The sequence below is a fragment of the Pyrodictium occultum genome, from assembly GCF_001462395.1.
Classification (GTDB): Archaea; Thermoproteota; Thermoprotei_A; order Sulfolobales; family Pyrodictiaceae; genus Pyrodictium; species Pyrodictium occultum.
The window spans coordinates 55,195-112,865 of the sequence record NZ_LNTB01000002.1; the positions used below are offsets into that span (position 1 = coordinate 55,195).

A 57,671-nucleotide genomic window follows, 5' to 3' on the forward strand; every position below is an offset into this window, starting at 1 on the left:
CCCGGCGCCTCATGACGCGGCGGAGCACCTCGGGTATCTCGAGCACCGGGCTCAGCTCGGCCCGCACCCTGCGGAGCTGGCCCCTCTCCTCCAGCAGGGCGAGCAGCTCCCGGAGGTCCCTCGCGGCCGGCACCCCTGCGTGCACCCCCCGGGGGGCTCCCCTCCCTGGAGGCTGTTCTAGCTGCCCCCGGCCCCGCCTGCCCCGCCGCCCCCGCTGGGCGCCGCCTCCCCCTGGGGGGCGGCCTCCCCGGCGGCCGGGGTAGGGACCACTACTACGAGGACGTCGTCGCTCTCCAGCAGGGTGTCGTCGGCCGGGTTGGTTATGAGGCGGCCGCGGCGGCGGATCGCCACTGGGGTCATGCCGTGGCGGCGCAGCTCGAGCAGCACGTCGATGTAGCGCTTGCCCGCGTAGGGCGCAGCGGGGATCTCGTGGATCTCTATGAGGCCCTCCTCTATCCTGGATATGTTCTCCACGAACATGGCCGCGCCGGGCTCGAGGAGGCTCGCCGCCAGCATCCTGCCGCCGAGGTCGCGGGTCGGCACCACTATGTCGGCCCCGGCCTTGTGGAGTAGCTCCACGTTCTCGGGGTGGAGGGCCTCCGCCACTATCCTCGCGGAGTGGTTGAGGCCGCGTACCGCCAGCACCACCAGCACCGTCTTGGCGTCGTCGTTGGTGCTGACCACCACCATGCCTGCCCGGTGGACGCTGGCCCGCAGCAGGGTTTCGCGGCGGGTGGGGTCGCCGCGGACCAGGGTGAGGCCCTCTATGTCTATCTCCTTCGCCACCGCGGCGGGCTTCTCGGTGACGAGCACTATGTCGCCGCTGTAGCCGCGGCTGCGCAGCTCCCTCACCGCTGCCTCGCTGGCCGGGGTCCAGCCTATGACTACCACGTGCCGGGCGCCCCTGTACCTTATGTAGCCCTGCCTCCTCCTCTCGGCAGCCTCCACTATGTTGCCGGCGGCTATCGATACCAGGGCGGTGTAGACCGCTATCCCCGCCACTATGGTGAGCATTGCTATGAGCCTGCCGGCGGGGGTGCGGGGGACTATGTCGCCGTAGCCCACCGTGGTCATGGTCTCGAGGGCCCAGTAGAGGCCCTCCTGGAGCCCCAGGCCCTCCACCAGGGAGAAGGAGATGCCGGAGGCGAGCCAGACCAGCATCGCTATGAGCGCCACGTCGAATATTATGTTGCTGCGCAGCCTCCTGGCGAGCCTCGCCAGGAGCCGCCGGAGAGCCTCGACGGCCGCCGCCAGCACCACCTCTCCGGCACCCTTCCCCCGGGGCCCAGGCCCCCCGGGGCCCCCTCATAGCCGCTGCGGGGCTAGAGGCCCCCGGTCTTCTCGAGCCAGCGGGCGTAGAGGCGGAGGCCCCAGAGCGCCCTGGCGGCCCGCGCCTCGCCGGGGTAGACGGGGACCCCGGCCAGCTCCTCCAGCCTCCTCGCCAGCCCCCAGGCCCTGGCGCCGCCGGTCACCGAGGCCACCACGGGGACCCCCTCCTCCCGGGCCCTCCTGAGGACGGGGGCCAGCTTCTCGGGCAGCTCCCCGGTTATCCCGGGGACGTTGAAGTAGGGTATGAGGAGGATCCCGTCCGCCTCCCCGCTCTCCAGGACCACGTGGAGCGCCTCCGCCAGGTGCTCGTCGGTGGCGGAGCCCGTGACGTCCACCGGGTTCCTGGTGCTCGCGAGGGGGAGGAGGACGCGGCGGAGCCTGGCCTGGGTCTCCGGGCTGAGCTCGGGTACCTCGAGGCCCAGGCTGCTCAGCCAGTCGCTTGCCACCACCCCGCTGCCCCCGCCCACGGTGACCACCGCCACCCGGTCGCCCCTCATGGGGGGCTGGAGGGCCAGGGCCACCGCGAGGTCGAAGAGCTCCTCGGTGCTGGAGGCCGGGACCACCCCGGTCTGCTTGAAGAGGGCGGCGTAGAGCTCGTAGCTCTGGGCCAGGCTACCCGTGTGGCTCGCCGCCGCCCGGGCGCCGGCGCCGCTCCTCCCCGCCTTCAGCACCACCACCGGCTTAACCGGGGTGGTCTCCTCCAGCGCCCCGCGGAACCGGGGCCCGTCGTCAACCCCCTCCACGTAGAGGGCGATGCTCCTCGTCTCCGGGTCCCCGCGGAGGTAGGAGAGGAGATCCGCCTCGTCCACGTCGGCCTTGTTCCCGAGGCTCGCGAACCTGCTGATCCCCACCCCCCGGGCCTCGGCCCAGTCCAGCACCGCCGCGCCCAGCGCCCCGCTCTGGCTCACGAAGGCTACCGGCCCCGGGCCCGGCAGCCCCTGCCTCCCCGGCACGAAGAACGTCGCGTTCACCCCGGTGGAGGGCGAGTAGACCCCGATGCAGTTCGGCCCCAGCACCCGGAGCCCGTGGCGCCGCGCGGCCTCCACAAGCCTCTCCTCCAGCGCCGCCCCCCGGGGCCCCACCTCCCGGAACCCGGCGCTCAGCACTATGACCCCCCGCAGCCCCCGGCGGCCCGCCTCGTCCACAACCCTCGGCACCAGGGGCGCGGGGACCGCCACCACAGCCAGGTCCACGGGGTCCGGGACCTCGAGCAGGCTAGGGTAGGCGGGGAGCCCGAGGATCTCGCGGGCGTGAGGGTTCACCGGGTACACCGGGCCCCGGAACCACCTCTTCAGGTTGAGGAGCACCGTGTGCCCGACCTTCCCCGGGTGCCTGGAGGCGCCCACCACCGCGACCCCGCGGGGATGGAAGAAGACGTCCACGCCGCTGCCGGCCGGCGGCCTAGGCCTCAAGATGCGGCCACGCCCCCGCCCAGAGCCGCGCCCCGGGGGGCTGAAAACGGCGCGCCGGGGAGAGAGGGGTGTAGGAGGCGCGTAGAGCGGTGGGGGAAAAACTCGTGGGCCCTTAGGGCTCCCCGGGGGCCCCGGGGGGCTTCAGCCGGCTATCTTCCTGTAAACCAGCACCACCGCCACGATCGCTATTATGAGGCCTATCAGGCCAGCCGCGACGCCGACCAGGGCGAGCCTGGAGGCGCTGCTGGCCTTGCTGCTGGCGCTGCTCACCTGGCTCTGCAGGCTAGCCGCGGTGGCGCGGAAGCTGTCGATGCTGCTCTTCAGCTGGCCTATGGCGCTCTGCAGCTGCCCGATGCTCTGGGTGGCGGCCTCCAGGGTGTCCACCCTCTTCTCCAGCGTGGCGACGCGGCTGCTCAGGTTGTCCAGCTTGTCGCTCAGGTCGCCGAGCTTCGCGGCCAGCTGGTTCACCGCGGCCTGGTCGGCCTTGCCGGCGACCTGGCCCTGGAGGGAGCTCAGCTGGTCGGCGAGGCTGCCAAGCTTGTCGTTTAGGTCGCTCAGCTCCGCGGCCAGCTTCTCGAGGTCAGCCTTGCCGGCCTTGGTGTCCAGCTGGCTCTGCAGGGTCTTAACCTGCTCGGCGAGGCTCTGCAGCAGCTGGCTCAGCTGCTGTAGCTGCTGGTCCACATACTCCTTGGTGGCCGCCGCCGCCACGCTGGCGTTGAGCTGCTCCAGTGTAGCCATCAGCTTGTTGAGGCTGGCGTTTACCTGTGCCTCCAGGCCCCGCACCAGGCTCTCCAGGCTCCGTATCTGCAGCGTGCCGAGGCTCACGCGCTCGCCGCGCCCAACGCTGACATTGGTGACAGTGGCGGTGGTGTAGCCGCTCTTCTCAACCTTCACGCAGTAGGTGCCAGGGTTCACGAACACCGTGAAGCTGCCGTCGCCGCCCGTGGCGGCCTCGGCGACGGTCTGGTTGCCGCTGCAGACGTACACCTCCGCGCCCGCCACCGGGCTGCCGTTCTCGTCCACCACCCTGCCGGCTATCTCGCCCCCGCTCTGCAGGGTGAAGGTCAGCGTCTGCTGCTCCCCGGTGTCAGCGTTCCTGACCACCACCTGGTAGGTGCCGGTCGGCCAGTCGCCGGGCAGCCTGATGCTCCAGGTGAAGCTGCCGTCGCCGCCAGCGCTTACCTGGTCCGCCACCTTGACCGCGCCGTTCGGGTCCACAATCTTTATTGTTATGACCGCGTTTGGGTCGGCTGTGCCGCTGACCACGAGCGTGTCGCCGGGGATGAAGCTGGCCTTGTTGAGCGAGACGCTTAGCGCCGCCAGCGCCACTATCGACTGGGACACCGCTAGGAGGACAAGCGCTACAGCGGCTAGCCCCGCGAGCCTCTTAGCAGCCCTACTCCTCATCCTGGTTCACCCGCTCGCCTTCCCCTTCACACCCTACATGCACACAGAGAGCCCAAATATATAGGGGTTTACCCCCGTCGCGCAAGAGCATTCATCTAGAGCCCCGTTGGGGCCGGTAGACGCTCCGGGGCTAAAAACAGGGAGAACCCCAGAGTGGGTAGAGGCCATGTGAAAAAGCGCTCGGGGCAAGACTCTCCGAGCCCCCATGCCCTTCTTCTGCAGCCAGCGCTACCGGCCAACCGTTATAGTCAGCTCTACAGCGCTCTTGCTGAGCGGCTGCATGCTCACCAGGTCCTTCCAGAACAGTATCTTCACCGTGTAGGTGCCGGGCTCCGTCAGCACCGGCAGCGTCGCAGGCACATCGACCACGCTCTTGGCCGGCACCTTGTTGATCGCGTAGTTGTAGGCCACCGGCGCACCGTCCTTGTACACCACCGCTATCACGTAGGTCGTCACGTCGTAGTCGGCGATGTTCTCCACAGGTATCACTATCACCGCCTGCTTGCCAGGCTTCACCACGCTTATGTTCTCCAGCGTGGCGGCGTCCTTCAGCACAGCCTTCTCCGGGTAGGGTATCAGCGGGTATCTCACCTTCGGCGTGGGCGCGGCAACCTTGGTGCTGTTGACTATGTCCACCGGCTTGCCGTTGGAGCCGTACTCGTCATGGTACACCACGTACACAGTGCTGCCGGCGGGCGCGTAGATGGTGTTCGGGGCACCTATCTCGGCAGGGCTGCTGCTCAGCCTCACCGTGTACGTGAACACGCCGGTGTTGGGCCCAGTCTCGATCAGGGTTATGGTCTTCCTCACGTTGATGGCGCTGCTGTACACGGTCACGTTAACCGTGTCGATAGCGTTCGGGTCCTTGTTGGCGTCGAAGTCCTTCACTACTATAGTTAGCATGCTGTCGGGAGCCGGCTGCTCCGGCGTGAACTCTATAGTACCGTTCTCGGAGACCACGCTGGCAGTCTTGGTTATCACCTTCTGCTGGCCGTCAGCATCGACTAGGTCGGTGTAGGACACTATCACCGTGTCTACAGGGTTGACCAGGCTGTCGTTGAGGCTCAGCGTGAACACGAAGGTGCCGTTCTCGCTGCCACCGGTCTCTGGGTACACGGTGCTCAGGTAGGGCTTTAGATCGCTGGTCTTACCGCTGGATACCGCCAGGTAGCCCCGTACGTAGCTCGCATTCATGCCTATGAGGTCTGGGTCGTAGATCACTATCTTCACCGTGCCGAACGGGCTGACCTTCTCCGGCGTCACCGTCAGCTCCGCGGTGTGGCTGCGCACCATGAAGCTGCCGCTAGTGGTCGCGGTGTACACCTTGCCGGATATGCTGCCAGCGCTGACCGGGTCGGTGTAGCTCAGGGTTATTGCCTTGCCTATGAGGCTGCTGCACTCCACGTTCAGCTTGCTTGCTATCAGCCTTAGCAGCTCCTGGGCGGGCATGGTTAGCTGGAACTTGCCCTCAGCCACCTCATTGAAGCTGGCCCCGGCGGCGCTCTCCAGGTCGGCCACAGTTATGCTGGCGGTTGCCACGGTGCAGCCCTGGAAGCTCACGCCGAAGGTTAGATCGCTCGGCAGCTTGTCGTTGCCGGCGCCGGGTATAGTGTCTAGGTCGGGCTCGTAGAGCGTTATCGTCACGCTGTCGCTCAGCTTATCAGCCACCGTGGGCTGGAGCGTCAGCTCGGCGGTGCTCGGGTTCTTCACCGGCAGCTCTACGGTCACGTTCTTGTCCACGCTTGTATCGTTGTACATTATCACTAGCTTGCCGTAGGGCAGGTCGCTCAGCTGCAGCGTTATGCTCTTACCGCCGAGGGTTATCTCAACGCTGCCATTGCTGTAGAAGGTTATGCTTAGCGTGCCCTTGAAGTCACCGGTGTCTATGTCGGTCTCCGGCAGCTTTACCTCCTGTATGCTCGCCGGGCTCGTCTGCCCGTACTTCAGGAAGTAGAAGTAGAGTGTAGCGTTCTCAACCTTTGCTGGGTCGGTGTTAGCGTCGCTGTCCTTAACCTCTACTGTGTAAGTTATGCTCACGTTTGCGCCTTTGGCGGCCGCTATCGGTATCTTGCTTATGGCTATCTCCTGGCCGTTAGCCACCGCGTAGACCTTGACCTTGCCCTCTATAGCTTGTATGGCTATGGTGCTGTTGTACCACCTGCTGTTTAGCGTGTCCTTGAAGTCCACCTCTATCTTGTCGTTGTTCTTTAGGTCTAGGTTGCGCAGGTAGAGCGGTATCTTGTAGGTGCCGGTGTCGGCGCCGGTCTCGTAGAACGTCTTGATCACGAACACCCTGTTCAGCTCAGTGCTGTTTAGCGTGTTGCCATTCTTCTTCACGTATATCTCTGCTACCGTTATGCCGTTGGGGCTGCCGTAGTGCAGCACCGCGTGGTCGCCAGCTATCTTCATGTAGAGGGTCTCGTTAGCGCTGGGGTTGAGGTTGAGGTTGCCGCTGATCACCTTCATTGTTACTGCCTGGAGCGGGCCAGCGGTGCTGGGCAGGCTCACAGTGGTCGGGTAGAACTCCAGCGCAGCCGTCTTACTCCTGTCTACGGGGGTGCCCTGCACCGAGTACTTGTCGTGGTAGGTCACCACTATCTTCGCCACACTGCTGTTCACGTAGATCACGCCGTTAGAGGTATCTATGCCGGCGTTCCCACTGCTGCTGGGCAGCATCACCTTGAGGGATGCCGTGAACTCGCCGGCGGTGCCCGTGGGCTCAAGCTGCACAGTCGCGGTAGCGATATTGTTGCCGCTGCTGTCCACCAGTGCCACGTCAACGCTCGGGCTGTAGGCGTCGATGTCGGTGAGGGTTATCGTGAAGGCCTCACCGGGCTTCACGCTGCTGGGTATGCTGAGCGCGCCGGTCTGCAGCTTTATGAACGCGTCCACCTCAAAGCTGCCGCTGCCGGCCCCGCTGCCCTCGGTGAAGCTTATCGATACCGGGGCGTCGTTCACAGCGTAGGTGCCGGCTATGAACTCGTAGCTGGGCACATCGTCCCTGCCGGGCATGTAGAGCTTGAACGTCAGCGCGCTACCCTCCTGGTAGACCTCTCGTATGAACGTGTACTGCTCCGGCGTGTAGGTCACGTTGATTTCCTTGTAGTTAGGATCGCTTTCATACCTGGTATGGCCCTCGAAGCTGTTTATGTTGGTCGACACGTTTGCGGGCACTATGGTTACGCGTACACATTTTATGATAACGTTGGTGTTGCCGGGGTCTACCTTGGTCCAGTTGAATATCTGGAAGCTGGACCTATCGCTAGTGAGTACCGCGAATACCGAGCGGTTGTACCAGCTAGTACCATTGTAGGCGGCTATGCCTAGCTCCACGAATATGGTAGCGTCCTGCGGCACTTCGTTGGCCGTTAGGCTCAGAGTTGCCCAGTTATTGGTTGTGTTTATATAGAGCTGGGCGATTATGTTCACGCTGCTTATGTTGGTGGCGCCGGCCTCGAGGGCGGCTGCCTTCATAGCAGGGGTGCCGTCGCTGGCTAGGTTGAATACCTGGACACTGGTATTGCTGGTGAGAACCTTGTTAGCGTTGGAATTCACGTAGGTTAGCGTGTTGGCGGCTGTGGGGTTGGCCAGCAGTGTTGGGTCGTCTACACTGAACTCTACTACCTTCTCGGGGGCCGTGTATAGGTACCCCTGGGTTAGCAGCCTGGCCTTGCTAGGCCCTATGTTTATCCTCACTGTCTGGCTGCCCAGGTCGCCGGCCTCTATCTTGACCTCTATGTAGGCAGTGTTAGCGCTTGGGCTGAGGGCGTTGACTATCGGCCAGGCGCTAGCTATGTTGGCCGATGTGAAGTTGTATTTGTTGCCGTTGGTATCCTGCATGTTTGTTATGTTCTGTACGGCCTTACCCTCTAGAGCTATCACGGGGCTGACCCTGGAGAGGGCGTCTGCCAGGCTGCCAGCGGTGTAGATGTTTATGCCCAGCTCGCTCATATTGTATATCTTCGAGGCCGTGCCTATGGTGGTGCTGCTAGTGTTGGTGTAGTTCCAGGGGAAGACCCTTTTCTCGAAGGTCTTGTTGAGGGCTATGAATACGTGCCACTCGTTGCCGCCGGCGTAGCCTGCTAGGAGGAGGTAGGGCTCCCTTGCGAGCGCGTTGCCGTTAGCGTCGTAGGGTGTGACCGATACTGCTAGCGGGTGGTCGCTGGGGACGCCCTCCACCTTGATTAACAATATGTTGTAGTTGAGGTATGGCGCTGGCACGACCTCGACTGTGAAGCTCTGGGCTGCCGCCTTGGTCGCTGCTAGCGGGGACAGTATGGGGGCTAGTATCAGGGCCATGGCTATGAGGGAGGCTATGCGCGTGTTCATGGTCTTGCCCCTCTATGGGCGCACCTCTTCCTAGCGCCGTCGCGTCTGGTAGGGGGTGCGGGTTTTTGGGGTGTATGGCTGCAGGTGTATACACTGGTATACACCTGTGTGCTACGGGGCCCCAGGGTTTAAGGAGGGGCCCAGCGGGCCCCGCGGGTGCGTGCACCTGGGCCGACGGAGCCCCGGAAGCGCTATCGAGGGGAGGATTCAAGGGGAAGGATCGGGGCGCGTGCCCCAGAGGCCGGGGAGGGGGCTAGCCTGCCGCGTGGCCGCCGCGGAGGAGGCGGCGGTAGAGGCGGAGGTGGCGGCGGGCCACCCGCCTCCACTCGGTGCGGGCCGCGTAGCTGTAGAGGAAGCTCATGTAGGTGACTACGGTCTCGTAGTGCCTCAGCGCCCAGCGGAGGAGCCGGGCGAGCGCCCCGGGGCTGCCGGGGGGCGTGGTGAGCCGGGGGGCGTACTGGTAGAGCTCCGCGAGCTTCGGCACCCGGGTGCCTATCACCGGCCTCATGCCCCCCAGGGCTAGGTGGAGCATGCCGCTCACGCTGTAGAACCGGGTGTGCCGGTAGGGGAGGAGCACCAGGTCCGCGGCCGCCAGCAGCATGAGGAGCTCCCGGTGCTCCAGGTACCTCTCAAGGAGGACGAGGTTGACAAGCCTCCCTATCTCCTCCAGCGTCCCGAGCAGCCCCCGGTCCCAGACCTCCCCCGCCACCACGAGGGTGGGGGCGGGGCCGCCCCCGCCGCCGAGGAGCCGGAGGGCCTCGAGGAGCGTGTCCAGCCCCTTGTCCCGCTTGAGGAACCCCGGCACCACCACGAGGGCGCCCCGGAGGCTCCCGAGCCCCAGGCGCTGGAGGAGCTGGTGCCGCGGGAGCCCAAGGTAGGGGTTGAACCGTGTGCCGTGGGGGATCCTGGCCAGCCTGGAGCCGGGCACCCCCTGGCTCCTCAGCTCGAACTCCTGGAGGGGGCTGTGGACCACCACAGCGTCCACGGGGCCCAGGCGGGACTGGAGCCCCAGAGCCTCCCTCTCCGGCGTGTAGGGGTGGTGGACCGTGTGCATGGTGAACACCACCCGGGCCGCCAGCCCCTCCTCCCGCGCCCGGAGCGCCGCCCGGAGGACGGCGTCGCTGTAGCCGTAGAGGCTGTAGTCGTGCTGCACGTGGAGCACGTCGACACCACCGGCCTCGGCCAGGGCGTCGGGGAGATCCTCGACACCCGCGCCGCTGCCCCGCTCGAAGAGGGGGACCACACGGGCCCCCGCGTAGTCGTTGACCCACGGCTCCCGGAGAGACCGGTCGGAGAACACGAGGACCTCGACGCCAGGGTCGACGGAGCGCAGAGCGGCGGCGAGCATCCTGGTGTACTCTCCTATCCCGCAGTGGGTCGGCGGGTAGCTGGAGACAATGCCGACCCTCACAGCCGGCACCAGGGATTACCTACGCCCGCCGGAGGCAATCAGAGTTGCTCTCAGAGTTGCTCTAGAAGGGGCCCAAGCCCCCGGAGGGGCTACGCCCCCAGCTCCTCCATGAGGCTCCTGGCAGCGAGCCTCACCGCCTCCCCGCTGGTGTAGCGGGCTGCCAGCCCGTGTCCCCGGCCATCCTCGTTATGTCTAGGAGCATGGGCTCCACGTCCCCCGGGGCCAGCCCCGGCCGCCGGGGGTCGCCGGCCTGTACACGTGCTCCACGCCGGCCAGCCCCATCTCCTCCTCAACTATCCTGGCTATCTCCTCCACCGTTATCCAGCCCCTGTTCCCCACGTTGTAGACCCGGAGCGCGTCCCCGCCGCGTAGCAGCCCGTCGAGCGCCGCCATGGTGGCCTCCACCGCGTCGGCCACGTGGAGGTAGCTCTTCCTCTGGCTCCCGTCGCCCAGTATCTCGAGCCTCTGGGGGCTCTCCCTGAGCTTCACTATGAAGTCGTGGATGACGCCGTGCCTGAGCCGGGGGCCGACTATGTTGGCGTACCGCAGCACCAGGCCCTGGAGCCCGTAGAGCCCGGCGTAGACGCCCACCATGGTCTCCGCCGCGGCCTTGGTCGCGCCGTCTGTGCCTAACCTCGGGGTTGGCAGCGTAGTGGAGCACCACGTCAACGCCCCTAAACCCGTCCAGCCAGCCTCCCGGCTCCAGCAGGTCGGCCCTCACCAGCCTGAAGCCCCTCTCCCCGAGGAGCCCCCGGATGTTCTCCACGCGGCCCGTGGAGAAGTTGTCTATGCCGACCACGCTGCAGCCCTCCCCGAGGAGCCTCTCGGCCAGATGGCTCCCCGGGAACCCTGCCACACCGGTACCAGGGCCCTCAAGACCCCGGGTCACCCTGCAGGGATGCCACGCCAAACCCGGGGGCCCGAGGGCCTTGCAGCTATACCTTGCAGCTATATATCCCGGGGGGCCGGGGGCTGCAGGAGGAGGCCGGCCCCTCATGGAGGCTGTAGCGGCTATCCTGGCTGGCGGGGAGGGCAGGAGGCTGAGACCCTACACCGACCTGATCCCCAAGCCCATGATACCGGTCGGCCCGGAGGAGAAGCCGGTCCTCGAGCACATAGTGGAGTGGATAGCCCGCCACGGGGTAAGAGACATAGTGCTCCTCGTAGGCTACAAGTGGCGCTACATCCGCAACTACTTCCGCGACGGGGCGGGCCTGGGGGCCAGGATACGCTACTCTGTCGACACCCCGGAGTACCGGGGCACGGGGGGCGCGCTCCTCCAGGCCTACCGCAGAGGCCTACTGAGAAACCCCACCCTCGTCTGGTACGGCGACATACTCGCAGCCCTAAACCCCCTAGACCTCCTAAAAACACACGAGGAGAAGAGGAGCCACGCAACCCTGGCAATCGCCACCCGCTACCAGGTGCCAGTCGGGGTAGCAGAGATGGGGGAGGACGGCAGGATAACAGGGCTGCGCGAGAAGCCAGAGCTAAGCATAAACGCCACCATAGGAATCCTGGCGGTAGACCCCAGCGTCCTAGACGAGGCCGAGCAGAAGCTGGGCAGAAACTTCGACATCATGGCGGGCCTGATCCCCTACATGATAGAGAGGGGCTACAGGGTCTACGCATACATCTACAACGGGCCGTGGATAGACGTGGGGAGCATGGAGAGGTACGCAAAGCTGGACCCGGACAGGCTAGCCGAGATACTAAACCCGGAGAACACCTAGCCGTGGAGCCCCGGCAGCCCCCGGGGAGCGGCTCTCGGAGGGATGACGGCTGTAGATGGGAGCGGCTCTATGCCTGTTCGGCGCTGACGGCTCCGGGAAGACGAGCATCGCTAGGCGTGTTGCAGCATATCTGCGCGGCCGCGGGCTGCGGGTCAGCGTCGCCTGGGTTCGCGGCTCCCATACCCTCGCCTCCCTACTCGCTAGGATGCTCTCAAGGGCCTCTGCCTTCCGGGGTGCGTGTAACCCCTACTACCGGATCTGCATCCCCCCGGCTATGAGGAGGCTATGGGTCTTCATAGAGTTTGCCTCCGTGCTTCCCGTCGTCTTGGCCAGGTTTGCCGCCCCCCGCCTCCTCGGGCGTGTGGTTGTTGCCGAGCGCTGCCCCCTAGACTTCCTGGTCTGGCTTGTGGTCACTCTGAGGGATACCAGTGTCGTGGGCAGCTTCTATGGGAGGTCCACTATATCCCTCTCGAGGCTCCTCTGTAGCCGCATCCTCTATGTACGTGCCGGCGTGGAGGCACTGCTCTCCAGGAGGAGGGGCTCCGGAGAGGAGCAGCTTATCCCTCTAGAGCTGCGGGTCTATGACCGCCTGGCCGAGGCGCTGGGCGCCCCCCGCATAGACACCACTGGTAGGAGTGTAGACGAGTCATTCTCTGAAGCGCTGGAGGTGCTCGGCCTTAGCGGTGAACAGTGAAGCCTTTAGACTCGTCTACGAGGCCGTCGTCCACGGCAGGGCTGTAGAGCCTGGGGAGCTTCTAGAAGAGTGCATCGAGGCCGCCTCGAAGAACAAAGTGCTGCTAGAGTTTCTGAGGGCTGCAGGCGTGCAGGGGAGGCTGCGGGCCCTGGAGGAGGCGAGGTACAGGCTCTTCCTTGAGGCGCTGCACCTGGTCTCCAGGGCTCTTAGGGGCCTCAACTACGTGTTCTTCAAGCTGCGCAAGCCTGCGAGGTACGTGCCCTCGGATATAGACGTGCTCGTAGACCCCGGTGACGCCGCTAGAGCCCGGCGCCGCCTAGAGAGGGTAGGGTTCCGTGTCGAGGTGCTAGAGCCCTACACTATCACCATGAGGAGGGGGCGGGTGATAGTAGACCTCTACACCTACCCAACAGTGGGCGGTGTGGTCTACCTTGACGGCCCCCGCCTGCTAGAGTATAGGGAGCTGGGGGTTTTCGAGGGCCTCGAGATACCCCTACTGGAGAGGCCTCTAGAGGCCCTAGTCGCTGCAGCCCACGCGGTGTATAAGGAGAGGCTCTACACGTTAAACGACTACGTCACCCTAGCCCGCTGGGGCTCGAGGACCATGCTCCGGCTAGCCGAGGAGCTTGGATGCAGCGACGCTGTACGGGAGGCGCTCCGCATCCACAGCATGGTGTACATGGGGGGTGTTCTCCCCTACAGGATACCGCTAGCCCGCTGGCTCCTCCTGCTCCTGCGTAAAGCCTCCAGGGACGCTGCGACGCGGGCCACCCTCCCGAACATCGCCAGGGCTTTCGAGGACCCCCGGTTCGGGGAGCTGGTGAGGTCTAAGCTGCTCCGGGAGACCTACTAGCATCGCATCCTAGGCTATCCTCCTCAGCCTCCCCTCGGAGAGCATGTACTCCCTGTCACCGCCGTAGAGCACGCCTAGCTCCGTGGTCGTTATCAGCGCGGCTGCCCCCCTCTCCCTCACATAGTCTCTCAGTAGGCTTAGCACCGTCTCCCTGGCCTCGTCGTCTAGGCTGGAGAGGGGCTCGTCTGCGACAACCAGGCGCGGCTTCTTCACGAGCGCGCGGGCTATTGCCGCCCTCTGCCTCTGGCCCCCGCTCACCTCCCCCGGATACCTCTCCTCGAGGCCTTTGAGGCCAAGCCTCTCCAGGAGCATGCTGGCCTCCCTTCTAGCCTCCTCCCTGCCCACACCCATGAGGCGGAGTGGCAGCGCCACGTTGTCGACCAGGGTTAGGCTTGGCAGGAGCCTACTATACTGGTCTACATAGCCTATATGCTTCAGCCTCAGCTTTGACCTCTCCTGGTCCCCTGCGCCCGTGACGTCACTCCCCATGAAGACTGTCCTCCCTCTAGTGGGCGCCAGGAGGAGAGCCGCTATCATTGCGAGCGTTGTCTTCCCCACACCGCTCCTCCCATGCACTACTAGGATCTCGCCCCTCTCCAGGGAGAGGTCGACCTCCCGGAGTATCGTGTCTGCTCCTCTCTCGAACCAGACACCCCTAAGCTCTAGGATCAACGCCCCCACCATAGAGGTAGGCTTGGACCCAGAAGTTATCGTATACCCTGCTGTACCCCTCCCGGCTGAAGAGGCCCCCTAACCGGTATATGCTGTGGAAGAACTTGTAGCCAATGCGGTAGTTCTCGTAGTACACTATGTAGAGCTTGCCGGGCCTGGGCGCCCCGCCTTGGAGCAGCATGGCGGGCACGTCTCTGGAGTCTACGTTCCTCTCCATCAAACCGTAGTAGTAGACCTTCGTGTCCCCCACTAGCGTTAGGTTTCTCGAGGCATAGGCGAACACAGTGTCGAAGCCCCTGGTCTCACAGAGGGGGTAGTACCAGGTATACGATACCTTATCCCTATAGCTGACTATGTTCACGGATACCAGCAGCCCGGAGGCGAGCGAGGCGGCGGCGACAGCTGCCGCGAGAAGCCTCACCCCTCCACCTCCCCTGCCCCACAGGTAGCCCACGAGCAGGGCGAGCATGGGCACGAGGTAGTCCAGGAACCTGTGGATTATACTGGAGACCCCCGGGGAGCCGAACAGGGCGAATGCCGTGTTGAGCGCTATGAAGAGGCCCAGGGCCGCCTCCAGGGCGCCTAGCAGCCGGTCGCGGATAAACGCCACCAGGGTGAGCGCAGCCGCTATGGGCGCAGCGTAGGGGAGTATGTGGCTGCTACTCATCCTAACCCCTATCATGGCTGCAACCGAGCCCCGGAAGGCGAGTATATAGGCCATAACCGGGATGACCGGTAGCACGGCTGCCGCAGGGCTCACCCGCCCGGCGAATACCAGGAAGCCGCCATAGATCACAGCAGCGTAGACGAGGTACAGGGCGGCATCGCGTAGACCCAGGGGGAGCTGGAGGCCGTAGCGGCCGTAGAGGGTGTAGTAGGCGGCGAAGACCAGGGCTTCAAGCGCGGCCAGGAGGAGTAGGCGGGCCCCAGCCCCGGGAGCCGCTAGCCGCAGGCCCTTCAGGCTGCAGGCGAGCAAGGCGTAGGCAAGCCCAGCGGTAAACCCGGCGGCCATGAAGCTGGCTAGGTGATGCGATACAGCCATCCCGAGGGAGAGCACCGCTGCCAGGGCGAGGCCCCTGGCCGCCAGGGGCTCCTCCAGGGCGCGGAGGGCTAGGGCTAGGAGGGCGAAAAGCATGGGGTATGCGTAGACCTCCTTGAGGGGGCTCGAGGTGAACACGAGCAGTGAGGGCGTGAAGCCGAGGACTAGCAGGGATAGAGTAGACGAGCTCCGGTCCAGGATCCTCCGGGCAAACGCGTAGAACGCCACCATCATGCCGGCGGCGAGGGCCGCGGTGTAGAGGTACATGTACACCCCTCTAGCTGATAGCCCGAGCACGGCTGCAGAGACGGCGGCCGACAGGATGACCCCGGGCCAGTGGTTGTTATAGCCGTCGAACAGCTTGTCTTCCCAGATACGGGCCTGAGGGTTCTCTAGGAGCACCCGGGTGTCGCGGTAGAGGGGCCAGACGTCGGTGGAGAAGAGGCTGCCCGACATGTAGGCTGGGAGGAGGCGGGCAAGCACAGCGAGCACCAGTATGGCTGACAGCGCTAGAGCAGCTCTACGCCCGGCCATCTGGCTTCACCATCCACACGCCTGCAGCAAGCATAGCCGCGCCCAGGGCTAGCGAGGCGGCGAGGATAGAGGCGTCGGGCACCAGGCCAACCCTGTAGTGCAGTATGCCGAGCCTTACGCCGGGGAGGATCCTCCATGCAGCCGCCGCGGCCGCCAGCCCCGCGGCCGCGTAGTGCGCTAGCGCCAGCGCTGTGATACAGGCCCTGGCGCTGCGCAGCGGCAGGCCCAGCTCGTGGAGCAGCTCTAGCTCCTCGGAGCTGCCGAGTACAAGCGACTGGCCCAGCGTGTAGAAGCCTAGGCCTAGGAGGAGGGTGACCGCCGCCTGGAGTGCCAGCAGCAGGCTCCTGCTCAGCCCCACCCTCGAGAGGAGCATGCTGGTGTACGACTCGTAGGCGCTCGCCGACACCCCTCCACCGTGGGATCTCAGGGCGAGCAGCGCCCTCCCCACCATGCTCTTCTCGGCGGCCGGGAGGCCGAGGAGCCTCACAGCCCTCTCAAACCCCTCCAGGCTATCGAGGAAGACTATGGCTATAGAGGTGCTGCCCGGGCCCAGCCCCCTTATAGCCATGGCTGTAGCGGGGTTCGTCACCAGCTCATAGCTCAGCGGGCCGCTAGCGTGGAGCACGCCCTCGACGCGCAGCGCGTAGTCCGAGCGGGTGAAGGGGGAGTAGACGACTATGACGTCCCCCCTATGGAGCCCTAGCTCTCTGGCGAGCGCGGAGCCCGGCCACACGCAGCCGATGCAGTGGTCGTCGAAGGGCCTCCCCAGCACCTTGTAGCTGCCGGCCACTATGACGAGGTCCTCCCCTCTAACCCCCCGGACAACTATATCCGTGCCATGGTATTCCACGAGCGCCAGTACCTCGTAGACCACCTTCTCTACCCCGGTGAGCCTGCGGAGGGTCTCCTCGAGCGCGTGCCCGTCAATCCTCGAGGTGAAGGGTGCAAGCGAGTAGGAGGAGAGGACCAGGTAGTAGGGTGTAGGGGCCCGCCTCGGCTCGGTAATGTAGTCCGGCAGGGTGTAGAGCACGTCGATAATACCCGCGTTAACCAGCACTGCCAGGATGTAGAGCGCTGTAGCCGCCGCTAAGAGCGCGTAACGCCTAGACTCTAGAACGCCCAAGACGGCCCGCGGGCACGCCATCCCGCGTCACCCGCCGCGCTGGACGGCCGCTACAGCCGCGGCCACGGCCTCTGCGGTGAAGACGCCGGCCAGGGACACGAGGCCCCCGGGGCTGGGGACCGGCTGGAGGGGGGCGGGGGCGCCGAAGAGCCTTAGAGTGTAGAGCGCCGCATGCATGGCGAAGACTCCGAGGAGCACACCGTAGGCCGACATGAGCAGCCCTAGGAGGCTGAGCGCGAGGGCGAGGGCCAGCCGGGCCTCCTGGAGGGGGACCCCCATGCTGTAGAGCGTCTCTATATCCCCCTCCAGGGACTGGACGGCCCTCCTGCACGCCATGTAGGCTATAGGCAGGTATACCGCCGCCACAAGGTAGGCTAGGATCCTGGCATACTCCGAGAGGGCCGCCTCCAGCCCCTCAAGCACCGGCTGCTGGCCGGGGACGCTGCACAGCCTATACTCCTCCCCGGCCAGGCTACTCCACGCCCCCGCCGCCAGGACTATGGACGCCGCGTAGAGGCCCCCGCCCCCGTGGATGCATGAGACCAGGTAGCTGCGGCAGCCCCCGCCCATGCACAGCGTGAGCCTGGAGCCAGGCCTGGCCCCGAGCATGCCCGCCAGGAGGCTTCCGAGGGAGAGCGGGGCCTCCCCGGCCGCCCGGCAGCCGGTAATCCCCTGGAAGCCCCCGGCATCGACTAGGAGCACGGGGGCCTCCAGCGCCCTGCCCCCAGCCTCTACCCTCGCGAAGGCAAGGTGCACGGTGGTGCAGCCCTGCGCCCCGGCGCCCGGGGGCAGCAGTAGGAGCGAAGAGCCCTCCCACCGCGCCAGGAGGGGCTTGGCCTCCTCCAGCGCCCTGGGCACGAGGCTGTAGGCCGACGCCAGCGCCGCCGGCGTAGAGACAGCCACCAGTAGTAGGAGGAGCACATCCCTGTGCATGGCCGCGGAGAGCAGCACCCTCAGCAGCGCTGGGAGAGAGGCAGCCCTCCCCACGGCAGCCACCACGCTGGCCCATCGGGGTTCAGCGGCTCCTCCCCCGGGCCTCGGCCTCGAGCCTCACAAGCCTATACTTCCTATAGGCTGCCGCGGCCAGCATGGCGGCCACGTAGACGGTTGTAGCCGCCATTATCGGCTTCAGCCTTATACCCCAGGGGGTGTAGTTGAGCACCAGCCCTATCAGCGGGATTACGGCCAGCGAGAGGCCTATGGATAGGGCGAGCCTCTCAAGGGGTGTAAGGCTCCCCTCCTCCGGGTAGAGGGCCTCCACGAGGACGTAGCCCGGTATGAAGAGCACGTAGATGCTCCCAGCCACGTAGCGTAGAGGCTTGGCTGGCGGCGCCGCCCCCGAGAGGGCCACCGAGGCATGGGTCAGCGCCACTAGGGCGACCACGGCCCAGAGCCATAGGCTGTAGTCGAGCCTCAGAAGGTACTCCCGGAGGCTCCTGGGCGGGGAGGGGTCTATGAGCCTCATCCTCCCGCCGGCTATGTCCTGGTATAGGCTCTTCAGCACGCTGTACAGCTTCTCCCCCCTCTCCAGGCGCTCCCTCACGAGCTGCTCGAGGGTCTTCCCCTCCAAGGCCCCTCTCTCACCCTGGGCTGACCAGCTTGAGGTATAGGTGGTTCCACCTGCCCGTGTAGACCCAGCCACCCTTCCCCGGGTCGTAGACCCATAGCTCGAATATCAGTGCTGCTCGCTGGCCCATGAGCCCCCGGGGAGGCTCCACCGGCACCACTACCCTGAATGTCGTGTTGCCGCCGTCTCCCAGGACCCCCCTCCACTCCATTAGCGGGGGCTCCGGGGAGGGCGTGGTGTTGCTTGGGAGCGTGGAGCCGTTGCCAACCTTGTAGACCACCTTGTAGTATATCGGCTCCCCCATGTGGTTGTCGACGAATATGCATAGGGTCAGGTTCTCCCCGGGGTAGGCCTCCGCCGGGTAGTAGCCTATCTTGCACTCCTCGTTGAGCAGGCCTAGCGCTGTGAACGGCTCTATGCTCCTCGGCCTCAGTATCATAGCCGCCGTGAAGACTGATGCAACCACTATGACCGCCATTATTACGGCGAAAACCTCCTCGTCCATTATGAGGCTGCTCCGGCTCCTCCCAGCCGGCCTCGTGGAGACGATCCAGCCCCTCCTAGCCCGGAACCATAGGTAGAGGTAGACGCGGGGTATCAGTATGTAGGCGGCGGGGGCCAGCGCGAGCGCGGCTGCGGCAAGACCGTAGCGGCGGACCACCATGCGGAGGTGGATGCCGCGGACTCCGGCCTTCAGGGCCTCCACAGTGCTGGCGGCGCTTGCCACCGCCGCCTCCGCGCCACTGTAGTCGCCTCGGTTGATCCTCTTCGCGGCCTCGTCGAGCAGCTGGACTATACTGGTTACGTTCGCCCCACGGCTGTAGAGGAGTGACGCATCATGCACCAGCGCCCCTATCTTCTGGTCGAGCGCAGCCACCGCGCCACGGCTCCCGGCCGCCGGCTGGAGCAGCACAGCCGCCAGGAGGGCTATAGCCGCTGGGACCAGGGCTAGGCGCACCAGCTACACCCCGTGCCCCCGGCTGCGCCAGGGCAGGAGCTCCACACCCATGCGGCGGAGCTTCCTCGCCACCAGCTCGGCGCTCCTATACACCCTGTACGCCTCCTCGAGGCTCTCAGCGTCAAGCCAGGGCTTCGCAGGCATAGCCACTACTACCTCTACGCCCCTCCGCCTAAGCGCGTCCACCAGGTCTAGGGTATCGCGGACCATGTGGAGAACCATGGAGGCTATAAAGGTTCTTCCAGGCCTAGCCAGGGCATCCACAGCCTCCAGGGGCCCCGCCGGGACCACCCCCGCCCTCCCCGCCAGCCCCCTCAACGCCTGGAGAACCTCCCTGCTGGTCAGGGGCTCGGCGTACTCGTAGAGCTCCAGCCTCTCAGCGGCCTCGCTCTCCAGTATACGGTCCAGCAGGTAGGCTAGCAGGACCCTTGGGCTAGAGTGGGCTATTATCCTGCCCCGCGAGAAGTCGTAGGCTAGTAGGGGCTGCTCCCCCTGCCTCACCGCCGCCACAGCGGCCGAGAGCGCTGCCGAGGCCACAGCGTCGCATGTGGCGGGCCCCCTGCACCTGGTGTCGAACACCAGCGCCAGGCCGCCTGCCGGGGCCTCCCTGTAGTCCCTCACCATGAGCCTCTGCGTCCTAGCGGTGGCTTTCCAGTCGATCCTCCTGGGCAGGTCCCCGGGCACGTACTCCCTGGTCTCGTAGTACTCGCCCCCCATGCTCCTCAGGGCCCAGGGGGCTGGGAGGCCCTCGCCGGGCCAGGCGCCTAGCCCCCCTAGGCCCAGGAGGCCCAGCGCCTCGAGGACCCGGTAGAGGGTCTCGGGTAGAACCCTCAGCTCAACCCGGGCCTCCACCCCCCTCCTCAGCCTCAGGAGGCCTAGGGGAGCCTCGAACACCACCACCAGCCGCTGGAGCCTGTAGACCCCGTAGTGGGCTGGGGCGAGCCTAGCCCTCACCCTCACCCCGGCCCCGTCCACGGGCACAGTTTCCAGGACATGGAGCCAGGCTGGCAGCGACCCCTCGTCGAGGCGGGCGCGGCCCCTGCTGCAGGCGACTGCTAGCTCCACCACCGGCCTCTCCCACGGCCACAGCCTCCTCTCCACCCGGGGCCCGGCGCTGCAGGACGCCCTCCCCGGGCCCAGGGCCAGGTAGGCGAGGTCCAGGACCAGGGGGAGAGCCGCCAGCGCCAGGGCTAGGGCTAGCAGAGGGTCCCCCGTAGCCGCGTACAGCGCGGCCAGGGCGGCGGCTACCGCTGCCAGCCCCGCCCCCCGCTCGGTGAGCTCCACGCTCAAATCTTCGGTACCTCTACCTCCTCGAGCACCCTAGACACTATGGCTGAGGCATCCGCCCCCTCGGCCTCCCGCTCAGGCCTAAGGACTATCCTGTGGCGCAGCGTGTAGGGTGCCAGCTGCTTCACGTGGTCGGGGATCACGTAGTCCATGCCCTCTAGGAGGGCCAGCGCCCTGCTACCCTTGTAGAGCCATATCGACGCCCTCGGGGAGGGCCCTAGGAGCACCTCCTCCCTCCTCCTCACAGCGTTTACTACATCGACTATGTACTTCCTCACCGAGGGGGCTACGTGCACGCCGCGGGCGGCCCTCCTCAGCTCGGCCACGTCCCGGGGCTCCAGGACCTTCCCCACTCTAGCCTCGTCTATCTCGTCTATCCTCGACAGCAGCTCCACCTCCATCTTTGGGTCGGGGTAGCTCGAGGCGTAGGAGTAGGCGAAGCGGTCCCTCAGCACGGGGGTTAAGGGGTAGGTCCCCTCAGAGCCGACGGGCATCTGGGAGGCCACGACCATGAAGGGCTCCGGCAGCCTGAGCGTCTCGCCCTCGATCGTCACCTGCCCCTCCTGCATCGCCTCCAGCAGCGCGCTCTGCGTCCTTGGGGGTGCCCGGCTGAGCTCGTCGATGAACAGGACGTTTGCGAAGATGGGGCCCTTCCGGAGCACCCACTCTCCTCTCCGGAGGTCGTAGAAGTAGGTGCCAAGTATGTCCGATGGCAGGAGGTCGGGCGTCATCTGGACTCTTCTAAACACGCCCCCTATCACCTGGGCGAAGAGCTTTGCCGTCGTCGTCTTCCCGACCCCTGGAGGCCCCTCTATCAGCACGTGGCCCCCGCTGACCAGGGCGACCGCCAGGAGCCTAAGGAGGTCCTCGTAGCCCAGTATGTACCTCCTAAGCTCCTCGATGGCCTCGGCCAGCTTCGCGGCCGCGCTGGGCTGCATGACGCATCTCCTCTGCAAGCCTCTTCAGCGTATCCGGGTCCCAGCCGGGGTGGAGCGCCAGGAGTCTTTCAACCTCGCTCTCGGGGCCGGCGCTCCTCCCCCTCCGGCGGGCCGCCCTGCAGAGCCTCCTGCCCGCCTGGTAGGCTGCCAGGCCCAGAGCCGCCGCCAGGGGGTAGCGGAGCGAGGTCTGGAGGGCCGCTGCCGCAGCGCCTGCCAGCAGCCTCCTCGCGGCCGTGTAGAGGCCTGGGCTCCACTTGTCCGCGACTATATAGGCCCTCCTCCCCCCGGCCAGGAGCCTCGCGAGCTCCAGGTTGTCCCCCAGCCCCAGCATGGAGTTTATGAAGACGCTTGAGTCCGCTACCAGGTAGAGCCTCCCCCGCCCCAGCCGCGCCTCGAGGACCGTGCAGAAGGGGCCGTGGGGCTCCCCGGGGTCGTGGCGGCCGTTCATGTTGGCGTCTATGTAGCTGAATGGCGTGGAGTAGCCTATACACCTCCCCTCCGCGGCCTCGATGAACGTGCCGTAGTTTAGGTAGACTCTCAGCTCTCTGCCCCCCACCGCGACCCTGGCGAGCGGCAGGTACTGGGAGCGGTGCATGAAGAGGGGGTCTGCCAGCAGCGAGCCGTTAAGCCTCACCCTCAGCCCCATGAGGGCCAGCAGCGTGTTCGCCGTGCCGAAGTCGTCGGCTACGACCAGCACCCCGCCCCTCTCCACGAAGGCTTTGAGTGCTCTAGCCTCCTGGGCTGTGAAGGGCCGGCTGGGGCCTATGACGAGGACCAGGCTGTTCCCGGGGAGGCTCCCCGCGTCCATGGCGGCGACGGGCCTGGCCCCCAGCAGGGCCGCCAGCCTGCTCATGCCGTTCCAGAAGGGGTTGTCTAGGGCGAAGTCGTCGGTCGAGGGCACCAGGGCTATGATCAGCAGTAGCAGCGCCAGCGAGAGGGCCAGCCCCGCCGCGGCAGCCCTCCTCACGGCTCTCCTCCCCCGGCTGTGAGGCTGTGGAGCGCTGCTAGGAGCCTCTCCATGCGCCTGCGCAGCTGCTCGAGCAGCCCCCTGGGGCCGCCGGGGCCGTAGGCTATCCTCTCCAGCCCGAGGAAGACCTCCTCCACAGCCCTGTAGATGCTCTGGGGGAGCCTCCCCCGGATCCTCGCCAGGTACTCCCTGAGCGTGTAGCTGGGCCTAGGCTCCACCCCGGTGGCCTTCCTCAGGGCCTCCAGGAGCCGGTGGTAGAGGCCCCGTATCCCCCCGCCGCTCCCGGGGGGCTGCTGCGGCGCCGGCTCAGCCGCTCCAGCGGCCCCGCCCCTCCCCGCCCCTCTCCCGCGTCCACGCCTCAGCAGGAGGCCCGCCGCGGCAGCCAGCGGTGAAGAGGCTGCTACGAGCGCGGGCGTGTTGTACACCCTGACCCTGATCTCCTCGTCCACGCTCCTGTAGCTGGGGCTGAGCGGCTCAACGCGGACGTGGATGCTGGCCACCGTGCCTAGGTAGCTGTGGGGCACTCTCAGCTCCAGATCCGCTCTCCTCCCCTGGAGGGCCAGGCTGAGCCCGGCCTCGGGGCTCGAGACGACTATCCTCGAAACGGTGTCTGTGAGCACCTCCAGCCTGCCGGGCAGCCCGGTGAGGAGCAGGCTTGGAGCCCTCACCTCTACGTGCGGGGTGAGCCTCCGGACCCGGAGGGCTAGCTGGACAGACGCCGGGCCTATGGCGCCCTGGGGGAGCGTCCTTACAGTCACCGTGTAGGCTCCCTCGGCCGCGTCCGGGGGGACCCTCACCTGGATCCTGGCCGGGCCCTCGACTGGGCCTAGCAGCTGCCTGCCGGTGAACGGCGTCTCGACCACCACTCTAAGCCCCCTCATGGTCTCTATCTCTAGCGTGGTGCTCTCCCCGGGGGCCAGGGTGTCCCTGGCAAGCCTCGCCTCGAGGGGAGGCTCCACGTAGTCCACGTGGACTGTTATGGTCGCCGACCTCGAGTACCTGTAGAGCCCCCTGTCGGGGCCCTGGGGCGTGTACTCGGCGTACACCGGCACGCTGTGCATGTAGATGTCCAGCCTCGTCTCCAGCGCGTAGCAGCCCCCGGGGCCCGTGACGGCCTCCAGGGTCTCAGGGCCTAGGTGGACTAGCACCCTCCTACCCGGCAGGGGCTCCCCTGCAGCCGTCTCGAGGCAGCCCGCCAGGTGGAGGATGCCGCCGGGGGCCAGGCTCGCCGGCTCGGCCGTCACGTTTACACGGGTGGGTGTCAGCTCCACCAGCCCCTGGGCCTCCCTCTCGAGGCTCCTAAGCTCCGCCTCCAGCCTCTCCAGGGCACCGCCTATACGCGCCAGGATCTCCTCCAACCCCCTGCCGGGTATGCCGTGCCTCTCCAGCTCCCTGGCCGCGTCCCTTAGCTCGTCGTAGGTCACCCTGGCCCCCGTGAGGCTCGTCCTCGCCTTGTCGAGCAGCTTGGCGGCCGTACCGGGGTCCGACACTGCTATGCTCCTCCTGGCCTCCGCCAGTAGGCTCCTCGTCTCGTTGACCTGAGCGGCGAGCCTGTCTAGCAGGCTGTTAAGCCTCTCAAGGGTGTAGCGGAGGCCCGCCGGGGCGTAGACCTGCTCCGCGAGGGACAGCCCCGCCCTGGCGGCCGAGAGGTTCATTGACCCGATTGCCTCCGCGACCCTGGCGTAGAGGGCCAGGAGGGCTAGGGGGCTGGGCCCCTCCCCCCTCGCGGTGGAGGGGTCCACGTGCCTAGGGGGCCTGGCGGCCCAGGCTGCCGCCAGGGCGAGCAGGGCCAGGAGGGCTAGGGCTGGGAGTACGCGCCTCCTCACCGCCCGAGCACCTCGGCCACCCTGAACCCCACGGCTATGGTGAAGGCTGCGAGGAGCGCGGCGTGGAGCCAGTCCCTACCCCTCCTCGCAGGCCTGAGCACAGCCTTGACCACGGTGTACTCCAGCGTGTACATCGCTATGTATGCGTCCAGCCTCTCCTCCCCCAGGGCCCAGAGCGTGGACACGGTTAGGGCCACCATGATGGCGAGCAGTGTGTTGGCTAGGCGGCTCCTATCCACCATGAGGCTCTACCCCTCGGGCCTCCCGACGACTATCCTCCTGGCCCGGGGCCCGGCCCTCCGGTCGGCCTCCAGCAGGGCGCTCCCCCATAGCAGGGCTGCGGCGGAGGCGGCCACCACCCCGTATATGCTCCCCACGGTGTCCTCGAGGCTCGCCGGAGCCGCCACGCGCTCCCCGTGGACCTCGACCACCAGCCTGTCCCCCTGGTCGACGCAGTCCAGCCAGTCGGCTAGGCCTAGGAGGTCTGTGAGCAGGTACCCCACCGCCGCGCACGGCTCCGTGAAGCCCTCCACCATGCTCCCCGAGACGGGCGAGCGGAGGACCAGGACCGGCCTCCCCCCGCAAACCGTTATCGGCGTGGCCGGGGGCCCGCCGGGGCCGGGGCAGCCGGCCGCCCCGACGTAGATGTAGACCGTGCCGCCGCTGCTCCGGTACAGGCTCGGCCCCCGGGCCCCGAGGGCCTCCAGGAGCCCGGCTATGTTCGAGAACGCGTTCTCGAGGAGCAGGAGGGCCTCCCTCACCCCGGTGCAGGCCTCGGGGGTGAGGTACATGGATGCGCCCACCACCGCCAGGCCCAGCCAGAGGGCCGTGAGGGGCCCGGGGCCTATGAGCAGGTAGGTGGCCGCCGCGAGCACCGCCGCCGAGACTGCTACGGCTAGCCCAGCTGCCTGGTAGGCGGCCATCGCCGGGCCTCCCTGCCCCACCGGGGCCCGCGGCACCTAGCATCTTAAACCCTCGCATACCGTAGGTGCTAGCCGCGCGGCCTGGAGGCTCCAGGCTCCCTCTCCCGGGGCCGCGGGGGCTTGCAGGGGTCTTGAGGGCCGGCATGAGGGGCCTGACGGTACTGATACCCGTCCTCGACGAGGCCGAGGCTATAGGCAGGGTTATAGACGAGGTCGTCTCGGCGGGCGTCCCCAGGGAGAACATCCTGGTCGTGGACGGGGGCAGCAGGGACGGGACGGTCGAGATAGCCAGGGCCCGCGGGGTGAGGGTGGTGAGGCAGGAGGGCCGCGGGAAGGCTATGGCTGTCAAGACGGGGCTGCGCCACGTCTCAACCCCCTACGTCCTCGTCATGGACGGGGACTACACGTACCCCGCGGAGTATATACCCGTCCTCTACCGGGTCCTGGTCGAGGGCGGCTACGACCTAGTGATAGGCGCCCGCGTGCCCGAGCGGGGCGCGCAGAGCCTCGTCTACCGGGTGGGGAACGCGCTGCTCACAAGGCTCTTCAACCTCCTCTTCGGCACCAGGCTTAGCGACGTGCTGAGCGGCATGTACGCGGCCCGGACCAGGAGGCTCCGGGAGCTGGGCTTCGAGATGCAGGGGTTCAGCATAGAGTCCGAGATAGCCGCCCACGTGGCCTCCACCACGGGGAGGATAGCGGAGGTCCCCATCAGGTACAGGAGGAGGCTTGGGAGGAAGAAGCTCCGGGTCCTCCACGGCCTGTCCATAGCCAGGGACATGGTCCGGCTCGCGTGGAGGTACAACCCCGCCTTCCTCATATTCCTGCTAGGCGGCCTCCTCCTCGCCCCGGGGCTCGGGCTGGGGGGCTGGGTCGCCTACATGTACCTGGCCCACGGGGTCAAGCACTACGTGAAGGGGCTGGCAGCGGTGGTGCTCTCCTCCACGGGCCTCGCCAGCCTCCTCCTCGCAGTGATGGCCCTCTACCTTAAGAGGGCCGAGATGAGGCTCCAGAGGAGGCTGGAGGAGCTCGCCGAGAGGCTCAACCGCCTACTGGAAGAGCGCGTCGATGAGGGGGGAGAGGGGCCTGGCGAGCCTCCCAGCCCTCTCCCCGAGCAGCCCCCGGGCCAGGTCGCGGAGGTCGCGGCGCTCCAGGACCCCCAGCCGGCCGTAGGCGGGGTAGCTGAGCGCGAGGAGGGCGGCGCCCGCGAGCCAGTGGAGCCCCAGGATCCTGGCCAGGGCAGCCAGCGCCGCGGGCACGGCGGCAGCCCCGCCTAGCAGCCTCCAGTCGAGCCGCAGGCCCAGGCCCCCGGCCACGGCCGCGCTGTAGGCCAGCCCGGCGTAGGAGCCCAGGGCGTACGCCACGGCCGCCCCGAGGCCGTGGAGCCTGGGGACGAGGACGAGGTAGAGGAGCAGCCTGGGCAGGCTGGCGGCGAGGCCCTGGGCGAGCACCAGGCGGTACCTCCCATGGGCGTAGGCCAGGCTCGACACGGTCGCGTTGACCGCGTCCGGCAGGAAGCCCGTGAGGAGGACGGCCAGCTCAGCCGAGGCGGAGGCGTAGCCCCTGCCCAGGAGGCCCAGGACCAGCCCGGGGTAGGCGGCGGCGTAGAACGCCACGGGGGCGGTGACGGCCAGGCTCACCCTCAGGGCCCTCCAGGCGGCCCCACCCCTCCCCCCGGCCATGCCGCTGAGCACCGGGAGGAGGAGGCTCAGCACGCTCATACCGAGCCCCGTAGCGAGGCCCGCGGCGGCGAAGGCCACGTAGTAGTAGCCCGTCTCCACGGCCCCGCTGCTCCCGTAGACGAGTAGCACGCCCAGCCACTGGCCGGCGAGGACCACGACGCCCGGGGCCCAGGAGGCCAGGCCGGCGGCCAGGACCCCCGCCACCGCGGCCGCGTCCAGGCCGATCCAGGCCCCGTAGCGCCTAGCCAGGTAGGGGAGCCCCACCAGGAGCACCGCGGCGGGGAGGAGGGCGTAGCCCGCCACGACCCCGGGGAGCCCGGCCCCGAGGGCCACGAGCCCCGCGCCCAGGGCCAGCTTGGAGAGGTTGCCCAGCAGCCTGGAGGCGAGGACCAGGTCGCTGCGGAGGAGGGCGAGCAGGGCAGCCTCCACCACCCCGGCCACGCCCAGCGCCGCCAGGGCGCCGGAGAGGAGGAGCATCCGGGGCCCGAGGCCCCCCAGCCCCCGGCCCGCGAGCCCCAGGAGGGCCAGGGCGGAGCCGGCGGCCAGGTAGACCAGGGCCATAGCGTAGAGCGTCGACCAGAAGACCCTCCGGAGGCAGGCCTCGTCCCCAGCCCCCAGGCACCTGCCCAGCCGGTGCTGGAGCCCGGCGCCCGCACCGAGCCCCGCAGCCCCCGAGACGAGGCCGGCGAGCCCAACCACGGCCGAGGCCCTGCCCAGGAGCCCGGGGCCGGCGAGCCTCGAGACCACGAGCCAGTAGAGGAAGCCGCCGAGAGCGTTAACCAGCCTAGAGGCGTAGAGCCAAAGCCCCCCGCGCACAAGCCTGGAGAGGCTCAAGCCCGCCCAGAACCCCGCAGGAGAGAAGGGCACCAGGCCCCGGGAGGGAGGCTTTTAACCCCCGCCGCCCCACGCCGCCCGCACAGGCCGGAGGGGCCCCGGGAGTGCCGCTACTCGCGGAGCTGGCGAGCCGCCTAGACCAGGGCCCCGGTAGCCGGGCCCTCGAGAAGGCGAGGGAAGCGGTAGCCAGGATACTCCTCCCAGAGAGGATCACGGGGCCCCTCATCCAGAAGTACATCCGGAAAGCAATACTCAACCACACCTGGCACGCCCTACCCCCCGAGACCAGGGCGCTCATGCTCCTCGCCCGCCGCCTCCCGAGAATAAAATCCCCCACCCTAGCATCCATCCTGAAGCAGGCCTTCCTGAGAATAGAGCTCGCAACCACCCGGGGCCAAGCCCTCCTCTACGGAGCACTCATAGCCATGAAGAAGGCGGCCCAGGACCTCCACAGGCTACTCCACAACGCCAGCAAGCTACTCATACTAGGACTATCCTACCTCAACAACCCGCCGATATACAGGATATACGGCTAGAGCCCCCCGGGAGCCGTGAAGGCCCACAGCCCAGAGACGGCAGGCACCGGGGCAGCGGACACAGCCCTGCTAGAAGCCGCCGAGCCCCACACAGACGAGCATAACACGGCAGCACGGACTACGACATGCAGGAAACAGTGCCAGACACGCCAGCAGTGGACACAGCCCTGCTAGAAGCCGCCGGGGCAGCCCTCGCAGCCATACACTTCGGGGTGCCCCTAGCCTACTACTTGTACCTCAGGAGGGCCTGGCTCCGCAGGCCCTGGGGGCTGAGGAGGGACCCCGGGTACACGCCCAGGGTGGTAGTGGTAGTGCCGACCTACAACGAGGCAGACCTCATAGAGCGTAAGCTCGACGACATCTACAGGCAGGACTACCCCCGCGAAAAGCTCGAAGTAGTGGTAGTGGACTCAGCCAGCACCGACGGCACCCCGGAGAAGGCTAGAAGGTGGGCCTCCAAGCACCCAGACCTAAAGGTCAGGCTCGTAGAGGAGCCCGCCAGGAGAGGCAAGGCGCACGCGCTAAACACAGCGCTAAAACACATCCCGCCAGACGCCGAGGTCGTAATCCTAACCGACGCAGACTCGTTCTGGCCCCAGAGAGACACGGTAAGGAGGGCCGTAGCCTACCTGGCAGACCCCACCGTGGGCGCCGTCTCCTGCCTCAAGAAGCCGGCGGGCCAGGGCCCCGGGGGCGTCGAGGAGGCCTACAGGAGCCTCTACAACCAGGTAAGGCTCGCAGAGAGCAAAGCCCACTCAACACCAATATTCCACGGGGAGCTAGCAGCCTACAGGAAGAGCCTCCTAGAAGAGATAGGAGGATTCCCGGAAGACCTCGGCGCAGACGACAGCCACACAGCAACCCTAATAGCGCTCAAAGGCCGCAGGGCGATAACACCCGAAGACGTATGGTGCACAGAGCTAGTGCCGAGAAAAGGCTACACCAGGTGGAGGATCCGCAGAGCGCAACACCTAACCCAACACTTCCAGAAAATCCTGAAAACAAGCCACAAAACACCAAGCCAGCTCAAGAGGATACTAGCAGTAGAGGCATACCTACACCTAGCCAACCCATGGCTACTACCAGCCGCCGCCGCACTACTAGCACTAGCCGCCGCCCACAAAAGCCCCTCAGCCATCATACTACTAGCCCTAGCCGCCGCGCTACTAGCGTACAAGCCGTACAGGACGTGGATAACAACACAACTATACCTCACAGCAGCAATGATAAGAAACCTACACACAAAGGAGATAACATGGGAAAAGCAGACCAAACAGTAAAAGGGCGGGTTCCAGAACCCATGAAGATACTCTACATAACTCCTAGATACTATCCGCATATAGGTGGTGTGGAGTATGTAGTGAAGTCTGTCGCTGAGAGGCTGGTTAGATGGGGGCATAAAGTTGCTGTGTTCTCTGGAGAACCCAATATAGAGATTCCTAAGGAAGATAATGTCAATAATGTACATGTAATTAGGTGGCCTGTATGGAGCCCCTCTAATGCTTATCATGTACCGAGAAAAAAGACCTTGTTTGAAAGAATGTTGGAAAATCTGCTGGATGATATAGATGTACTTCATATTCACAACATACATAGTGTTTTAACATATTATGCATGGAAAATTTGGAGACGAAGAAAAAACTGCAAGTTGATTTTAACGCCTTATTATCATGGAACAGGTCATACAGTAATTAGGAGAATGTTGTGGATCGGATGGAGAAGAATAATTAGAAGGATAATAAGAGATGCATATAGGGTTCATACAGTATCGCAATTAGAAGCTTCATTGATATCAAGAGATTTCCAGGTGCCGGCTGTACCGATCGAAAACGGGGTTGAAGAGAAAGTTAAAAGGCTCAATTGGAAACCTAGCAATTATGTTCTTTATGCAGGTAGGATTGAGAAATATAAAAATATTCATAGGCTAGCTAAAATAATATTGATGCTTAATAAGAAATATGGATATGATCTTAGCTTTATGGTTATTGGTGAAGGCCCATATAGAGAAAAGCTTAAAAAATATTTAGATAATATAGGAATCAATTATGTGATCTCACACTTTAAACCATATGAGGAATACCTCAAAATACTTTCGCAAGCATACTTCTTTGGATTGCTATCTGAAAAGGAATCTTATCCTCAGAGTGTGAATGAGGCCAATGCCATTGGAGTACCGGTGGTTATAGCAAAACCTTGGGGAGCAAATTTTAATAAAAGAAGGAGAACATTAATAATTGATCCAGAAAGCAATAGTGAGGTTTTAGCCATGAAAATAAGCGAATTCTTAAAACAAGTAGCTAATGAGCCTAGATCTAATGTCCCTACATGGGATGAGATCGCTAAAATATACATTCAAAAACTGTATAGCTAGGTGACAATTTTATGAGGGGAAAAGCATTAATCACTGGTGGTGCGGGCTTCATCGGTAGCCACTTAGTTGATAGACTCCTCAAAGAGGGGTGGGCTGTAAGAGTAGTCGATAATTTTAGCTCGGGCAGGTATAGTAATCTAGCTCATCATAGAGACAATCCTATGTTGGAAATAATTAGAGGAGACCTCAAGGATGCTGAGACAAGTATGAGGGTCGTAGAGGGGGTTGACGTCGTTTTCCACTATGCTGCCAATCCTGAAGTTCGCGTGAGCACTACAAACCCCGATATACATTTCAATGAGAATGTAGTGGCCACTTTTAACCTCCTAGAAGCTATGAGGAAGAAAGATATTAGGAAGCTCGTCTTTGCATCCTCTAGCAGCGTCTATGGTGAGCCTGAGAAAATACCGGTTAGTGAAAACGCACCGATAAAACCAGTATCCGTTTATGGGGCTAGTAAAGCTGCATGCGAGTCGCTAATACATGCATATAGTAAGCTATATGGGATAAAATCCGTTGTTCTTAGATACGCAAATGTCGTAGGACCTAGGCTTAGACACGGCATCATATACGATATAATTCAGAAACTAAGGAAAAATCCGAGAAGGCTAGAAGTCTTAGGCGATGGAACACAGGTTAGGAGCTACATCTATATCACAGATGCCATCGAGGCCACAATGCTTACCTTCAAAAACATGAATGATTATTTTGAAGTATACAATATAGGAAACGAGGACTGGATCACGGTAGACGAGGTAGTAAATGTAATTATAAAAGTTATGGGGCTAAGTAATGTAGAGATAATCCATAAGCCTATAGCCCATGGAGTAGGATGGCCAGGTGATGTGAAAAGAATAGCGCTTAGTATTGAGAAGCTGAAAAGCTTAGGATTTAAACCAAGAATGAATAGTATAGAATCTGTGAAGGAGGCGGCCAAGCATGTCGCAAATGAACCCTAAAGTATCAGCCATAAACTCTATTCTTAGCCGGTTAAGACTGGCTCGTGACTCAAAGCTTTTAGACATAGGTTGTGGCGACGGTAGTTTAACTATCCTTATTGCTAATAAGCTTAAAGTAAGTGAAATATATTGTATCGATGTAGACGAAAACGCATTAAGTATAGCTAATAAAAAGGGTATAATTACTTTCAAGCTTGACATAAGCAGAGATGATCTTCCTTTTCCAGAAAATACTTTTGATCTATGCCTTATGCTTGACGTGATAGAACATCTTGAAAACCCAGATCATGCACTTAGAGAAGCTTATAGAGTCCTAAAAAGAGGGGGATACTTACTGATCACAACTCCGAACATGGCTTCATGGTATAATCGTTTACTACTACTTCTCGGAAAACCTATCCTAGGCATTGACTTATCTAAAGAGTTTAGGTACAGGTACCCTCTTGGTGTAACACAGGTTATATCTGGACACCTAAGGCTTTACACCCTAGATGCACTTAGGAAGATGCTCTTTTATCACGGATTTAGAGTAAAGTATGAAGCCGGATATCCACAGGTCTTCTCAAAAACTCAGGTAAAGGGCTTCATACGCCTGGTTAGGCTTCTAGATGCATCTATCGCGCGCATCAGCAAGACCTGGGCGGCTAACCTATTAGTGTTAGCTGTTAAGAGCTGACATGTCGGTATTATCACTACTCCAAACACCACTAGTTCTATACACAGTTATCCTGACCATTACTTGGTTCTCCCTATTGGTGATTTCAGAGATCGCCCCCATAAAACCTAGTCTCAGCCCGAAAACTAGTAACAGACTAATGCATTCAATTTTTATAATTTACATTTTTATAACAATATTTTTCATCAAATTAAATTTAGTCTTGTATCCATATTTACATGCGATTATGATCGCACTCATTCTCTTACTCATACTAGGATCAATGCAGCATAATCCAAAGTCTTTGCTCTTGGTAGCCCTCTCTACAGCTATAACGCCCATAATAGTCATGACATCTACAAAGCACCCGCTTCCACTAGGTGATGACGCACGCTTCATTGGGTTCGCCCAAGCCATCTATAGAGATGGGAGATGGATACCGTTCAAATACCAGGAAAACACGTACTATCAGCCATTCCATCTAATACCTTTCCTCGAATATATTCTAGCAGTATTGCTAGGCCTCAACTTAAAAAACATTGAAGCATACTATCTCCTCCTAAAATTTAGCCTCTGGCTCACTTATATGATCTCCACTTACCTAGTTATAAAGAACTTAAGTAATGATTACTCTAAGTCATTAGTAGGTATACTGCTTCTATCTATAACTCCCCCAATCGCTCTAACCCAGGTAGTTCACCAAGCTTATGCGATAGTGCTTTTCCTGATAACAGCCTCAGTATTAGTGAAGGAAATAAGGGTTAGGCAGAGCTTAAACACACTGTTCCTAGTTATAATAGTATTATGGATTGCTGGAATAATTGCTCATGCAACCTATACTGTGATGTTTCTAGCATTCATTTTACCCCTCTTCTTAATAGAAAGGGAGGGGGTTTCTAAGAAAAACATTGCATTGCTCTCAGCAACACTAGTATCAATTAGCATCATTTATTGGACATACCTATACATGCTTGACGAGATTGTACGATCAACAATAAGTGCTACGACAAGACTCATAGATTTACTAATAGGGAGAACACCGTTCTCCCCCTTCCATGGAACAGCAAAACCCTGGTACACGTCATCTACATCAACATTTTTCATAGCCTGGGCCTTTGTTCCCTCCATAGTAGCCTCATACATACTCCTTCTCCTTTCAAAAATAATATTTAAACATTGGAAATACTCTTGGAGTTTCATGGAACTGTTAGGTTTTCTAGGATTAAGCGGAACAGCCGTAAACTATATCTTACGCGCTCTCTCCACTTTTGGCGGCAGGTACTTCTACTGGCTATACATACTAATGATCCCGCTGGCAACTATGGTAGTAAAGAAAGTATCAAGAAGCCCACTCAGTCTATTACCCTCCATAATCCTGATCTCCACGGCTGCGTTTTACGGCATACAGGATCCAACAATGGCTGCTAACACTTATGGAAACTATATTGGCTGGGCAGACAGAACCAGCTGGCATATAGCCCTAGAGCTACAGCCATACCTTGGCCACAGAGCATCCAAATGGATCGATCCAAGACTGTCAGCACCACTAAGCTCCACAGCTCCGCTACCAGCAGGTAATGGGAGAATCAACTATCAGCAAAAGGTAGCAATAATAGGTGTTGATAAGGTAGGATTGAAAGGCGCCTCAAAGGACCCACGTAATGTAGACTGGTTTATAAGAAATTTCAACGTAGAACCACATAACATCATGAATAAGCTAGACGAATTTAGTGTAATTCTAAACATCGACAAATATATCGGGATATGGGGAAACCCTTGAAGATTCTTTTCCAAACAATAGGTGTTTTAATACAATATAATTGGGCTTTACCATACTATTTGAGTAGAGAGGACGTTAAAATTACTCTCATAACGAATATGTTTTCCTACTTTATGGGCGGGTATTATTACCACTTTAAAGCACTTAATAAGCTAACACCGCTTTTCACGGGCTTCGGGTTACCTTATACCCAGCAATACGACAAAAATATTACCAGTAACATTCCAGTAGGTAGGCTTAGTAGAGGATCTGATGTAATCCATCTTAATGATTCAAAAAATCCTCTTACGAAAAGACTGTTAAATGTAGATAAACCTAAGCTTTTCTTCCTTCATGGATCGCTAGATATAATAAATCTAGCTAATCCGCCTAAAGAATTAGAGGAAATAAGATCTAAAGTTGATGCGTTCGTGGTTGCAAGCAATCATGCCGCCTATACTGTTAGGAGAGTGCTCGGGTTCACGCCGATAGTTATACATCACGGCATAGATACTATGATATTCAACCCCTTCAATATCACTAAGCAGAGAGCGAGAGAAAAACTGTCAATACCATTGAATAAAAGGGTTATATTATAGGTCGCCCGGATAAGCCCTGAGAAAAACCTCCAGATGGCCATCAAAGCCCTCCCACATGTGGTTAGTGAGGATAAAGATGTTCTACTGGTAGTTAAAGGGAGAACAGTAGATAGAAAGTATTTGGGTTTCATTCTCAAGCTGATTAAGAAGCTAAATGTGAGTAAATATGTAAGATTTGATTTCAAATGGAGCCCCAACGTGACTATGGTCTATTATTATTATCGGGCTGCAGATGTTTATGTACATACATCCTTGTCCGAAGCTTTTGGCTCCCTAACACTCTTAGAAGCTATGGCTTCAGGGACGCCAGTAGTAGCAAATAACGCTTCAAGCATCCCTGAAGCCGTTGGTAATGCTGGCCTACTAGTAAACTCAGAGGAAGAACTAGCTGAAAAGATTCTAGAAATACTGCATGATGATAGCCTAAGACGCAAACTATCTAGAGAAGGCTTTAGAAGAGTTATCGAAAATTTTTCGTTAAAAATAACTGCTAAGAAATATCTACAACTATATAGAAAATTGATGGGTTAAAAAGGTGTAAGCAAGGACGTGGTGCTAGTTAGCATAGTAATATTAAACTACAATTGTAGTTTAATATTACATTGTGAAGAGTACTTGAACAGATTGCTTGGAAGTTGCTCTATATTAACTACTAGAGGACATGCTTTTGCTGTTCTTATACGGAGGGAGACAGTTATAGATTGGAAACCACGACATGATCTTTCAGCACTTGAGACCTTCAGCCTTGCACAACATATATTATCTAAGGGATACCTATGGATAGAGCTTTTTAAACCCTGTTGTATTCATCTAAAGGAGCTAAAATATGGAGCAGGTATAAGCCGTTATTTTAGACAAGGTCTTTGGGAAGGTGCAGGGGCTAGACTTGTAGGAATCAAGAAAAGACATATGCTTGAGGAAGTTGTTGCTAGATTATTAGGAGGGGTCTTAACCGCTTTAATTACTCATGATGTAAAACATTTAGCTAATAATACAGCTTTAAGACTAGGGCTACTTCTAGGTTATCTTGTACCTTATAAATTCAGAGTCTGGCGTAGATGAAATGTTTTGTGTCACAGCGTTGTTCGGAAATAAAAATTCCAGTTTATTAAACTAAGACAGCGTATTTAGTGAAAAGTCCAAGTTGAAAATACTTATTATCTCAGAGCCCTTTTGGCCTAAGGGTAGCGGAGGTCCTCTAGCCACTTATCTTATAACTAGGATTCTAGCAAGGAATAGAGACTTTAATATAACTGTTGTTATTGGCACTGAGAAATCGGCTAAGATAAGAAACGTTGAATTCATTGTGGATCCTATGCTTAGAGCTTCAAATAAGGTAAAGTTGTTACTAAGACTTACTAATCCTGTGGTAAGGCATAAATATGAGAAGCTTATAAAAAAATTCGATATATTGTATATTCCATCATACTCCCCCTGTGGTTATCCTCTAATACCTATTGCTAAGAGGCTTGGGAAGAAGGTGGTTGTTCACCTCCACGACTACCAGCCCTTCTCCTACAACTCCGTCATACCGGCAGGCCGCCACGGTAGTGTTTTGAATGGTGTCAGCTACGAGGCCCGGTACGAGGTTTACGAGCATGGCAGCGTTGGGAGGGCTGTCCTGGGATCCCTGGCGACCCCTCTCATAGGTCTTTACAGGCTGTGGGTTAGACAGGCGGATGCAGTCGTATGCGTCTCAAGGAGGCAGGCGGAAATAGTGGCTGAGATAGCGCCAGAGCTTAGGGGCAGGATCAGGGTCGTATACAACCCCCTCCCAGACGTCCCCCCAACGGAGAAGAGGCTTGGAGACCCCGCCTTCCTATATCTAGGCGGTGACAGCTACATTAAGGGGTTCCATGTTCTCCTGGGCGCTTCCCGGAAAATCCTGGAGCATTATCCCAATGTAGAATTCCTGCTAGCCGGGAGATTCAGGGATTCAAGCAGGCTCCTCGTCGAGAAGCTGAACAGAAGGTTTAATGAAGCATATAGGGTGCTAGGCTACCTGAAGCATGAAGATATTGTAAGGCTTCACGGAGAGAGCTACGCCCTCCTCTTCCCATCAGTAGTCGAGGAGCCCTCGCCATACGCTGTCCTCGAATCCATGCTGGCCGGGACGATACCAATAGCTTCGAGGGTGGGCGGGGTCCCCGAGATAGTTGAGGGTACACCCGCCGAGAGAATGCTCTTCACGCCAGGCGATGCAGGCGAGCTAGTGGACCGTATCGAACACGTTTTATCCTTCTCCAAGGAGCAGCTAGTCGATATGGGGTTTAAGCTGAGGGAGTCTGTCACGAGGAAGTTTAATAACGAAAGAATTAAGCGAGAGCTGATGAAAGTGTTTACTATATAAATGTGTGGGATAATGAGGCCGGCAGACCAGACTAATACCTATAATACTGACGGCAACTATACCTACGTTTTTCACAGCCCAGGGATCGAGCCGTGGGTTCCAGGCCTTCTGAAGGCGAGGCACTCTCTAGGCAGATAAACTTAGAGAAAGGTAAAACGCTAACAATGTACAATATTACGTTAATGAAAATACTCTTTAATATTTATAAGAAGAGGGCGGGAAGCAAGCTTTACTTGATATCGTTTAAGGTTAAAGGGTGATAGTATGAAAGTTGTGACGCTACCCGTTTTAAGCGTCGCAGTTTCTGGGGGCCGTGTATATGCTCTATTAAAGGAGTCAGATGGTAGGCTCTCCCTGGCTTCTTTCAACCGTGAACTGGAGGTTGAGGACAAGCTTGCAGCTCTAAAGGGTTCTAGAGGCTTTGTACTGGATGCATGGAGAGATTCCCTCCTGTTCTCAGTAGATAATAAGCTCTACGCCTTAAGGGGTGGTGAGGTTAAAAGTGTCCTTAGGGCTCACCTGCCGGTTAACATCTTCTGGCATGCAACTAGAGCGAATGGACACGTCTATGTCCAGGAGTATGGAGAGAGCCCTACGGGAATATTTGAGCTGGATAGGGATTACGAGAGCTCTCGGCTATTGATCACTAATAGGGATCTCGATAAAGGCTCTAAGCACTTTCACAGCGTAGTGTATGATCCGTTTAGAGGCTGGCTAGTAGCCACGCTCGGGGATGGGAATTTATTGAGAGTTGCTGTCTCAGCTAATGGCGGGGAGAACTGGCGCCCTCTCTACAGGGGTCCCTGGCAGTTCGTCCCCATCGTTCCTTTGAAGGATACAATCGTGTTCGGTATGGATAGCGGGATTGCGAGGGGTGGTGTAGGGATATATTATCCTAGCAAGAAGAGGTGGAGGTTCATATTTCTTAAATGGATTAATGAGAGAGTTAAGCTTGCCCAGATGAGTGATTTGAAGCTGCTAAGCAATGGTTTATGGGTAGCTGCTCTAGGCACTCCTCAGGCGATAGTTGTCTCTAAAGATTTGAAAACATGGTATCCCCTATATGTTGAGGGGTTTGATGAGCATTTTAACCACTATATGCAGGTGAGTGTGGGAGAGGACTTCATAGCGTGTTCAACAGGTAGAAGCCTTCTGGTGTTTAGGAAAGACGAGGTATATAATGCTTTGAATAAGAGCGAACCTGCAATGGCTTAAAGGCATAGTAAGGTTTAAGATGAGAGTTCGTCATAGCCATTATATGACGAACTTTGTGTTGAGCCATGGAATATAAGAAAATGCTATTAATAGCTGCTACGGCTACAGTTATTGGACTTAAGGAGCTTGATTCTAGGAGTATTTTCTAAGCTGTCTGATCTTCTAACAAAGAATCGTCTCAAACGAGCTTAGAAAATTATACTTTAATGAAGCCCTAAGGAGGGGAAATGCCGAACTCAGAAAAAGATTCTAGAAAAACATATAATCTATCTACAAGATTAGTGGATGCGTCGGAAGAAAAACACGGACCCATATTGATACGTTGTATTTGTTCTAAAAGGGCAAAAGATAGAGGAATCTTAGTGAGAGGGCTGATGTAGGCATATACCTCGCTAAAAAGGGGAAAGCTAGCCTTGCCGAGGAGGCATATAATTGTGTTTGTTGGCCATGTTGGGGCTGGCAAAACTACACAGGCAAAATATTTAGAAGCATATTTAAAGAAAAGAGGTCAAAGATCAAAGTTTACTTATTTGAAAACATATTTTGTTTTTACAAATAACTTACTGCGAATATTTAGAAGAATGAATATTAGTAGAATAGGTCTCTATTTTATTCATCGGTTGCTGGTTGTACTGGACCTAGTAATTAATGTCTTTATTCTTCCTCTTTTAGCCTTATTTAGAGTTAGAATACCTTCTAAGTTTTACAAATACATTCTTATTGAGGAGTATTTGCCTGGAATTCTTGTGGATTATGTTCATGCGAAATTAATACTTAGATTAAATAAGAAATTCTTAATGAGGGCTATGCATGTTTTACTCAGACTTCTCTACATCGACTCAACAACGATCATATTAGTGTGCAATGCTCAATCCCTGCCGTACCGCTGGAAGGCTAGAAATACTCCTCCAGAAGCACCCTCTTACCTCAAGGTGCAAGAGAAAGTATTTACCCTATGGAGTAAACACGTGGAAAACACTTTTTACGTATCTACTGAAGGAAGAAGTGTCAAGGAAACGAATCGAGAAATAAGAAAGCTGTTAAATATTCCTTAGTTTAAAAATTGAGGTACTTAGGGAAATGAAGCCTCTTATAATAGCACCAAATGATCTAAGGATACGTGAAGGCACGACTATAAGGATTACAGGGCTTATAAAGAGTATTGCCCCCAATATGGAGAAAATATATCTTGCCTCAGCGTTCATAAACAAAGAGTTATCCCAACTACATAATTTAGAGTGGGTTAAGATTAGATTCCTAAGAGCATTAACATTACTATCCATAAATTATTCAAGCATTATGTCGAGGCATTTCTTTGATATTGGTTTAACACGTATCATGATAAATAAGGAAATACGTGACGCTGACGTAATTCATGCTCATTGGATTCTCACCTTACCCTTAGCGGTAGGTATTCATAAATATAATGGAGCCCCCATAATTGTAGACCTTCACGGGCTTTTCGAGCTCCAATCCCAAAGCCCATCCATTTCTCTTGCAGGCTGGCTCTTAGTTAACCTGTCTAGGATAATTGAGGTAATGCGCGTGAGAGATAAATACATAGAAGCCTTCACTGTTCCCTCGGAGCCCCTTAAGCAATATCTTATACGCAGGTATGGACTGCCAGGTGACAAGATATTTGTGGTTCCAGATGGTATAGACATTAATGATATCCCTAGTTATGATGAGGATCTCGCTAATCAAATGAGGAACATGCTTGGCATAAAAGATGAGCATGTGGTTGCCTATGTGGGAACAGTATCGTATTTCCATGGGTTTCACGATTTACTGAAGGCTTTCAAAATAGCTAAGCACCGCATAGAAAACATAAAACTGCTACTCATAGTTCCAAACAGAGTACAAGCACTTAATATAGCGGGCAGAACCGGCATAAGTGATCAAGACCTCATAGTTCTCGAAAATATTCCCCGGAGAAAAATATACTATTACCTCTACCTATCCGACGTTCTCGTAATACCCCACAGAGCCGGTACTCAGTTCGAGTTCCTACCCTCCAACAAGCTTCTCGACTATATTGCTTCAGGCAAGCCTATAGTAGGCTATGATCTGCCAAGCATCAGACATCTTCTATACAAGTATGAGCCGAAAATACTAGTTAAACCTAATGATCCAGAAGCCCTAGCCTCTGGAATAATAAATGCTCTTCAAATAAACAGACGGGCACCATATAAGGTTATTAAAGCAGTCTTAAGTAAATATTCATGGAATAACGTAGGAAAGCAATTACTAAGTGTTTACAGGAGGGTTAAGGGAGGTATTAGATAAATGATCTCGGTGATCGTAGTTTACAATGATGTAAGGATACTAAACGAGTGGTTATTAGAGAGTTTGAAGAATCAAAGTGCAGATTATGAGCTTATAGCACTAGATAACAGGAAAGGCGATTTTCCTTCAGCTGCTAATGCCTACAACTATGGAGGCTTAAGGGCACGTGGCGACTATCTAATGTTTGTTCATCAAGACGTAAGATTATTGGGGAATACTTGGATTGAGGAGGCGGAGAGAATTCTACGGAACTTGCCTAAGCTAGGTGCTGCAGGTGTGGCTGGAAAAAGATGTGATATTCGTGGAGTTATAACTAATGCTATTCATGGTGTTCCACCGCGACCGGCTGGTCAGATAAGAATATCAAAACCTGTGAAGGTTCAAACGCTAGATCCCCTGCTTATAATTGTGCCGAGAAAAGTTTTCCAGAGATTAAAGTATGATGAACATACATGCAACGGATGGCATCTTTATTCCATTCCGAGGATTACTGCCTCACCTTACAAAGGGAGGGGTTCAACTGTTATGTGCTACCACTTCCCGTTTATCATCGGTCAACAGGTGTAAAGCCGAAGAAAAGAAAACTCATTGACTACGGCCCTTATCCTGATGAATACTATGCGATACTTAAAAAAGTGTTAAGGAAGCATAGGCTCCATTACCGTAAGATATGCACGACTTGTGGGGACTACTATACATTTATACCTCTTTTTATCCAATTGACTCTGCCGAGAGTAATGAAGACTATCTTCTTGAGACTGTTTGGATCAAGCTTACGGTTATTGATTAGGAGCTGGCTGCTCAGGAATTTCGTTACAGCCTACTTTACGGCCAAGTATAGGAGGCTGTTGAGGGAGGGTGTAAGCTTAGATGACCTAATAGACTTTGCCTTTGAATTTGTTGGCCTACCACTAGTAAAGTCTCACCAATTGTCGGATATCGACCTTATCAACGCGTTAACCATAAGGCCTGCCCAAGTAAAGGAGGAAATCCGAGAATTCCTGAGCATACTGCAGAAAATAAGACCTAAAATCATTCTGGAGATAGGCACTGAGCGAGGGGGGACACTATTCCTGCTCAGCCAGGTAGCGGATGAAGATGCCACACTCATATCCATAGACTTACCATGGGATAACCGAGCATCCAAAGGCCATAGCTTCGGCTTCAGCTATCCACCATGGAGAGAGAAACTTTACAGGTCATTTGCTAGGGGCAATCAGAAAATATATCTCCTAAGAGGGGATTCACACTCGCAAGCGACCCTAATGGAGGTCAAAAGAATCCTCAGAGGGAGAAAACTGGACGTCTTATTCATAGATGGGGATCATACTTATGAGGGTGTTAAGAAGGATTTTGAAATGTATTCTCCACTAGTTAAAAAAGGAGGTATAATAGCTTTCCACGACATTGTCCCACACCTGCCTGAAACCGGTTGTGAGGTAAACAAATTCTGGAACGAGATTAAGAATAACTATAAATATCTCTTGAGATAGTTTGAGGATTGGAACCAGAAGTGGGCGGAGATAGGTGTCTTGTGTCATGTATCTGTACTAGAGTTCTTTATTGAATACGCGAGAGCAGAGGAGTTTAAGGGTAAAAAGGTATTAGAGGTTGGAAGTAGATATGTTAATGGAAGTGTGCGTCCGTTGATTGAGAAATATTTCCAACCTAAAGAATACATTGGAGTGGATATAGAGCCCGGTAAGTTTGTAGACCTGGTGTTGCCTGCTGAAAGGCTCCTAGAATACTTTGGCCCGGAATCTTTTGACGTGGTGATTAGTACGGAGTTGCTTGAGCACGTCGTTGATTGGAGGCTTGTAGTAAATAACATGAAGGGTGTGCTGAAACGTGGGGGATACATTTATATCACGACTAGATCTAGAAGTTTCCCTTATCATGCCTATCCTTACGATTTCTGGAGATATGAAATTGAGGACATGAAAAGGATCTTCGCTGATTTCAACATTATAAAATTAGAAAAGGATCATCAGGCTCCTGGGGTCTTTCTTAAGGCCAAGAAGCCAGAGAACTATGTACCAGCTGACTTGTCGAACATAGCGCTTTACTCTATAATATTAGGGAGGAGAACAAGAGACATTCCAGATATTGGCGATGCTCCACTTATTAGGAGGCTTATCCTTAGACTATTAAGTTCTAAGGCCAAGTGGCTACTGCCAGGAGGCTTATTACGTCTCATAGAAAAGAAAATCGTGGTTTAAGTACTTAGTTCTTTATCAAAGAATCGTTGTTATATTAGGCTTATCCACAATATAAAATTTAATTTATTCAAGCTTCACAATTTATTTTATCTACCAGCAAGCTATCAAAACGCTAAAATAGGAGAGTAGAATATTATCTAAGAACGTAAGTTAAAGATTAGTTTGGGTGCGAAGGAATTGAAGACAATAATTGTTCTGGGGATGGGTAGGTCTGGAACCTCGATGGTAGCTGGGATTCTGCACATACTCGGGGTTAACATGGGCGAGAGGCTCCTCGGGGCCCACTGGTCCAACCCTCTAGGCCACTTCGAGGACCTTGACTTCGTCGAGTTGAACGAGGAGATCCTGAGGGCGGCCGGTGGGAGCTGGGACAACCCCCCGGCCCGGGAGGCGATCCTGGCGGTCGCCCCACGCTTCTACGATAGGATAAGGCCGCTCGCGGAGGAGGAGAGGAGGAGGCACGAGGTGTGGGGCTGGAAGGATCCCAGGACCTCCCTCACCGTGGAGCTGTACCTCCCCCACCTCGAGAACCCCTACTTCATAGTGTGCCACCGCGACTGGGAGGCTATAGCGCGCTCCCTCAAGAGGAGGGATGGGATGAGCATAGAGAGGGGGTCTGGCTGGCCAGGGTGTGCTATGAGAGGGTTGAGGAGTTCTTCAGGGAGCACCCGGGCCTCAGAAGACTGGACGTTCGCTACGAGGACTTCATAGCCGGCCCGGAGGCTCACGTCAGGAGGATAGCCTCGTCCATAGGCCTGGAGCCCGGTGAGGAGAGGATCAGGAGGGCCACTGCCTTCGTGCTCTCCCCGGGGAGAGGGAGAGGCTAGTCAGGAGGATGAGGAGGGAGGAGATGGCCCGAAGGATCGTCAGGGGCTTGACGAACCCGAGGAAGGCGCTCAGGTACATTATGGGGAGGCTCCTGGGGAGAAGGTAGCCGGCTCACGGCCCCCGTTTATACCCTGCCCGCCGCCCTGCCTCCCCCGGGGGCTCAGCGTTGGGCGGCGGCGTTAGGGGCCTGGTTCTTGCGGGCGGCGAGGGCACGCGGCTTAGGCCGCTGACCCTCGCCATGCCTAAGCATTTGGTGCCCCTGCTGGGTAGGGCTATGATTGAGTACCCCATCGGGCACCTGGTGGAGGCTGGGGTTAGGGATGTTGGTGTTGTGGTCGGCTACCTGGGCCACTTGATCACGGGCTACCTGGGTGATGGGTCTAGGTATGGGGCCAGGTTCACGTACATAAGGCAGGGGGAGAGGCTTGGGATAGCGCACGCTATACACCTGGCCGTCGAGGAGGGCTTCGTGGATGGGCCCTTCGTTGTCTACCTTGGTGACAACATACTCGCCGGGGGGGTACGGGGGTTCCTGGAGAGGTTCCTGGAGGAGGAGCCGGACGTGCTCATACTCCTCTCCAGGGTCAGGGATCCCGGGAGGTTCGGCGTCGCGGTCGTCAGGGACGGCAGGGTCGTGCGGCTGGTGGAGAAGCCGAGGGAGCCCCCCTCAAACCTCGCCCTGATAGGGGTCTACTTCTTCAGGGACCCCGACCTGGTGGAGAGGGCCTTCACGGCCCTCAAGCCTTCGTGGAGGGGTGAGTACGAGGTCACGGACCTGATACAGTGGTTCATAGACAACGGGTACAGGGTCGACTACGACGTAGTAAACGGCTGGTGGAAGGACGTCGGGACCCCCGAGGGGCTCCTCGAGGCGATATACCTCCTCCTGGACGAGTCCAAGCCCAGGATTGACGGGGAGGTCGCGGGGGAGGTCGTGGGGAGGGTTATAGTGGAGGAGGGCGCCGTAGTCGAGGGGAGGGTCTACGGGCCGGCCTACATAGGCCGGGGGGCCCGCATAGGCGGGGAGGCTGCGGTCGAGCACTACGTGTCCATAGAGAGCGGGTCCAGGGTGCTCTCGGGCTCCATATCGAGGTCGCTCATAATGAGCGACAGCGTCATAGACGTCAAAAGGCTTAGGCTCGTTGACAGCGTTGTGGGCCAGGGCTCCATCGTGAGGGCCTCCAGGGAGATACACGGGGAGATCAGGCTGGCGATATCGAATTACAGCCGGGTCGAGATATAGCGCCGATACTGGAGTATGCGCGGTGACGTCGGCTGGAGGGGTGGCTTGGTGAGGGTCCTAATCACGGGTTGCGCGGGCTACATAGGCACAACGCTCACCCCATACCTCCTCAGGAGGGGCTACGAGGTCAGATGCGTCGACAAGCTAATCTTTGGGAGGGATGTCGTAGAGCACGTGCTAGGTGAGAGGGGGTTCGAGCTTGTAGAGGCCGACGTGAGGAGCGTAGACCCCCAGGTTCTCAGCGGGGTCGACTGCGTGGTGGACATGGCCGCCATACCTAACGACCCCGCGGGGGACCTCAACCCCGAGCTCACGCTCTCCATAAACTACAGGGGCAGGGCTAGGATGGCATCCATGGCGAGGGAGAGGGGGGTCCCCTGCTATGTCCTATTCTCCAGCTGCAGCGTCTACGGGAGGCAGGAGGGGCCCGTCGACGAGGCCGCGGAGCCCAGGCCGCTGACAGTCTACGCCAGGGCCAACCTCCTAGCGGAGAGGGCCGTTCTCCCCCTCGCCAGCGAAGGGTTCACCCCCGTGGCCCTCAGGCTAGCTACAGTCTACGGGCCATCGAGGAGGATGAGGTTCGACCTCGTAGTCAACGCTATGACCCTCTCAGCCTACCGGGAGGGGAGGATATACGTCGAGGGCGACGGGATGCAGGAGAGACCCCTAGTACACGTCCTAGACGTGGCTAGGGCCGTGGAGAGGGTGCTGGAGGCCGTGGAGAGGGACCCAGACCCCCTCAAGGGCCAGGTAATCAACATCGGCTCGGACGAGCAGAACTACAGGATAATCGAGATAGCTAGGATAGTGCGCGGGATAGTCGGGGGCGAGATAGTCTTCCGGGGCGAGGTTGACAGGAGGAGTTACAGGGTCAAGTTCGGGAGGGCTAGGAGGCTACTCGGCTTCCAGCCACTCTACACAGTGGAGGATGGAGTCAAGCAGGTATACCACGAGCTCCTCACGGGGAAGCTGAAGCCCGAGCCCCGCTGGATAACGGTTCAGTGGTATAGGGAGCTACTCTCCAGGAACCCGGAGGTGCTGCTAAAGTGGTAGCCCTGGTCACGGGGGTCAGCTCCTCCCCGGGCTACAAGGCCGCCCTCTCCCTCGCCCGCAGGGGGGTCGAGGTGGTCGGAGTCTATAACCAGCATCCCGTCAGAGTTAAGGGTGTGGAGACCATTAGGAGGGACCTCACCCGGGACGCCCGCGGGCTCGTGAGGGAGTACAAGCCCGACGCCGTGGTGCACACCGCCGCTATGGGAAACGTCGACCTCTGCGAGGAGGATAGAAGCGCCTGCTACAGGGTGAACGTTGAGGCGACTAGGGAGCTCCTCAGGGAGGCCTACAGGCTCGGAGCCAGGATAGTCTACCTCTCGACGGACTACGTCTTCGACGGGGCGAGGGGGCTCTACAGGGAGGAAGACACGCCCTCCCCCGTCAACTTCTACGGGCTCACCAAGCTCCTAGGAGAGGAGGCGGCGCTAGCCCTCGGGGGCGTAGTGGCCAGGACCTCAGCGGTCTACGGCGTGGGCCCGGGGAGGCCCAACTTCGGCAAGGTTGTGGTCGAGAAGCTCATGCGAGGAGAGCGGGTGAGAGCCTTCACAGACCAGTGGCTCTCCCCCACGCTCAACACCCTCCTAGGCGAGGCCCTCGCAATGCTGGCGGTCGAAGCCGACTACGAGGGGATACTACACGTGGCCGGCCCCCGGATGAGCAGGTACGACTTCGCCGTCGCAGTAGCCAGAGCCTTCGGCCTAGACGAGGGGCTCATAGAGCCCGCCTCGATGGATAGCGTGGACTTCAAGGCTCCAAGGCCCAGGGATAGCAGCCTTGACTCCTCCAAGGCCTCAAGAATGCTGGGGCTAAGGCTCAACGACCTAGGCCACGCGCTCAGCCTATTCAAGAGAGAGCTTCGCGGCGAGACGGGCCAGCCCCCAACTTAAATCCTCCGGGAACCCCGAGCCGTTCTGGTGGTGTATGCCTTGCCGTTCAAGTCCTTCAAGCGGCTCGGGATCCCCGACGTGGTACTGGTCGAGCCCGTGGTCTTCCCCGATGAGAGGGGCTTCTTCGCGGAGCTCTACAAGAGGACCCCATTCCTCTCCGAGGGGATCCCCTACGACTTCGTCCAGGTGAACCTGAGCAAGTCGAGGAGGGGCGTCGTCAGGGGGCTGCACTACCAGCTCAGGCCGATGGAGCAGGGTAAGCTGGTCACGGTCCTCCGGGGCAGGATCCTGGACGTTGCAGTGGATATCAGGAGGGGGAGCCCGTGGTATGGGAGGTACGTGGCTGTCGAGCTGGCCGCCAACGAGCCCAGGCTGCTCTGGGTGCCCCCAGGCTTCGCCCACGGGTTCCAGGCGCTCGAGGACGACACCCTGGTACTATACCTGGTGACCAAGGAGTACAGCCCCGAGCACGAGCGCTGCATCAAGTGGGACGATCCGGACATAGGCGTGGACTGGCCCATAAAGGAGGGCGTCCTGCTCAGCGAGAAGGACCAGAGGTGCCCGCCGCTGCGCGGGGCGGAGACGAACTTCGAGTACCCCGGGGGCTAGTGCCCCCGGACAGCGGTCTTGCCGCGGCTGTTGCTGCCGGCGTTGCTGTGCGGCTTCCCTTGCTGCTACCGCTGCTGCCCTGCGGGGGCTGTCCGGCGGGGGTGGTGGCGTTCTCGTGGCCCCGGGGCGTCTTTAATGATATTTAATTAATGCCTCGTCCTCCCCGGGGCTGCGGGGTTTGGGGTCTTGGCCTCCGGCGGCTCTGGCGGCAGGAGGGGGAGGTACACTACTGTCTCTATACCGGTCTCCCTCTACGAGCGGATCCAGAGGCTTATCGAGGGGACGGGGTTCACCAGTGTGTCCCAGTTTGTGACGTATGTGCTGCGGGAGGTTGTGGCGGAGATGGAGGAGGAGAGGCTGAGGAGCGGGGAGGTTGGTGAGGAGGAGAAGAAGGCTATTCTCGAGAGGCTTCGGAGGCTTGGCTACCTGTAGCCCTCCTATTGGCGGGGTGGTGTGGTGTGGTCTCGCGTCCTCATGGGGGTAGGCTTGTGGACAGGGTTGCCCGGGGTGGGTCGAGGGAGAGGCTGCTGCGGGAGGCTCTGGAGATGCCCAGGCTGGAGGTTGGCGGGGGCTTGGCTGCGGATGCCGCTAATATCGCGCATGGGGTTTATAGCCCGTTGGATGGCTTCATGGTGCAGGAGGATTACCTCTCGGTGCTGCATGATATGAGGCTTAGCAGTGATGTGCCGTGGACTATCCCGATTGTGCTTGATGCTTCTCCGGGCGAGCTGGCGGGGGTTAGGGAGGGTGATGAGGTTGCCCTCTTCTACCGTGGTGAGCCGCTGGCGGTGCTCCGGGTTGAGGAGATCTATGGCTGGGACCGGAGGGAGCATGCCCTCAACGTGTTTAAGACCACTGACCCGGGGCACCCGGGCGTTGCCAGGCTTATGAGGAGGAAGGAGCTGTTCGTGGGCGGGCCTATCCTCCTCCTCCGGGACCCGCCGGAGCCTTTTGAGAGGGTGAGGCTCTGGCCCCGGGAGACGCGTGTGCTCTTCGAGGCCAAGGGCTGGAGGACTATAGCGGCTTTCCAGACGCGCAACGTGCCCCATCTAGGCCACGAGCATGTGCAGAAGGCCGCGCTCACCTTCGCCGACGGGCTGTTTGTGAGCCCTCTGGTGGGCTGGAAGAAGCCCGGCGACTACAGGGACGAGGTGATAGTTGAGGCCTACAGGGTGTTGCTGGAGAACTACTTCCCCAGGGAGAGTGTTGTATTCAGCGTGCTCAGGATGGAGATGAGGTACGCGGGGCCGCGGGAGGCGGTGCACCACGCGATAGTGAGGAAGAACTTCGGCGCAACCCACTTCATAGTGGGGAGGGACCACGCGGGGGTCGGGAGCTACTACGGCCCCTACGAGGCATGGGAGCTGTTCAGGGAGTTCCCGGACCTAGGGATAACCCCCCTCTTCGTCAGGGAGGCGTTCTACTGCAGAAAGTGCGGCCAGGTGGTCAACGAGAAGATATGCCCCCACGGCGAGGAGTACAGGGTGAGGATCAGCGGCACCAGGCTGCGGGAGATGCTCCGGAGGGGCGAGAGGCCGCCGGAGTACATGATGAGGCCGGAGGTGGCGGAGGTGGTCCTAAGGCACCCGGACCCCTTCGTGCCCGGGGACGAGAGGTGAGGGATGCGGGAGGGGTGCCGCGCCGCCTATTCCTCCTGGGGCTCGACTCGATGCCCCCGAGGGTCCTCTACGAGGGGATGGACGGGGGCGGGTTCAGCTACCTCCGCCAGCTGCTGGGGGATGCGAGGCGCTACCGGCTGAGGAGCTGCCACCCGCCGATAACGGTGCCGGCCTGGATGGCCATGTTCACGGGGAGGACGCCGGGCGAGCTGGGGGTCTACGGGTTCAGGCACCGGAGGCCGGGCGAGTACGGCTACTACATAGTCGACGGCACGAGGATACGACACCCGGCCCTATGGGACCTGGCGGGCCGCAGGGGGCTCCGGGCGGGCGTGTACGGCGTGCCCCCCACCTACCCGCCCCGCCCGGTCCACGGGTTCCTGGTCACCGACTTCACCACCCCGGGGCCGGAGAAGCCCTACACCTTCCCGCCCTGGCTCCGCCGCGAGCTGGAGCAGGCCGCCGGGGGGCCTCCAGTGTTCGACATAGTGTACCGGAGCGGCGAGAAGGACAGGGTGGCCAGGGACCTCTACGCGATGCTGGAGAGCCACCAGCGGCAGGTGGAGTACCTGGCGCTGAGGAAGCGCTGGGACCTATTCATATATGTGGAGATAGCCGTCGACAGGGCGCACCACGCCTTCTGGAGGTACTTCGACCCCGAGCACCCCCGGCACGAGGAGCACCCGGTGTACAGCAGGGTGATCCCCGAGCTCTACAGGAGGATAGACAGGTGGTTCGAGAGGCTCCACCGGAGGCTCCCGCGGGACACGGTGGTGGTTGTGGCGAGCGACCACGGCATCAAGGCTATGAGGGGCGCGTTCGCGGTCAACCAGTGGCTGGCCGAGCAGGGCTACCTCCGGCTGCGCGCCAGCCCCGGGGAGCTGAAGCCCGGCACGGAGCTCTCCGAGGACCTGGTGGACTGGGAGCACACGGTCGCCTGGGCCTGGGGAGGCTACTACAGCCGCGTGTTCATCAACCTACGGGGCAGGGAGAAGAGGGGCGCGGTGGAGCCCAAGTACTACGAGGAGACGGTCGAGCAGCTCCGGAGGGACCTCGAGAGGATAAGGGGGCCGGGCGGCGAGCACTGGAGGAACACTGCCCTGCGCCCCGAGGAGGTCTACCCGGAGGTCAACGGGGACCCGCCGGACCTCATGCTCTACCTGGACGACCTCAACTGGAGGCCGGCGGGCACCCTGGGCTGGCCCAGCCCCTACCTGGAGGAGAACGACCGCGGCCCCGACGACGCCGTCCACGACTGGATCGGGGTGTTCGCTGTCTACGACCCCGAGGGCACTGTGAGCCCCGGCGAGGCGGGGGTGATTGATATACACGGGGTGCGCGGCCTGCTGGAAGAGATAATATTCTCCAGGCGGTGAGGCCCCCGGAGGGGTGGAGAGCATGGGGGACAAGGTCTCCATAGAGATAAGCAGGGAGCTGTACGAGAAGGCCCGGAGGTTCATAGAGGAGCAGGGGGCTTCAGCAGCGTGGAGGAGCTGGTGGAGTTCCTGCTCCGCGAGGCCCTCGAGACCGGCGGGGAGGAGGAGGGGATGAGCAGGGAGGACGAGGAGCGGGTCAGGGAGAGGCTCCGCTCCCTGGGCTACCTCTAGCCCCCTCTCCCAGGGCCTCCAGTATCCTCGCGGCCAGCCTCTCCGCGTTCTCCTCCACAGTATTCCTCACCGTGTCGAGCACCAGGTCGGGGTTCTCGGGGGGCTCGTAGGGGTCGCTCACGCCGGTGAAGTGGCTTATCTCCCCGCGGAGGGCGCGGCGGTAGAGCCCCTTAGGGTCCCTCCTGATGCACTCCTCGAGGGGAGCGTGGACGTAGACCTCGAGGAAGGGGGCCTCCTCCTCGACTATCCTGCGGACCTCCCTCCTCACGTCGCGGTAGGGGGAGACGAAGCTGCAGACCACTATCACCCCATTCCGGGCCAGGAGCCGGGCTATCCAGGCGACGCGGAGGAGGTGGCGCCGCCTCTCCTCCCGCGTGTAGCCCGCGTCCGGGTTGATGGTCTTCCTCACCCAGTCCCCGTCCAGGACCTCGACACGGTAGCCCAGGGAGCGTAGCCTCTTAGCGGTAGCCAGGGCTATCGTGGTCTTGCCGCTCGCGGGGAGCCCGGTGAGCCACGCGACAACCCCGCGCTCCAGGCAGCGCATCCCCAGCCACCCTCCCAGCCCCGCGGGCCCCACGAGCTGGATAAGCCTCGCGCCCACAGCAAGGAGCCAGGCCACAATAAGCCGGAGAGGTGATGGGGGGCAGCAGGGAGAGCTGGCATCCAGCCTCCGGCTCCGCCCCTCGGCGCAGGCCTTGGCGCCGCTCGCCCACCGGGCGCTCGGGTGGGGGCTTCTCCGCTCTTGCTGGCCGAGATGGGCTCCAAGCCATTATAGATGGCGTGGGTGATGTATAGCCCTGCATCCCCGGGGGGCTGTGGGTGTGGCCTGGGCTTGGCCGTGCTAGTCACGGGCGGCGCTGGGTTCGTCGGGAGGCATGTAGTGGGGCTGCTGCTCGAGAGGGGCTACGAGGCTGTTGTGGTGGACAACCTCTACTCCCCGGGCTCGGCTGGGGCCGCCATGCGCCTCCGCTGGCTGGGTGCGCGGGTTGTCTGGGGTGACGTCTCCCGCTGGGAGACCCTGCTCCACGCCGTGGGGGAGGCTGGGCTGGGGCGGGGCGACGTCGAGGCCGTGGTCCACCTGGCCGCGGTGGTGGGCGTCGAGGAGGCATGGGGGAGGCCGCGGCTGGCGCTGGAGGTGAACGTAGAGGGTACGCTGAACGTGCTGGAGCTGGCCCGGCTCCTCGACGCGGAGAGGATTGTCTACGCCAGCAGCGCGGCGGTCTACGGGGAGCCCAGGTACCTCCCCATCGACGAGAACCATCCCCTGGAGCCGGTCAGCCTCTACGGCTGGTCGAAGCTCGCCGGGGAGACCCTGCTCTGGCAGTACCAGCGGGCCTACGGGCTCAGGCCGGCCGCGCTCCGCCTGTTCAACGTCTACGGGCCCGGGATGAGGCCGGGCCCCTACGCGGGCGTGGTGTACAGGTTCATAGAGGCGCTTCTCCGCGGGGAGCCGCCGGTGGTCTACGGCGACGGCGAGCAGACCCGGGACCTCGTCTACGTGGGGGACGTGGCTGAGGCCATGCTCCGGGCGGTAGAGGCGGGCTACACGGGCCCAGCCAACATAGGCACCGGGAGGGAGACCAGCATAAACCAGCTCTACAGGATGCTCTGCAGCCTCCTGGGCGGGGGCTGCCCGGAGCCGCTCCACAAGCCCCCGAGGCCGGGGGATGTTAGGAGGAGCGTAGCCTCAATCAGGCTGGCGGAGGAGAAGCTCGGCTGGAAGCCCAGGACAGGCCTGGAGCAAGGCCTAAGGGAGACGATCAAGTACTATAGGGGGCGCGTAGAGCCGTAGACAGGGCAGACGCCGGGTCGAACGAGAGTAGCCCAGCGCCGCCGGCCACCTCGAAGGACACGTGAACGTGGAGCACCCTGGCCGCCACGGTGCCTGCACCCCTGCCCGCGGGGGCCAGCCCTCACGGCTCCCCGCAGGGCCCCTCCTATGGCTTCAGGAGCTGTAGCCTCCGTAGCCTCCTGAATAGGCTTGTGTAGTTGGCCTTTCCGGCCGCGTTGAGCCCTGTGGCGAAGGCGTCTGCCAGAGGCCTGCCATCCGTGTCGTGGGGTAGTGGGAGCCCGAGGTACGCTAGTATGGTGGGTGTGATGTCGTAGATGGAGGCTCTCCTCTCCTCGCCGGCGGGCGGGGCGGATACCTCATCCCCCGCCAGGGCTACTAGCGCGTGCTGCTCGTGGACGCCCATATACCCCTTGTGGAGCGGCTCTGCATGTATGTTCGCGTCGAAGAACACGTCGGGCCCCGGTATGAGGAGTAGGCTGGGCGCCCTCTCCACGTAGGGCCCCCAGAAGACCTCGTCCCGCGAGGCTATGCCCCGTATCTGGCTGATGCCCTGCAGTGCCTGGCGCACGGCGCCGCAGTAGCCCCTCCTCACGTACACCCCCAGGTTGCCCGTCTCGAGCATGAAGGCCCTGCTTGTGGAGTAGTTCACCTCCACCTGTAGAGGGATCAGTGGCCTTATCCTCTTCAGGAGGCTTCTCGGTATAAGCCTCCTCGCCAGCCGGAGGAGGGGGCGTATTCTGGAGCCCCGGGCGCTGCTGGGGGAGCTGCCGCTGCCCGGCTCCGTGGCGCTGTGCTCTGCCCCCCCGGGCCACGTGGTACCGGTAGTCTATCAGGCCCCTGTCTGCGAGGATGCTGTTTACACCCACGAGCACGCGTGCGACGCGGAAGCCGTGATCGCTCGCGAGTATAAGCAGGCTGCACTCGCCGCTAGCTTTACGGACAAACCTGTCTATCATCGATGCGATCCTGTAGACTCTATGCATTTGCCTGCCCTCGACTATGTCCGGGATCCTGTGCATGAGCCAGTCGAGCTCGCTGAACACTATGACGAAGAGGCTGTAGTCCTCCTTCTCGAGCAGGTCATAGTAGATGTTTAGCCTCTTCTCGAGAAACTCCTCAACCATCTTCACATAGGAGTCTGTGTCGGCGGCCCTGCTCCACTGGTGGGGAGGCTCGACCAGGTACTCGGAGTACCTGGCCTCATAGCCTCTAGGGTGGATGAACTGCCGGGGGGAGGACCAGTCGCTGACGAGTACAAGGTTCCGGGCCGCGAGGAGCTGGGATACGGGGTAGGTTAGGGGCACGTTTATGACGACGCTCCTAAGCCCCTTCATGGCGGCTATCTCGAACACGCGCGGGTACATGACGTCGCGGGACGATGCCACGCGGATACTGAAGCCCTCTTCGCCCTGCTCGACCACGTAGAAGCCGAATATGCCGTGCTTCCCGGGGTTCACCCCGGTGAATATGCTCGTCCAGGCGGGGGGCGTGTAGGGAGGGATCGAGGGAGCGGGGGAGGCGAAGCCCTTGCCGGCTATGCTGGATAGCGCGTTGAGCGGGATACTCTCCAGCATGGTCTTAAGGTTGCCTGGCCCGACGCCGTCGAGGCCTATTAGGCATACACGTTTAGCCAACTACACCACCTTACTGCTGGTACCGCAGCCCTCTCCGGCATTGGCTTCCAGAGGGGCGGCGGGATCGCCCAGTCCTTAAATCTGCTTCATCAAGCCCCGCCGCCGGGGGATAGCGGCTGAGGGCTCCATAGCCCCGGGGGGATGCGGCTGGGATGAAGCGGCTGGTGTTCGTCGCCTGGGCGCGGCTTAGCCGGAGGACGCGCGACCTCGCCCGGGCCCTTGGGGCCGGGCTGCTGTTCCTCCGGGATAGGCCCCCCTACATCCGCGCCTGGAGGGAGACCGCCAGGGCGCTGGAGGAGGCCAGGCCGGACGCCGTGGTCGTGCAGCTGCCGCAGGGGCCGCTGCTCCTCCGCGTGGCCACGCTGGCCGGGCGCCTCGGCTTCCGGGTCGTGGCCGACGTGCACACCGGGTTCCTCGTCTACAGCTCGCCGGCGGGGCTCCTGCTCAACCGGCCCTTCCGCGGGCTCCTCCGCCGCGCCGACCTGGTGCTGGCCCACAACGAGCCCGAGGCGAGGCTGCTGGGGAGGGCCGGGCTGCCGGGGGAGAGGGTGCTGGTGGTCTACGACCCCCTGCCCCGGCCCCCGGCTAGGCTGGAGAGGCCAGCCCTAGACCTCGGCGACGGGGGGTACATCCTCGTCCCGGCCTCCTGGGCGCCCGACGAGCCCCTGGAGCTCGTGGCCAGGGGCTTCCTCGCATCAGGGGCCCCCGGGGGCTACAGGCTCGTGGTGACCGGGGATCCGGGGAGGAGGCCGGGGCTCCACCGGAGGCTGAGGAGGCTGGCCCGGGAGAGCCGGGGCTCCATAGTGCTCACCGGCTTCCTCCCCGAGCCCCAGTACGCCTGGCTCCTCAGCCACGCCGCCGCCGTGGTGGCGGCTACGACGAGGGAGTACACGATGCTCTCGGCGGCCTGGGAGGCGGTGGCCTACCGGAAGCCCCTCCTAGCATCCGCGACGGGGACGCTGAGGGAGGTGCTGGGGCCGGGCTACCCCTGCCTCTTCCCCCCGACCGTGGAGGGGGTGGCGGAGGCCATCGACAGGTGCCTCTCCGGGGGCCCCGGGGTCGCGGAGGCAGTCGAGGAGACCCTGGAGAGGCTGAGAAGGATGTCGACGGGGAGCCTGGAGAGGCTGGCCAGGATCCTCGAGAGGCTCTAGGCGTGGCGCTGCCGGCCGCCCTCCTCTAGCAGCCTTGCGGCTAGCTCCAGGTAGCTCCTCGCCACCGTTCTACGGTTGAGCCTGCTGCGCCAGAAGGAGGCTATCTCGCCTGGGTCGTACTCCCCGGCCTCCCAGCGCTGGACATCTGTCAGCAGGGCGGCGAGGAGGGCCTTCTCGCTGAAGTCGGGGGCTAGGGTCCCGGAGAAGCCTCCCCCGGTTAGGTACATGAGGCTCTCGATGGGGGTCCCCACTATGCTGCAGCCCATCGACACCGCCTCCGCGGCGGCTATGCCGAAGCTCTCCCAGTTGGAGGGCATGAAGAGTATCCTGGCCTCGCCCAGGTGCCTGACCAGCTCGCCGTGTGGGACCCGGCCGAGAACACTGATGGAGGGGGCGGGGTCCCCTCTGCAGGCCTCCGCCATGTACCTCCTGACCGTCTCCTCCCCGGGCCCTATCACCGCGGCCTCGTAGTCCGGCATGGCCCTGGCGAAGCTGCAGAGCACCCGGGCCAGGGTGCCGGTGTTCTTCGCCACGTCATGCCATCTGCCGACAGCCACTATCTTCCTCTTCTTCCTCGCCGGTATAGGGGCCCTCGCTATATCATCTGCCACGGGGTTGGGTATGAAGTGGATCTTCCCGGTTAGGTCCGGCCTGCCCCAGTACACTAGGATGTACGCCAGGTTGGCCTTGGCCTGCGGGGACTCGAGGACCAGGGCGTCGGCGGCCTCCAGGTGCGGTATTATTCTTCTGGGGAGCGTCCTCAGCCTAGCTATGGTCTTCTCGGCCAGTGCTCTCAGCGGGCCGGGCATGTGCCTCAGCAGCTTGCCGACCTTCCTGGTGCGGTAAACGCTCCTGGGGAACGCGGGGTAGCATAGCCTGCCGTCTATATCCCCCTTCACTATGACCTTCTTCCCGGCCTTCTTCAGCGCGGCTATTATGGGCAGGTAGGGTCTTCCAAGCCACGTGTAGATGATGACTACGTCGTAGGGTGTGCTGCGCCAGTACTCTGGCCGGGACGCCTCCCCCGCCTGCACGAACCTGAGCGGGATCTGCTGGTAGCCCCTGAGGCTAGGCTTCTCCACCGTTATCAGCTCTGCCTCCACGCCCAGGTCGTTCAGCCCCAGCACTATCTGCCCAGGGTCCTTGACCTCCCAGGCGGGCTCGTACCGGTCGAAGTACACACCTATCCTCACGCCGCTACTATTCAACTCCCTCCACTCTCCCGGCCGCCCCTGGGCACCCGGTGCAGGCCCCATAGGGGCCGGCTAGAGGCCGCGGTACAGCCTTGCTATTATCTCGGCCGCCTTCTCCGCCCCGTTGGGGTGCCTGGGGGGCTCCCGGCTCCGGGCCTCCTCCATCGCCCTGGCCAGGGCCTGGGGGGTGGGGTCCGGCAGGTAGACTGCCCCTATCTTCTCGGCGTAGGGTGGGCCGTCCCGCTGGCTCGCCGATAGCCTGAGGTGGGGCGCCGCTACGAGCACCACCGGCCTCCGGTAGGCCAGGGCCGCGGTCGCGGAGGTCATTCCGGGGAAGTGGGTCACCACTATGCTCGCGCCCGCTATCCACCTGTCCAGGTCCGGGTCGTAGCGGAAGACCCTCCAGCCGGGGTGCCTCCTGCGGTAGGGCTCCGGGTCGACCCGGCCGGTCTGCATAACCACCCTGGGCGGGGCCAGCCTGTCCACCGCGTCGAAGAGCCTGGGGTGCCCCATGGTGCCCGCTGTGACGAGTATGTACCCCTCGTCGCGCGGCGGGTAGCGTGGGGGCTCGTAGACTGGGCCGACGACGAGGGCGCCGGGGTGGATTCGGAGCTGCTCCGGCCAGTGGACCAGCGTGGCGTCGGCGAGGGGGCGGAGGAGCCTTGGGGTCCGGCCGGGCGTGGTCAGCCTCACGATGCTCTCGAGGTTCACGAGCCTCAGGCCCTTCAGCTTCGCCGCCAGCGCCGGGGCTATGCTGAGGTTGCCCCCGCAGCTGACTAGGACCCGGTGCCTCCTCTCGACCAGCCCCAGGGCCTCGGCGAGGGCGCGGGGCCAGCGGTGGATGGTCGCCGCGAGGGGCTCGCCGGGGCGCCGGGGCATGGTTATCTCGACGACCCTGCCGAGCCTGGAGAGCCTCCTCCGGGCCAGCTCGTCGCCCCTCGCGGCTATGAAGACGGGCTGGAGCCCCATCCCCCGGAGGTAGTGGGCTATCGCGGCCGCGTAGCCGCTGTGGCCGCCCGGCGCGGCGGTGAGCAGCACCTCCCCCAACGCCCCCTCCCGGGCCCCCTGGGCGTGGCTAGAGGTCCTCGATCTGCACCACCGGCTTGCCCCTGGTGGGGCGGCCCCGGTAGCCCCAGCGAGCCACCAGCTCGGCCCAGTCGAGGGCCTCCTCCTCGCCCGCGAAGTCGCTCAGCCAGGGTATCTGGGGGTCGTACCTCCTCACCTCCAGCCCGGGGTCGAGCTGCGCCAGCTCCTCGGCCACCCGGAGCACCGGGCTGTTGGCCGGGTAGGGGGAGCCGGGCTTGAACCCGAGCCCGTAGAAGAGGATCCTCCTCGCCCCGTGGCTGCGTATCCTCTTGAGGAGGAGGGCCGCGTAGTAGAGGGGCTGGGTCTCGTTTACGTGGCGGGCTATCCTCAGCAGCAGGGAGCCGGTGTACTCCTCGAGCATGCGCGCGTCCTTGGGGAGGCAGGCGCCGCCGGCCCCGGGCCCCGGGTAGAAGGGCATGTAGCCGAACGGCTTGGTAGAGGCGGCCTCTATAACCCTCCTGACGTCTATCCCCAGCCTGTCCAGGCTCCTCTTAAGCTCGTT

57 protein-coding genes and 1 pseudogene (2 of these 58 only partly in view) are annotated in these 57,671 nt (G+C 60.7%); 32 read left to right on the forward strand and 26 right to left on the reverse strand.

Annotation, left to right across the window (positions count from 1 at the left end; translation table 11 throughout):
• The 8 genes and pseudogenes from CF15_RS08145 to CF15_RS09325 all read right to left on the reverse strand — a co-directional run.
• On the reverse strand, positions 1–133 hold the start of the coding sequence (locus CF15_RS08145; RefSeq protein ID WP_058371508.1) for a UbiD family decarboxylase. 1,337 nt of this gene lie to the left of the window's left edge; only the first 133 of its 1,470 coding nucleotides appear in the window; it begins with the start codon at positions 131–133; the stop codon falls past the left edge of the window.
• A 44-nt stretch (positions 134–177) separates the two neighbouring features.
• Positions 178–1,260 carry a potassium channel family protein gene (locus CF15_RS08150; protein WP_058371509.1) on the reverse strand — a complete coding sequence of 361 codons (1,083 nt, stop codon included), beginning with the start codon at positions 1,258–1,260 and terminating at the stop codon, positions 178–180.
• Between the two features lie 62 nt (positions 1,261–1,322).
• On the reverse strand, positions 1,323–2,741 hold the full coding sequence (locus CF15_RS08155) for an acetate--CoA ligase family protein (RefSeq protein ID WP_058371510.1): 1,419 nt from the start codon (positions 2,739–2,741) through the stop codon (positions 1,323–1,325).
• Positions 2,742–2,882: 141 nt separating this feature from the next.
• Positions 2,883–4,148, reverse strand: a complete 1,266-nt coding sequence (locus CF15_RS08160) for a carboxypeptidase-like regulatory domain-containing protein (RefSeq protein WP_058371511.1) — start codon at positions 4,146–4,148, stop codon at positions 2,883–2,885.
• A 228-nt stretch (positions 4,149–4,376) separates the two neighbouring features.
• Positions 4,377–8,477 carry a hypothetical protein gene (locus CF15_RS08165; RefSeq protein WP_058371512.1) on the reverse strand — a complete coding sequence of 1,367 codons (4,101 nt, stop codon included), beginning with the start codon at positions 8,475–8,477 and terminating at the stop codon, positions 4,377–4,379.
• Between the two features lie 253 nt (positions 8,478–8,730).
• The gene (locus tag CF15_RS08170; RefSeq protein WP_201783119.1) at positions 8,731–9,897 is read right to left on the reverse strand and encodes a glycosyltransferase; all 1,167 of its coding nucleotides are present in this window, start codon (positions 9,895–9,897) and stop codon (positions 8,731–8,733) included.
• Positions 9,898–10,080: 183 nt separating this feature from the next.
• Complete coding sequence (locus tag CF15_RS08450) at positions 10,081–10,557, reverse strand: NAD-dependent epimerase/dehydratase family protein (RefSeq protein ID WP_275113636.1); 477 nt, start codon at positions 10,555–10,557, stop codon at positions 10,081–10,083.
• Positions 10,558–10,567: 10 nt separating this feature from the next.
• Positions 10,568–10,885, reverse strand: a pseudogene (locus tag CF15_RS09325) (GDP-mannose 4,6-dehydratase); the annotation flags it as partial.
• Between CF15_RS09325 and CF15_RS08180 the strand changes: the two are divergent.
• Genes CF15_RS08180 through CF15_RS08190 form a run of 3 tightly spaced genes read left to right on the forward strand, consistent with a single transcriptional unit; the run spans position 10,884 to position 13,168 of the window.
• On the forward strand, positions 10,884–11,621 hold the full coding sequence (locus CF15_RS08180; protein ID WP_058371515.1) for a nucleotidyltransferase family protein: 738 nt from the start codon (positions 10,884–10,886) through the stop codon (positions 11,619–11,621). The pseudogene CF15_RS09325 and the gene CF15_RS08180 overlap by 2 nt on opposite strands.
• A 55-nt stretch (positions 11,622–11,676) precedes the next feature.
• Positions 11,677–12,315 carry a nucleoside/nucleotide kinase family protein gene (locus CF15_RS08185; protein WP_058371516.1) on the forward strand — a complete coding sequence of 213 codons (639 nt, stop codon included), beginning with the start codon at positions 11,677–11,679 and terminating at the stop codon, positions 12,313–12,315.
• Positions 12,305–13,168: a nucleotidyltransferase family protein gene (locus CF15_RS08190; protein ID WP_058371517.1), complete on the forward strand. Its 864-nt coding sequence runs from the start codon at positions 12,305–12,307 to the stop codon at positions 13,166–13,168. Before CF15_RS08185 ends, CF15_RS08190 begins: the two co-directional genes overlap by 11 nt.
• A 9-nt stretch (positions 13,169–13,177) precedes the next feature.
• Here the strand turns inward: CF15_RS08190 and CF15_RS08195 are convergent, their stop codons facing one another.
• Genes CF15_RS08195 through CF15_RS08250 form a run of 12 tightly spaced genes read right to left on the reverse strand, consistent with a single transcriptional unit; the run spans position 13,178 to position 25,002 of the window.
• Complete coding sequence (locus CF15_RS08195) at positions 13,178–13,852, reverse strand: ABC transporter ATP-binding protein (RefSeq protein ID WP_070807944.1); 675 nt, start codon at positions 13,850–13,852, stop codon at positions 13,178–13,180.
• Entirely contained in the window at positions 13,824–15,413 is a 1,590-nt protein-coding gene (locus CF15_RS08200; protein WP_058371519.1) for a hypothetical protein, read from the reverse strand. Before CF15_RS08200 ends, CF15_RS08195 begins: the two co-directional genes overlap by 29 nt.
• Complete coding sequence (locus CF15_RS08205) at positions 15,400–16,536, reverse strand: hypothetical protein (protein WP_058371520.1); 1,137 nt, start codon at positions 16,534–16,536, stop codon at positions 15,400–15,402. The genes CF15_RS08200 and CF15_RS08205 overlap by 14 nt, the downstream gene beginning before the upstream one ends.
• A gap of 27 nt (positions 16,537–16,563) precedes the next feature.
• Positions 16,564–17,532 (reverse strand): hypothetical protein, encoded by a 969-nt coding sequence (locus tag CF15_RS09010; RefSeq protein WP_168371374.1) that lies wholly within the window; start codon positions 17,530–17,532, stop codon positions 16,564–16,566.
• Between the two features lie 19 nt (positions 17,533–17,551).
• Positions 17,552–18,106: a DUF1616 domain-containing protein gene (locus tag CF15_RS08215; RefSeq protein WP_058371522.1), complete on the reverse strand. Its 555-nt coding sequence runs from the start codon at positions 18,104–18,106 to the stop codon at positions 17,552–17,554.
• Positions 18,107–18,116: 10 nt separating this feature from the next.
• A complete protein-coding gene (locus CF15_RS08220) occupies positions 18,117–19,061 on the reverse strand; it encodes a DUF1616 domain-containing protein (protein WP_236698214.1) in 945 nt (314 codons plus the stop codon).
• A 3-nt stretch (positions 19,062–19,064) separates the two neighbouring features.
• The gene (locus tag CF15_RS08225; RefSeq protein WP_236698218.1) at positions 19,065–20,345 is read right to left on the reverse strand and encodes a DUF58 domain-containing protein; all 1,281 of its coding nucleotides are present in this window, start codon (positions 20,343–20,345) and stop codon (positions 19,065–19,067) included.
• A gap of 2 nt (positions 20,346–20,347) precedes the next feature.
• Positions 20,348–21,286 carry an AAA family ATPase gene (locus CF15_RS08230; RefSeq protein WP_058371524.1) on the reverse strand — a complete coding sequence of 313 codons (939 nt, stop codon included), beginning with the start codon at positions 21,284–21,286 and terminating at the stop codon, positions 20,348–20,350.
• Positions 21,237–22,253 carry a DUF4350 domain-containing protein gene (locus tag CF15_RS08235; RefSeq protein WP_058371525.1) on the reverse strand — a complete coding sequence of 339 codons (1,017 nt, stop codon included), beginning with the start codon at positions 22,251–22,253 and terminating at the stop codon, positions 21,237–21,239. Before CF15_RS08235 ends, CF15_RS08230 begins: the two co-directional genes overlap by 50 nt.
• A complete protein-coding gene (locus CF15_RS08240; RefSeq protein ID WP_058371526.1) occupies positions 22,250–24,079 on the reverse strand; it encodes a DUF4129 domain-containing protein in 1,830 nt (609 codons plus the stop codon). The genes CF15_RS08235 and CF15_RS08240 overlap by 4 nt, the downstream gene beginning before the upstream one ends.
• Complete coding sequence (locus tag CF15_RS08245; RefSeq protein ID WP_058371527.1) at positions 24,076–24,321, reverse strand: hypothetical protein; 246 nt, start codon at positions 24,319–24,321, stop codon at positions 24,076–24,078. The genes CF15_RS08240 and CF15_RS08245 overlap by 4 nt, the downstream gene beginning before the upstream one ends.
• 6 nt (positions 24,322–24,327) lie before the next feature.
• The gene (locus tag CF15_RS08250; RefSeq protein WP_058371528.1) at positions 24,328–25,002 is read right to left on the reverse strand and encodes a hypothetical protein; all 675 of its coding nucleotides are present in this window, start codon (positions 25,000–25,002) and stop codon (positions 24,328–24,330) included.
• A gap of 131 nt (positions 25,003–25,133) precedes the next feature.
• On the opposite strand from CF15_RS08250, the gene CF15_RS08660 reads away from it, so the two are divergent.
• The 27 genes from CF15_RS08660 to CF15_RS09320 all read left to right on the forward strand — a co-directional run bounded on the left by CF15_RS08660 (position 25,134) and on the right by CF15_RS09320 (position 50,313).
• Positions 25,134–26,279 (forward strand): glycosyltransferase family 2 protein, encoded by a 1,146-nt coding sequence (locus tag CF15_RS08660; protein ID WP_236698215.1) that lies wholly within the window; start codon positions 25,134–25,136, stop codon positions 26,277–26,279.
• A 1,343-nt stretch (positions 26,280–27,622) separates the two neighbouring features.
• Positions 27,623–28,054: a hypothetical protein gene (locus CF15_RS08265; RefSeq protein ID WP_058371531.1), complete on the forward strand. Its 432-nt coding sequence runs from the start codon at positions 27,623–27,625 to the stop codon at positions 28,052–28,054.
• A 125-nt stretch (positions 28,055–28,179) separates the two neighbouring features.
• The gene (locus CF15_RS08270) at positions 28,180–29,334 is read left to right on the forward strand and encodes a glycosyltransferase family 2 protein (RefSeq protein ID WP_083494625.1); all 1,155 of its coding nucleotides are present in this window, start codon (positions 28,180–28,182) and stop codon (positions 29,332–29,334) included.
• Positions 29,310–30,425: a glycosyltransferase family 4 protein gene (locus CF15_RS08455; protein ID WP_083494626.1), complete on the forward strand. Its 1,116-nt coding sequence runs from the start codon at positions 29,310–29,312 to the stop codon at positions 30,423–30,425. Before CF15_RS08270 ends, CF15_RS08455 begins: the two co-directional genes overlap by 25 nt.
• Positions 30,426–30,436: 11 nt before the next feature.
• The gene (locus tag CF15_RS08275; protein WP_058371532.1) at positions 30,437–31,384 is read left to right on the forward strand and encodes an SDR family NAD(P)-dependent oxidoreductase; all 948 of its coding nucleotides are present in this window, start codon (positions 30,437–30,439) and stop codon (positions 31,382–31,384) included.
• Entirely contained in the window at positions 31,365–32,060 is a 696-nt protein-coding gene (locus CF15_RS08670; protein ID WP_083494627.1) for a class I SAM-dependent methyltransferase, read from the forward strand. The genes CF15_RS08275 and CF15_RS08670 overlap by 20 nt, the downstream gene beginning before the upstream one ends.
• 226 nt (positions 32,061–32,286) lie before the next feature.
• Positions 32,287–33,819 carry a hypothetical protein gene (locus CF15_RS09015; RefSeq protein WP_168371375.1) on the forward strand — a complete coding sequence of 511 codons (1,533 nt, stop codon included), beginning with the start codon at positions 32,287–32,289 and terminating at the stop codon, positions 33,817–33,819.
• Positions 33,816–34,397: a glycosyltransferase family protein gene (locus tag CF15_RS09020; RefSeq protein WP_168371376.1), complete on the forward strand. Its 582-nt coding sequence runs from the start codon at positions 33,816–33,818 to the stop codon at positions 34,395–34,397. The genes CF15_RS09015 and CF15_RS09020 overlap by 4 nt, the downstream gene beginning before the upstream one ends.
• A gap of 9 nt (positions 34,398–34,406) precedes the next feature.
• Positions 34,407–34,928, forward strand: coding sequence for a glycosyltransferase family 4 protein (locus CF15_RS08675; protein ID WP_269082840.1), 522 nt, complete (start codon positions 34,407–34,409; stop codon positions 34,926–34,928).
• A gap of 18 nt (positions 34,929–34,946) precedes the next feature.
• Positions 34,947–35,459, forward strand: a complete 513-nt coding sequence (locus CF15_RS09025; protein ID WP_168371377.1) for a hypothetical protein — start codon at positions 34,947–34,949, stop codon at positions 35,457–35,459.
• An 82-nt stretch (positions 35,460–35,541) separates the two neighbouring features.
• Positions 35,542–36,747, forward strand: coding sequence for a glycosyltransferase family 4 protein (locus CF15_RS08280; RefSeq protein ID WP_083494629.1), 1,206 nt, complete (start codon positions 35,542–35,544; stop codon positions 36,745–36,747).
• Positions 36,748–37,011: 264 nt separating this feature from the next.
• Complete coding sequence (locus tag CF15_RS08285) at positions 37,012–37,962, forward strand: hypothetical protein (protein ID WP_058371534.1); 951 nt, start codon at positions 37,012–37,014, stop codon at positions 37,960–37,962.
• A 413-nt stretch (positions 37,963–38,375) separates the two neighbouring features.
• A complete protein-coding gene (locus tag CF15_RS09030; RefSeq protein ID WP_168371378.1) occupies positions 38,376–39,017 on the forward strand; it encodes a hypothetical protein in 642 nt (213 codons plus the stop codon).
• 25 nt (positions 39,018–39,042) lie between these two features.
• Positions 39,043–40,248, forward strand: coding sequence for a glycosyltransferase family 4 protein (locus CF15_RS08680; RefSeq protein ID WP_083494630.1), 1,206 nt, complete (start codon positions 39,043–39,045; stop codon positions 40,246–40,248).
• Positions 40,249–40,815 carry a glycosyltransferase gene (locus CF15_RS08685; protein ID WP_083494631.1) on the forward strand — a complete coding sequence of 189 codons (567 nt, stop codon included), beginning with the start codon at positions 40,249–40,251 and terminating at the stop codon, positions 40,813–40,815.
• Entirely contained in the window at positions 40,776–41,741 is a 966-nt protein-coding gene (locus tag CF15_RS08295) for a class I SAM-dependent methyltransferase (protein ID WP_236698216.1), read from the forward strand. The genes CF15_RS08685 and CF15_RS08295 overlap by 40 nt, the downstream gene beginning before the upstream one ends.
• Before the next feature lie 39 nt (positions 41,742–41,780).
• Entirely contained in the window at positions 41,781–42,467 is a 687-nt protein-coding gene (locus CF15_RS08300; RefSeq protein ID WP_083494632.1) for a methyltransferase domain-containing protein, read from the forward strand.
• 162 nt (positions 42,468–42,629) lie between these two features.
• On the forward strand, positions 42,630–43,178 hold the full coding sequence (locus CF15_RS08305; RefSeq protein WP_168371379.1) for a sulfotransferase family protein: 549 nt from the start codon (positions 42,630–42,632) through the stop codon (positions 43,176–43,178).
• On the forward strand, positions 43,097–43,294 hold the full coding sequence (locus CF15_RS09375; RefSeq protein ID WP_420820199.1) for a sulfotransferase: 198 nt from the start codon (positions 43,097–43,099) through the stop codon (positions 43,292–43,294). The genes CF15_RS08305 and CF15_RS09375 overlap by 82 nt, the downstream gene beginning before the upstream one ends.
• Before the next feature lie 167 nt (positions 43,295–43,461).
• Positions 43,462–44,538: a glucose-1-phosphate thymidylyltransferase gene (locus CF15_RS08310; RefSeq protein ID WP_201783120.1), complete on the forward strand. Its 1,077-nt coding sequence runs from the start codon at positions 43,462–43,464 to the stop codon at positions 44,536–44,538.
• A gap of 15 nt (positions 44,539–44,553) precedes the next feature.
• A complete protein-coding gene (locus CF15_RS08315) occupies positions 44,554–45,591 on the forward strand; it encodes an NAD-dependent epimerase/dehydratase family protein (RefSeq protein WP_201783121.1) in 1,038 nt (345 codons plus the stop codon).
• Complete coding sequence (locus tag CF15_RS08320) at positions 45,585–46,478, forward strand: SDR family oxidoreductase (RefSeq protein ID WP_058371537.1); 894 nt, start codon at positions 45,585–45,587, stop codon at positions 46,476–46,478. The genes CF15_RS08315 and CF15_RS08320 overlap by 7 nt, the downstream gene beginning before the upstream one ends.
• A 39-nt stretch (positions 46,479–46,517) precedes the next feature.
• Positions 46,518–47,087, forward strand: coding sequence for a dTDP-4-dehydrorhamnose 3,5-epimerase (gene rfbC / locus CF15_RS08325; protein ID WP_058371538.1), 570 nt, complete (start codon positions 46,518–46,520; stop codon positions 47,085–47,087).
• 186 nt (positions 47,088–47,273) lie between these two features.
• Entirely contained in the window at positions 47,274–47,519 is a 246-nt protein-coding gene (locus CF15_RS08330; protein ID WP_058371539.1) for a ribbon-helix-helix domain-containing protein, read from the forward strand.
• Positions 47,520–47,545: 26 nt separating this feature from the next.
• On the forward strand, positions 47,546–48,706 hold the full coding sequence (sat, locus tag CF15_RS08335; protein ID WP_058371540.1) for a sulfate adenylyltransferase: 1,161 nt from the start codon (positions 47,546–47,548) through the stop codon (positions 48,704–48,706).
• A 14-nt stretch (positions 48,707–48,720) separates the two neighbouring features.
• Positions 48,721–50,082, forward strand: coding sequence for an alkaline phosphatase family protein (locus CF15_RS08340; RefSeq protein ID WP_083494633.1), 1,362 nt, complete (start codon positions 48,721–48,723; stop codon positions 50,080–50,082).
• Positions 50,083–50,190: 108 nt separating this feature from the next.
• The gene (locus tag CF15_RS09320; protein WP_269082838.1) at positions 50,191–50,313 is read left to right on the forward strand and encodes a hypothetical protein; all 123 of its coding nucleotides are present in this window, start codon (positions 50,191–50,193) and stop codon (positions 50,311–50,313) included.
• Here CF15_RS09320 and cysC read toward each other — a convergent pair.
• The gene (gene cysC / locus CF15_RS08345; RefSeq protein WP_058371570.1) at positions 50,279–50,857 is read right to left on the reverse strand and encodes an adenylyl-sulfate kinase; all 579 of its coding nucleotides are present in this window, start codon (positions 50,855–50,857) and stop codon (positions 50,279–50,281) included. The genes CF15_RS09320 and cysC overlap by 35 nt on opposite strands.
• A 294-nt stretch (positions 50,858–51,151) precedes the next feature.
• Between cysC and CF15_RS08350 the strand changes: the two genes are divergently transcribed.
• Positions 51,152–52,105: an NAD-dependent epimerase/dehydratase family protein gene (locus CF15_RS08350; RefSeq protein WP_236698219.1), complete on the forward strand. Its 954-nt coding sequence runs from the start codon at positions 51,152–51,154 to the stop codon at positions 52,103–52,105.
• A 145-nt stretch (positions 52,106–52,250) separates the two neighbouring features.
• On the opposite strand, the gene CF15_RS08690 is transcribed toward CF15_RS08350, so the two are convergent.
• Positions 52,251–52,508 (reverse strand): hypothetical protein, encoded by a 258-nt coding sequence (locus CF15_RS08690; RefSeq protein ID WP_083494634.1) that lies wholly within the window; start codon positions 52,506–52,508, stop codon positions 52,251–52,253.
• Positions 52,462–53,739 (reverse strand): alkaline phosphatase family protein, encoded by a 1,278-nt coding sequence (locus tag CF15_RS08695; protein WP_083494635.1) that lies wholly within the window; start codon positions 53,737–53,739, stop codon positions 52,462–52,464. Before CF15_RS08695 ends, CF15_RS08690 begins: the two co-directional genes overlap by 47 nt.
• A gap of 152 nt (positions 53,740–53,891) precedes the next feature.
• Here CF15_RS08695 and CF15_RS08365 point away from each other — a divergent pair, with 152 nt between their 5' ends.
• A complete protein-coding gene (locus CF15_RS08365) occupies positions 53,892–54,890 on the forward strand; it encodes a glycosyltransferase (protein WP_058371544.1) in 999 nt (332 codons plus the stop codon).
• Here CF15_RS08365 and CF15_RS08370 read toward each other — a convergent pair.
• The 3 genes in view from CF15_RS08370 to CF15_RS08380 are tightly spaced (at most 57 nt apart) and all read right to left on the reverse strand, a layout consistent with a single transcriptional unit that may run on beyond the window.
• A complete protein-coding gene (locus tag CF15_RS08370) occupies positions 54,887–56,098 on the reverse strand; it encodes a glycosyltransferase family 4 protein (protein ID WP_168371380.1) in 1,212 nt (403 codons plus the stop codon). The two genes, CF15_RS08365 and CF15_RS08370, sit on opposite strands and share 4 nt — an antisense overlap.
• Before the next feature lie 57 nt (positions 56,099–56,155).
• On the reverse strand, positions 56,156–57,130 hold the full coding sequence (locus tag CF15_RS08375) for a UDP-N-acetylglucosamine--N-acetylmuramyl-(pentapeptide) pyrophosphoryl-undecaprenol N-acetylglucosamine transferase (RefSeq protein ID WP_058371546.1): 975 nt from the start codon (positions 57,128–57,130) through the stop codon (positions 56,156–56,158).
• 28 nt (positions 57,131–57,158) lie between these two features.
• A protein-coding gene (locus CF15_RS08380; RefSeq protein ID WP_058371547.1) for a nucleotide sugar dehydrogenase crosses the window boundary here: on the reverse strand, positions 57,159–57,671 show its 3' end. The gene runs 684 nt beyond the window's last position; the window shows 513 of its 1,197 coding nt (coding positions 685–1,197); its start codon lies off the right edge, out of view; the stop codon is at positions 57,159–57,161.

Excerpts from the sequence above, each read along its gene's own strand:
- CF15_RS08160 (WP_058371511.1), bottom strand. The coding sequence starts at position 4,148 with ATGAGGAGTAGGGCTGCTAAGAGGCTCGCGGGGCTAGCCGCTGTAGCG.
- CF15_RS08165 (WP_058371512.1), bottom strand. The coding sequence starts at position 8,477 with ATGAACACGCGCATAGCCTCCCTCATAGCCATGGCCCTGATACTAGCC.
- CF15_RS08180 (WP_058371515.1), top strand. The coding sequence starts at position 10,884 with ATGGAGGCTGTAGCGGCTATCCTGGCTGGCGGGGAGGGCAGGAGGCTG.
- CF15_RS08185 (WP_058371516.1), top strand. The coding sequence starts at position 11,677 with ATGGGAGCGGCTCTATGCCTGTTCGGCGCTGACGGCTCCGGGAAGACG.
- CF15_RS08195 (WP_070807944.1), bottom strand. The coding sequence starts at position 13,852 with ATGGTGGGGGCGTTGATCCTAGAGCTTAGGGGTGTCTGGTTCGAGAGA.
- CF15_RS08200 (WP_058371519.1), bottom strand. The coding sequence starts at position 15,413 with ATGGCCGGGCGTAGAGCTGCTCTAGCGCTGTCAGCCATACTGGTGCTC.
- CF15_RS08230 (WP_058371524.1), bottom strand. The coding sequence starts at position 21,286 with ATGCAGCCCAGCGCGGCCGCGAAGCTGGCCGAGGCCATCGAGGAGCTT.
- CF15_RS08245 (WP_058371527.1), bottom strand. The coding sequence starts at position 24,321 with ATGGTGGATAGGAGCCGCCTAGCCAACACACTGCTCGCCATCATGGTG.
- CF15_RS08250 (WP_058371528.1), bottom strand. The coding sequence starts at position 25,002 with ATGGCCGCCTACCAGGCAGCTGGGCTAGCCGTAGCAGTCTCGGCGGCG.
- CF15_RS08270 (WP_083494625.1), top strand. The coding sequence starts at position 28,180 with ATGCAGGAAACAGTGCCAGACACGCCAGCAGTGGACACAGCCCTGCTA.
- CF15_RS08455 (WP_083494626.1), top strand. The coding sequence starts at position 29,310 with ATGGGAAAAGCAGACCAAACAGTAAAAGGGCGGGTTCCAGAACCCATG.
- CF15_RS08275 (WP_058371532.1), top strand. The coding sequence starts at position 30,437 with ATGAGGGGAAAAGCATTAATCACTGGTGGTGCGGGCTTCATCGGTAGC.
- CF15_RS08670 (WP_083494627.1), top strand. The coding sequence starts at position 31,365 with ATGTCGCAAATGAACCCTAAAGTATCAGCCATAAACTCTATTCTTAGC.
- CF15_RS09015 (WP_168371375.1), top strand. The coding sequence starts at position 32,287 with ATGATCGCACTCATTCTCTTACTCATACTAGGATCAATGCAGCATAAT.
- CF15_RS08285 (WP_058371534.1), top strand. The coding sequence starts at position 37,012 with ATGAAAGTTGTGACGCTACCCGTTTTAAGCGTCGCAGTTTCTGGGGGC.
- CF15_RS08680 (WP_083494630.1), top strand. The coding sequence starts at position 39,043 with ATGAAGCCTCTTATAATAGCACCAAATGATCTAAGGATACGTGAAGGC.
- CF15_RS08685 (WP_083494631.1), top strand. The coding sequence starts at position 40,249 with ATGATCTCGGTGATCGTAGTTTACAATGATGTAAGGATACTAAACGAG.
- CF15_RS08315 (WP_201783121.1), top strand. The coding sequence starts at position 44,554 with ATGCGCGGTGACGTCGGCTGGAGGGGTGGCTTGGTGAGGGTCCTAATC.
- cysC (WP_058371570.1), bottom strand. The coding sequence starts at position 50,857 with ATGCGCTGCCTGGAGCGCGGGGTTGTCGCGTGGCTCACCGGGCTCCCC.
- CF15_RS08690 (WP_083494634.1), bottom strand. The coding sequence starts at position 52,508 with ATGGGCGTCCACGAGCAGCACGCGCTAGTAGCCCTGGCGGGGGATGAG.
- CF15_RS08365 (WP_058371544.1), top strand. The coding sequence starts at position 53,892 with ATGAAGCGGCTGGTGTTCGTCGCCTGGGCGCGGCTTAGCCGGAGGACG.